This window comes from Nonomuraea jiangxiensis, assembly GCF_900099965.1.
GTDB lineage: Bacteria > Actinomycetota > Actinomycetes > Streptosporangiales > Streptosporangiaceae > Nonomuraea > Nonomuraea jiangxiensis.
In genome coordinates this window covers 275423-332857 of sequence record NZ_FNDJ01000013.1, presented here as the reverse complement: position 1 = coordinate 332857, position 57435 = coordinate 275423, and the positions used below count along the sequence as shown (strand labels likewise).

55 protein-coding genes, 1 tRNA gene and 2 pseudogenes (2 of these 58 only partly in view) are annotated in these 57435 nt (G+C 68.1%); 30 read left to right on the top strand and 28 right to left on the bottom strand.

The genetic code is table 11. The features are described 5' to 3' along the window. The 6 genes in view from BLS95_RS28820 to mtnB are tightly spaced (at most 43 nt apart) and all read left to right on the top strand, a layout consistent with a single transcriptional unit that may run on beyond the window. Nucleotides 1-928 carry the 3' portion of an ABC transporter permease gene (locus BLS95_RS28820; RefSeq protein WP_090937929.1) on the top strand. It extends 170 nt beyond the left edge of the window, so the window shows 928 of its 1098 coding nt (coding positions 171-1098); the start codon falls outside the window, past its left edge; it ends in the stop codon at nt 926-928. 43 nt (nt 929-971) lie between these two features. Then, nucleotides 972-1844: an ABC transporter permease gene (locus BLS95_RS28815; protein WP_090937927.1), complete on the top strand. Its 873-nt coding sequence runs from the start codon at nt 972-974 to the stop codon at nt 1842-1844. Further along, on the top strand, nt 1841-2845 hold the full coding sequence (locus tag BLS95_RS28810) for a s-methyl-5-thioribose-1-phosphate isomerase (protein WP_090937924.1): 1005 nt from the start codon (nt 1841-1843) through the stop codon (nt 2843-2845). The genes BLS95_RS28815 and BLS95_RS28810 overlap by 4 nt, the downstream gene beginning before the upstream one ends. Then, nucleotides 2842-3789: a nucleoside hydrolase gene (locus BLS95_RS28805; protein ID WP_090937921.1), complete on the top strand. Its 948-nt coding sequence runs from the start codon at nt 2842-2844 to the stop codon at nt 3787-3789. Before BLS95_RS28810 ends, BLS95_RS28805 begins: the two co-directional genes overlap by 4 nt. Beyond that, nucleotides 3786-4451, top strand: a complete 666-nt coding sequence (gene mtnC / locus BLS95_RS28800) for an acireductone synthase (protein ID WP_090937918.1) — start codon at nt 3786-3788, stop codon at nt 4449-4451. Before BLS95_RS28805 ends, mtnC begins: the two co-directional genes overlap by 4 nt. Beyond that, nucleotides 4448-5080 (top strand): methylthioribulose 1-phosphate dehydratase, encoded by a 633-nt coding sequence (mtnB, locus tag BLS95_RS28795; RefSeq protein WP_090937916.1) that lies wholly within the window; start codon nt 4448-4450, stop codon nt 5078-5080. The genes mtnC and mtnB overlap by 4 nt, the downstream gene beginning before the upstream one ends. A 43-nt stretch (nt 5081-5123) precedes the next feature. Here mtnB and mtnK read toward each other — a convergent pair whose 3' ends face one another. The 4 genes from mtnK to BLS95_RS28775 are packed head-to-tail and all read right to left on the bottom strand — an operon-like array spanning nt 5124 to nt 9986. Beyond that, entirely contained in the window at nt 5124-6302 is a 1179-nt protein-coding gene (mtnK, locus tag BLS95_RS28790; protein ID WP_090937913.1) for an S-methyl-5-thioribose kinase, read from the bottom strand. After that, nucleotides 6299-7324, bottom strand: coding sequence for an ABC transporter permease (locus BLS95_RS28785; protein ID WP_218136021.1), 1026 nt, complete (start codon nt 7322-7324; stop codon nt 6299-6301). The genes mtnK and BLS95_RS28785 overlap by 4 nt, the downstream gene beginning before the upstream one ends. Beyond that, nucleotides 7321-8907 carry a sugar ABC transporter ATP-binding protein gene (locus BLS95_RS28780; RefSeq protein WP_090937910.1) on the bottom strand — a complete coding sequence of 529 codons (1587 nt, stop codon included), beginning with the start codon at nt 8905-8907 and terminating at the stop codon, nt 7321-7323. The genes BLS95_RS28785 and BLS95_RS28780 overlap by 4 nt, the downstream gene beginning before the upstream one ends. Continuing rightward, nucleotides 8904-9986 carry a substrate-binding domain-containing protein gene (locus tag BLS95_RS28775; RefSeq protein ID WP_176993421.1) on the bottom strand — a complete coding sequence of 361 codons (1083 nt, stop codon included), beginning with the start codon at nt 9984-9986 and terminating at the stop codon, nt 8904-8906. The genes BLS95_RS28780 and BLS95_RS28775 overlap by 4 nt, the downstream gene beginning before the upstream one ends. 49 nt (nt 9987-10035) lie before the next feature. Here BLS95_RS28775 and BLS95_RS28770 point away from each other — a divergent pair, with 49 nt between their 5' ends. Next, complete coding sequence (locus tag BLS95_RS28770) at nt 10036-10623, top strand: 1,2-dihydroxy-3-keto-5-methylthiopentene dioxygenase (protein WP_090937904.1); 588 nt, start codon at nt 10036-10038, stop codon at nt 10621-10623. Nucleotides 10624-10816: 193 nt separating this feature from the next. Beyond that, nucleotides 10817-10930: pseudogene (locus BLS95_RS58145) on the top strand (putative sulfate exporter family transporter); the annotation flags it as partial. Nucleotides 10931-11070: 140 nt separating this feature from the next. On the opposite strand, the gene BLS95_RS28760 reads toward BLS95_RS58145, so the two are convergent. After that, nucleotides 11071-11502 (bottom strand): winged helix-turn-helix transcriptional regulator, encoded by a 432-nt coding sequence (locus tag BLS95_RS28760; protein WP_090937901.1) that lies wholly within the window; start codon nt 11500-11502, stop codon nt 11071-11073. Nucleotides 11503-11617: 115 nt separating this feature from the next. Here BLS95_RS28760 and BLS95_RS28755 point away from each other — a divergent pair, with 115 nt between their 5' ends. After that, a complete protein-coding gene (locus BLS95_RS28755; RefSeq protein WP_090937899.1) occupies nt 11618-12244 on the top strand; it encodes a lactate utilization protein in 627 nt (208 codons plus the stop codon). Here BLS95_RS28755 and BLS95_RS55900 read toward each other — a convergent pair. Then, nucleotides 12241-12387 (bottom strand): hypothetical protein, encoded by a 147-nt coding sequence (locus BLS95_RS55900; RefSeq protein ID WP_176993420.1) that lies wholly within the window; start codon nt 12385-12387, stop codon nt 12241-12243. The two genes, BLS95_RS28755 and BLS95_RS55900, sit on opposite strands and share 4 nt — an antisense overlap. A 508-nt stretch (nt 12388-12895) precedes the next feature. Between BLS95_RS55900 and BLS95_RS59895 the strand changes: the two genes are divergently transcribed. Then, nucleotides 12896-13132, top strand: coding sequence for a NucA/NucB deoxyribonuclease domain-containing protein (locus BLS95_RS59895; RefSeq protein WP_090937896.1), 237 nt, complete (start codon nt 12896-12898; stop codon nt 13130-13132). A 63-nt stretch (nt 13133-13195) separates the two neighbouring features. After that, complete coding sequence (locus BLS95_RS28745) at nt 13196-13813, top strand: DUF6461 domain-containing protein (RefSeq protein ID WP_090937893.1); 618 nt, start codon at nt 13196-13198, stop codon at nt 13811-13813. Between the two features lie 206 nt (nt 13814-14019). On the opposite strand, the gene BLS95_RS59575 is transcribed toward BLS95_RS28745, so the two are convergent. The 3 genes and pseudogenes from BLS95_RS59575 to BLS95_RS28735 all read right to left on the bottom strand — a co-directional run bounded on the left by BLS95_RS59575 (nt 14020) and on the right by BLS95_RS28735 (nt 15922). Next, the gene (locus tag BLS95_RS59575) at nt 14020-14382 is read right to left on the bottom strand and encodes a hypothetical protein (RefSeq protein ID WP_342742775.1); all 363 of its coding nucleotides are present in this window, start codon (nt 14380-14382) and stop codon (nt 14020-14022) included. Between the two features lie 161 nt (nt 14383-14543). After that, nucleotides 14544-14705: pseudogene (locus BLS95_RS59890) on the bottom strand (hypothetical protein); the annotation flags it as partial. 782 nt (nt 14706-15487) lie between these two features. Beyond that, on the bottom strand, nt 15488-15922 hold the full coding sequence (locus tag BLS95_RS28735; protein WP_090937890.1) for an NUDIX hydrolase: 435 nt from the start codon (nt 15920-15922) through the stop codon (nt 15488-15490). A 73-nt stretch (nt 15923-15995) separates the two neighbouring features. Here BLS95_RS28735 and BLS95_RS28730 point away from each other — a divergent pair, with 73 nt between their 5' ends. From BLS95_RS28730 to BLS95_RS28690, 9 genes are all read left to right on the top strand, one after another. Continuing rightward, nucleotides 15996-16784: a GntR family transcriptional regulator gene (locus BLS95_RS28730; RefSeq protein WP_218136019.1), complete on the top strand. Its 789-nt coding sequence runs from the start codon at nt 15996-15998 to the stop codon at nt 16782-16784. A 91-nt stretch (nt 16785-16875) separates the two neighbouring features. After that, nucleotides 16876-17292 carry a transcriptional regulator gene (locus tag BLS95_RS28725; protein ID WP_090937884.1) on the top strand — a complete coding sequence of 139 codons (417 nt, stop codon included), beginning with the start codon at nt 16876-16878 and terminating at the stop codon, nt 17290-17292. Then, a complete protein-coding gene (locus tag BLS95_RS28720) occupies nt 17292-17567 on the top strand; it encodes a hypothetical protein (protein ID WP_143043905.1) in 276 nt (91 codons plus the stop codon). Before BLS95_RS28725 ends, BLS95_RS28720 begins: the two co-directional genes overlap by 1 nt. After that, nucleotides 17564-17827 (top strand): hypothetical protein, encoded by a 264-nt coding sequence (locus BLS95_RS28715; RefSeq protein ID WP_090937878.1) that lies wholly within the window; start codon nt 17564-17566, stop codon nt 17825-17827. Before BLS95_RS28720 ends, BLS95_RS28715 begins: the two co-directional genes overlap by 4 nt. 129 nt (nt 17828-17956) lie before the next feature. Then, nucleotides 17957-19387, top strand: coding sequence for an FtsK/SpoIIIE domain-containing protein (locus BLS95_RS28710; RefSeq protein WP_245765334.1), 1431 nt, complete (start codon nt 17957-17959; stop codon nt 19385-19387). Further along, entirely contained in the window at nt 19384-19593 is a 210-nt protein-coding gene (locus BLS95_RS28705; protein ID WP_176993419.1) for a hypothetical protein, read from the top strand. Before BLS95_RS28710 ends, BLS95_RS28705 begins: the two co-directional genes overlap by 4 nt. After that, entirely contained in the window at nt 19590-21191 is a 1602-nt protein-coding gene (locus BLS95_RS28700) for a replication initiator (protein WP_090937867.1), read from the top strand. Before BLS95_RS28705 ends, BLS95_RS28700 begins: the two co-directional genes overlap by 4 nt. Beyond that, on the top strand, nt 21188-21382 hold the full coding sequence (locus tag BLS95_RS28695; protein ID WP_245765333.1) for a helix-turn-helix transcriptional regulator: 195 nt from the start codon (nt 21188-21190) through the stop codon (nt 21380-21382). Before BLS95_RS28700 ends, BLS95_RS28695 begins: the two co-directional genes overlap by 4 nt. Then, nucleotides 21382-22524 carry a tyrosine-type recombinase/integrase gene (locus BLS95_RS28690; RefSeq protein WP_245765345.1) on the top strand — a complete coding sequence of 381 codons (1143 nt, stop codon included), beginning with the start codon at nt 21382-21384 and terminating at the stop codon, nt 22522-22524. The genes BLS95_RS28695 and BLS95_RS28690 overlap by 1 nt, the downstream gene beginning before the upstream one ends. Nucleotides 22525-22597: 73 nt before the next feature. On the opposite strand, the gene BLS95_RS28685 is transcribed toward BLS95_RS28690, so the two are convergent. The 9 genes from BLS95_RS28685 to dnaA form a co-directional block, all read right to left on the bottom strand. Continuing rightward, a tRNA-Ile gene (locus BLS95_RS28685) sits at nt 22598-22671 on the bottom strand. Between the two features lie 128 nt (nt 22672-22799). Further along, complete coding sequence (locus tag BLS95_RS28680; RefSeq protein ID WP_090937859.1) at nt 22800-23489, bottom strand: DUF3566 domain-containing protein; 690 nt, start codon at nt 23487-23489, stop codon at nt 22800-22802. After that, complete coding sequence (gene gyrA, locus BLS95_RS28675; RefSeq protein ID WP_090937856.1) at nt 23486-25990, bottom strand: DNA gyrase subunit A; 2505 nt, start codon at nt 25988-25990, stop codon at nt 23486-23488. Before gyrA ends, BLS95_RS28680 begins: the two co-directional genes overlap by 4 nt. Before the next feature lie 21 nt (nt 25991-26011). Then, nucleotides 26012-27955, bottom strand: coding sequence for a DNA topoisomerase (ATP-hydrolyzing) subunit B (gene gyrB, locus BLS95_RS28670; protein WP_090937853.1), 1944 nt, complete (start codon nt 27953-27955; stop codon nt 26012-26014). Between the two features lie 303 nt (nt 27956-28258). After that, the gene (locus BLS95_RS28665) at nt 28259-28759 is read right to left on the bottom strand and encodes a DciA family protein (RefSeq protein ID WP_245765332.1); all 501 of its coding nucleotides are present in this window, start codon (nt 28757-28759) and stop codon (nt 28259-28261) included. Next, the gene (recF, locus tag BLS95_RS28660) at nt 28749-29993 is read right to left on the bottom strand and encodes a DNA replication/repair protein RecF (protein WP_090937850.1); all 1245 of its coding nucleotides are present in this window, start codon (nt 29991-29993) and stop codon (nt 28749-28751) included. Before recF ends, BLS95_RS28665 begins: the two co-directional genes overlap by 11 nt. Before the next feature lie 103 nt (nt 29994-30096). After that, complete coding sequence (gene gnd / locus BLS95_RS28655; RefSeq protein ID WP_090937847.1) at nt 30097-31041, bottom strand: phosphogluconate dehydrogenase (NAD(+)-dependent, decarboxylating); 945 nt, start codon at nt 31039-31041, stop codon at nt 30097-30099. Nucleotides 31042-31091: 50 nt separating this feature from the next. After that, the gene (dnaN, locus tag BLS95_RS28650) at nt 31092-32231 is read right to left on the bottom strand and encodes a DNA polymerase III subunit beta (RefSeq protein ID WP_090937844.1); all 1140 of its coding nucleotides are present in this window, start codon (nt 32229-32231) and stop codon (nt 31092-31094) included. A gap of 523 nt (nt 32232-32754) precedes the next feature. Further along, nucleotides 32755-34335, bottom strand: a complete 1581-nt coding sequence (gene dnaA / locus BLS95_RS28645) for a chromosomal replication initiator protein DnaA (protein WP_090937841.1) — start codon at nt 34333-34335, stop codon at nt 32755-32757. Between the two features lie 447 nt (nt 34336-34782). On the opposite strand from dnaA, the gene rpmH reads away from it, so the two are divergent. From rpmH to BLS95_RS28605, 8 genes are all read left to right on the top strand, one after another. Further along, nucleotides 34783-34920 carry a 50S ribosomal protein L34 gene (rpmH, locus tag BLS95_RS28640; RefSeq protein WP_090937838.1) on the top strand — a complete coding sequence of 46 codons (138 nt, stop codon included), beginning with the start codon at nt 34783-34785 and terminating at the stop codon, nt 34918-34920. A 64-nt stretch (nt 34921-34984) separates the two neighbouring features. After that, nucleotides 34985-35347 carry a ribonuclease P protein component gene (gene rnpA / locus BLS95_RS28635; RefSeq protein ID WP_090937835.1) on the top strand — a complete coding sequence of 121 codons (363 nt, stop codon included), beginning with the start codon at nt 34985-34987 and terminating at the stop codon, nt 35345-35347. Further along, a complete protein-coding gene (yidD, locus tag BLS95_RS28630) occupies nt 35344-35625 on the top strand; it encodes a membrane protein insertion efficiency factor YidD (RefSeq protein WP_090937832.1) in 282 nt (93 codons plus the stop codon). The genes rnpA and yidD overlap by 4 nt, the downstream gene beginning before the upstream one ends. 4 nt (nt 35626-35629) lie before the next feature. After that, nucleotides 35630-36580 carry a membrane protein insertase YidC gene (gene yidC / locus BLS95_RS28625; RefSeq protein ID WP_090937829.1) on the top strand — a complete coding sequence of 317 codons (951 nt, stop codon included), beginning with the start codon at nt 35630-35632 and terminating at the stop codon, nt 36578-36580. Nucleotides 36581-36600: 20 nt separating this feature from the next. Next, nucleotides 36601-37089: a Jag family protein gene (locus BLS95_RS28620; protein WP_090937826.1), complete on the top strand. Its 489-nt coding sequence runs from the start codon at nt 36601-36603 to the stop codon at nt 37087-37089. Nucleotides 37090-37896: 807 nt separating this feature from the next. After that, entirely contained in the window at nt 37897-38571 is a 675-nt protein-coding gene (gene rsmG, locus BLS95_RS28615) for a 16S rRNA (guanine(527)-N(7))-methyltransferase RsmG (protein WP_090937823.1), read from the top strand. Nucleotides 38572-38708: 137 nt separating this feature from the next. Then, complete coding sequence (locus BLS95_RS28610) at nt 38709-39635, top strand: ParA family protein (RefSeq protein WP_218136018.1); 927 nt, start codon at nt 38709-38711, stop codon at nt 39633-39635. A gap of 1131 nt (nt 39636-40766) precedes the next feature. After that, entirely contained in the window at nt 40767-41726 is a 960-nt protein-coding gene (locus BLS95_RS28605; protein ID WP_090937817.1) for a ParB/RepB/Spo0J family partition protein, read from the top strand. Nucleotides 41727-42984: 1258 nt separating this feature from the next. On the opposite strand, the gene BLS95_RS28600 is transcribed toward BLS95_RS28605, so the two are convergent. Continuing rightward, nucleotides 42985-44031, bottom strand: coding sequence for a threonine aldolase family protein (locus tag BLS95_RS28600; protein ID WP_090937811.1), 1047 nt, complete (start codon nt 44029-44031; stop codon nt 42985-42987). Nucleotides 44032-44875: 844 nt separating this feature from the next. On the opposite strand from BLS95_RS28600, the gene BLS95_RS28590 reads away from it, so the two are divergent. After that, nucleotides 44876-46093, top strand: coding sequence for an SUKH-4 family immunity protein (locus tag BLS95_RS28590; RefSeq protein ID WP_090937804.1), 1218 nt, complete (start codon nt 44876-44878; stop codon nt 46091-46093). 79 nt (nt 46094-46172) lie between these two features. Here BLS95_RS28590 and BLS95_RS28585 read toward each other — a convergent pair whose 3' ends face one another. After that, entirely contained in the window at nt 46173-47132 is a 960-nt protein-coding gene (locus BLS95_RS28585) for a D-alanine--D-alanine ligase family protein (RefSeq protein WP_090937801.1), read from the bottom strand. Between the two features lie 144 nt (nt 47133-47276). Further along, nucleotides 47277-48623, bottom strand: a complete 1347-nt coding sequence (locus BLS95_RS28580) for an aminotransferase-like domain-containing protein (protein ID WP_090937798.1) — start codon at nt 48621-48623, stop codon at nt 47277-47279. Between the two features lie 155 nt (nt 48624-48778). On the opposite strand from BLS95_RS28580, the gene BLS95_RS28575 reads away from it, so the two are divergent. Further along, nucleotides 48779-49396 carry a GNAT family N-acetyltransferase gene (locus BLS95_RS28575; RefSeq protein ID WP_090937796.1) on the top strand — a complete coding sequence of 206 codons (618 nt, stop codon included), beginning with the start codon at nt 48779-48781 and terminating at the stop codon, nt 49394-49396. Between the two features lie 199 nt (nt 49397-49595). Here BLS95_RS28575 and trxA read toward each other — a convergent pair whose 3' ends face one another. The 7 genes from trxA to BLS95_RS28540 all read right to left on the bottom strand — a co-directional run. Then, on the bottom strand, nt 49596-49910 hold the full coding sequence (gene trxA / locus BLS95_RS28570; protein WP_090937793.1) for a thioredoxin: 315 nt from the start codon (nt 49908-49910) through the stop codon (nt 49596-49598). Between the two features lie 10 nt (nt 49911-49920). Further along, nucleotides 49921-50853, bottom strand: coding sequence for a thioredoxin-disulfide reductase (gene trxB, locus BLS95_RS28565; RefSeq protein WP_090937789.1), 933 nt, complete (start codon nt 50851-50853; stop codon nt 49921-49923). Nucleotides 50854-51013: 160 nt separating this feature from the next. Further along, nucleotides 51014-51922 carry an anti-sigma factor family protein gene (locus BLS95_RS28560; protein ID WP_090937785.1) on the bottom strand — a complete coding sequence of 303 codons (909 nt, stop codon included), beginning with the start codon at nt 51920-51922 and terminating at the stop codon, nt 51014-51016. After that, nucleotides 51912-52547, bottom strand: coding sequence for an RNA polymerase sigma factor SigM (sigM, locus tag BLS95_RS28555; protein ID WP_090937782.1), 636 nt, complete (start codon nt 52545-52547; stop codon nt 51912-51914). The genes BLS95_RS28560 and sigM overlap by 11 nt, the downstream gene beginning before the upstream one ends. Before the next feature lie 15 nt (nt 52548-52562). Continuing rightward, nucleotides 52563-54038, bottom strand: coding sequence for a protein kinase family protein (locus tag BLS95_RS28550; protein ID WP_245765328.1), 1476 nt, complete (start codon nt 54036-54038; stop codon nt 52563-52565). Nucleotides 54039-54267: 229 nt separating this feature from the next. Then, a complete protein-coding gene (gene murJ / locus BLS95_RS28545) occupies nt 54268-55875 on the bottom strand; it encodes a murein biosynthesis integral membrane protein MurJ (RefSeq protein ID WP_245765327.1) in 1608 nt (535 codons plus the stop codon). Further along, nucleotides 55872-57435, bottom strand: the 3' portion of a protein-coding gene (locus BLS95_RS28540; protein WP_090937774.1) for a DUF6049 family protein. It continues 542 nt past the right edge of the window; only the last 1564 of its 2106 coding nucleotides appear in the window; its start codon lies beyond the right edge, outside the window — the gene reads right to left on this strand; the stop codon is at nt 55872-55874. The genes murJ and BLS95_RS28540 overlap by 4 nt, the downstream gene beginning before the upstream one ends.

Here is a 57435-nt window from a genome sequence, read left to right as displayed (position 1 = left end):
GGTCGATCCGTCGCTCGCCTACCCCGCGCTGGTACGGGGCGCGCTCATGGACGGCAACCTCGAGTACACGCTCGCCGCGTACGTCCCCACGCTCGGCATGGCGGTGGCGTTCGCGATCCCACTGCGCGCGGGCGAGTTCAACCTGGGGGGCGACGGCCAGCTGTCGCTCGGCGGCATCGTGGCCGCGGCGCTGGCCCTGCACGCCGGCGGCTCGTACGTGGTGCCGCTGGTGGGCGCGGCCCTGGCGGGAGCGCTGGTCGCGGGACTGTCCGCGCCGCTGCGCACCCGGCTCGGCATCCCCGCGATCGTCAGCACGCTGCTGCTGAGCGCTCCGGCGGTCTCGCTGGCCTCGTACCTGGCCAGGTTCCCGCTGGCCGAGCCGGGCACGGGGTTGGCCCAGACGCCGCTCCTGCCGGAGAGCGCCCGGCTGCCCGCGTTCGGCTCCAGCTCGTACGTCACGATCGCTCTCCCCCTGGTCGCCGCCCTGACCGCGCTGTGGCTGTACGCCGACGCCCGTACCGTCCCTGGTTACGAGATCCGCGCGCTCGGCGCGAACCGGGAGTTCGCCAGGTACGGCGGCGTCCGGGTGGACCGGATGGCGGCCGTGACGCTGGCGGCGGGTGGCGCGTTCGCGGGGCTCGTCGGCGGGCTGATCGTGCTGGGCCCGCCGTACCGGTTCGTGGACGGCGCGCTGACCGCGCCCGGCTACACCTTTACTGCCATCGCGGCCGTGCTGCTGGCCGCGGGACGCCCGCCGGCGATCCCGGCGGCGGTGGCGCTGCTGACGATCCTTCAGGCCGGCGGGCAGGGCATGGAGCGCGAGGCAGGCGTGCCCAGCCAGCTCACGCAGATCGTGCAGGGCCTGATCATCGTGATCGTCTCGGTCGCCGCCGTCGTGCGGAGCCGGTGGACCGGGAGGCAGGCGTGAACGTGTTCCTGGCGGCCTCGGACGCGCCCGCGGGGAGGCGCGGATGAACGCGTTCCTCGCGGCGGTGCTGACCGCCACCGCGCCGGTCGTGCTGGCGGCGCTGGGTGGCCTGCTGTGTTCGGTGTCCGGCGTCTTCAACATGGCGCTGGAGGGGCAGTTGCTCTGGGGCGCGTTCACGGCGGTGCTGTTCAGCCATATGACCGGCAGCGCGTGGCTCGGGGTGGCGGGCGCGGTGCTCGCGACCACCCTGTACGCCCTGCTGCTGTCGGTGCCCGCGGTGACGTTCCGGGCGGACCCGGTCGTCGTGGCGGTCGGAACGAACCTGCTCGCGCTCGGGCTGACGGCCTTCCTCATGCGCCAGGTGTTCGGCAGCGGCGGGACCTTCAGCTCCCCCGACCTGTCCGGGCTGCCCACGCTGGCCGAGCTCGGGCTGGACCTGCCGGTGCTGGGTCCGCAGTCGCCGCTGGTGCCGGCCGCGTTCCTGCTGGTGGCGTGGGCGGCGTGGTGGCTCGGGCGGACCAGGTCGGGACTGCGGCTGCGCGGTATCGGGCAGCACGCCGAGGCGGCCGAGTCGATCGGGCTGCGCGTACCGGCCTACCGGCACGCCGCGGTGCTGGGCGCGGGGGCACTGTGCGGGCTCGGCGGAGCGCAGCTCGCACTGGGCAACGTGACGCTCTTCAGCGAGGGGATGAGCGCCGGACGGGGGTGGGTGGCCGTGGTGGCGGTCATGCTCGCCGGTGCCCGGCCGTGGCTGGGGCTGGCGGCCTGCCTGCTGTTCGGCGCGGCCGAGGCGCTGGGGTTCCGGCTGCAGGGGCTCGGGTTGCCGCAGCAGGCCGCCGACGCGGCCCCGTATCTGATCACGCTGCTGGCCCTGGTCGTGGCGGCGGCGACGCGGCGAAAGGTGAGGACGGTATGAGCACCCCTGCGCTGGCTGACTCGGTCAGGTTCGCGGGAGACGTGGTGGAGATCCTCGATCGCCGCGTATATCCGTTCGAGGTGCGCTGGGTGCGCTGTGCGACCAGTGAGGACGTGGCCGTGGCCATCGAGCGGATGGTGACGCAGAGCTCGGGGCCCCTGTTCGCGGCCACGGCCGGCATGGTGCTCGGAGCGCGCGAGGCCCGGCGCGACGCGCCGGAGGAGGCGGCTGCGCGTTTGCGGGCCGTGGGAGCGCGGCTGGTCGCCACCAGGCCCACGAACAACCACATCCGGGATGCGGTGCACGCCGTCCTGTCGGCGACCGTGAGTGACGACGGCGCCCGGCTCGCCGGGTCCGAGTTGGTGGCGGCGGTCGAGGCCGCGGCGCGGGAACACGAGGACGGCTACCGGGCGCGCAGTGCCGCGCTCGGCGAACACGCCGCCTCGTTGCTCGACGACGGCACACGCGTGCTCACCCACTGCTGGGCCGACGCCTTCCTGATCGCCACCGTACGGGCGGCGCAGGCTGCCGGCAAACGGCTGGAGTTCGTCTGCACCGAGACCCGGCCCTACCTGCAAGGGGCCCGGCTGACCGCGGCTACGCTGGTCGAGATGGGCTACCGGCCGACGCTCATCACCGACGGCATGGTCGCCGCCGCCCTGTCCGACGGGCTGGCCGACGTGGCGCTGACCGCCGCCGACCGGGTGACGCTGGACGGCCATGTGATCAACAAGGTCGGCACACTCGGCGTCGCGCTGGCCGCCCGCGCCTTCGGCGTGCCGTTCTACGCGCTGGTCGACGCGCCGGACCCGCAGGCGCCGACGGCCGCCGACGTGGTGATCGAGCGGCGCGACGGCGACGAGGTGCTGCACACGCTCGGCCACCGCACCGCCGCCGACGGCGTGACCGGCTACTACCCGGCCTTCGACGTGACCCCGCCCGACCTGGTGACCCGCATCGTGACCGAGCGCGGCGTCCACCACCCCAAGGAGCTCTCGTGAGACGCATCGTGGTCGACACCGACACCGGCATCGACGACGCCCACACCCTGCTGTACCTGGCCGGCCGTCCCGACGCCGAGATCGTCGCGATCACCTCCGTGTACGGCAACTGCGCCGAGGAGGACGCCACCCGCAACATCGGGTACGTCGCCCGCCTGCTCGGCCTGGACGCGCCCGTGGCCAGAGGCGCCGCCGAGCCGCTGCGCGGCCCCGCCCACATCGCCGGACACGTGCACGGCAAGGACGGCCTGGGCGATCTCGGCCTCGACCGCCCGCTGCCGCCGGTGGCCGCGGAGTCCGGCCCGGAGCTGCTCACACGGCTGGCGAACGAGCGGCCGGGCGAGCTCGACCTGCTCGCGCTCGGCCCGCTCACCAACCTGGCGCTGGCCCTGCGGCAGGACCCGGAGCTGTTCACCAAGTACCGCTCGGTCGTGCTCATGGGCGGCTCTGGCCCCTACGCTCCGCCCGGCACGCTGCTGATGATCGACGCCAACATCAACAACGACCCCGAGGCGGCTCGCGCGGTCTTCGCGGCGCCGCGCCGTGAGCTGGTGATGGTGGGCGTGAACGTGACGGCGGGCACGATCCTGGACGAGCAGGCCATCGCCGCCCTGCGGGCGTCCGCCGCGCCCGCGGCCCGGTTCGCGACCGACATCCTGGCCGCGTACCTGGACTTCTACCAGAACGAGTGGGGCCGCAGGATCATCCCGCTGCACGACCCCCTCGCCGCGGGTGTCCTCCTGGATCCCACGTTCGCCACCGCCTGGACGGACGGCCCGGTCAACGTGCGCGGCGACGGATTCCTGTACCGGGCCAGGCTGATGCGCACGCATGACGGCCTGCCTCCCGCCTTCCCGTACGAACCCGCGCCCGCCACGCGGGTGATCACCGCCGTGGACACGCGCAGGTTCGTGGCCGACTTCGTAGAGGTGCTCACCAAATGACCACGATCGTGCTCGACATCGAGGGGACGACCAGCTCGACCGAGTCCGTGCACGTGGGCCTGTACGCCTACGCGCGGCCCCGGCTCGGCCCGTACATCGACGCCCACCGCGACGACCCCGACGTGCGCGCGGCTCTCGCCGAGATCGGCGCCGACGCCACGGCCGAGGCCGTCAAGGTGCTGCACGGCTGGATGGACGGCGACGTCAAGGCCACCCCGTTGAAGACGCTGCAGGGACGGATCTGGGCGGAGGGCTTCGCGGCGGGCGAGCTGACCTCCCATGTCTTCCCCGACGTGCCGCCGGCGCTGCGGGCCTGGCACGCGAGCGGGCACCGGCTGGCGGTGTTCTCCTCGGGGTCGGTGGCCAGCCAGCGCCCGTGGTTCGCCAACACCGCACATGGCGACCTGTCGGTGCTGGTGGACCACTGGTTCGACACCGTCAACGCGGGCCCCAAGCGGGAACCCGCCTCCTACGCGCGGATCGCGCGGACCCTGGGCGACCCCGCCGGGCTGCTCTTCCTGTCCGACGTCCCGGCCGAGCTGGACGCCGCCGCGGCGGCCGGCTGGCGCACCACGGGGGTGCGCAGGCCGGGGGAGCCGAACGCGGCCACGCCGTTCGGCCCTCATCCCGTCATCACGACCTTCGAGGAGATAGACCTATGAGCAGCGCGGAGACGACCTTGGCTGCCGACCGGGTGCACGCGGCAGGGGCCAGGCTGGCGGTGGAGGCGGCTCGCTTCACCGGGATCGGCTGGATGCGCGGCACCTCGGGCAACATCTCGGAGGTGGTGTCACGGGATCCGCTGCGGCTGGCCGTCACGGCCAGCGGGCTGGACAAGGGTGAGCTGCTGCCGACGGACGTGGCGGTGGTCGGCCCGCGCGGTGAGGCCGTCGCGGTGGAAGGGGTCCTGCCGCTCAGGCCGTCCGCCGAGGCCGGGCTGCACGCCAGGGTGGCGGCGCTGACCGATGCGGACGCGGTCGTGCACGTGCACGCGCTCAACGCGGTCGTCGCGGGGCACCGCTGGCCAGGCGGGGTACTGCTACGGGACGTGGAGACGCTCAAGGGGATCGGCCGCCTGGCCCACGACGACGAGGTCACGATCCCGGTGATCCGCAACAGCCAGGACATGGACGAGCTCGGCGACTGGTTCGAGGCCGCCTACGACCCGCGCACGCCGGCGGTCATCGTGGCCGATCATGGCCTGTACGCCTGGGGCACGGACCTGAAGCACGCCAGGCACGTCACCGAGTGCGTGGAGTGGCTGCTCGCCTACAAGCTGGCCACTGCCTGAACTCGTCTGAACTCCCTGAACCCGTCTGAACCCGCCTGAGCCGTCACCCGGCGTCCGCCAGGAGCTGTCCGACCCGGTCGAACAGGGCCTTCGGCTCTCCCTGCGGCGACCCGCCGGTGAGCAGCAGCCTGGCGGCGGACAGCACGGCGCGGATGGCCCTCACGCGCAGGTCCTCCGGCAGGGTCTCGATGTCGGTGACCCTGGAGAAGCCGATCACCCGCCGGGCCGCCTTCGCCGCGGCGAACGGCGCCGCGTCCGCGTACACCTTGGCGAGATAGCGGTCGAGGTCGATGATGCGCGGGTCGGCCCGGTCCGGCCACAGCGCCGTGAACTCCTCGGCGAAGCCCTGCCAGGTCTCGGCCGCCTGCTCCAGCACCCACGCGGCGTGCGCGTCCTCACCCAGGGCGAGGGCGCGTGCGGCGGCGAGCACGTAGTTGCCCCAGAGCGCGCCGATATCGAAGCCGACCGGCCCGTAGAAGGCGAACTCCACGTCGAACGCCCTGGCCGAATGCGGCTCGTCGCGGACCAGGACGGAGCCGGTGTGCAGGTCACCGTGGACCAGCGCCTCGGCGTGCGTCATGAACACGAGCTTGGCCGCGCCGACGGCGGCCCGCACGTCCGGGTCGCCCGCGTACGCGGCCACGTCCGCCTCGTTGGCGGGCAGGATCCGGTTGTGCTCGTGGGTGATGTACGGCTCGGTGAAGACCAGGTCCTCGGTGATCTCGCACAGCTCGGGATTGGCCGCGCCGGCCAGCGCCGCCTTGTGCCCCTTGGCGCCGAGCCCGAACACCGAGGTGCCGAACGCCACCTTCGCGACGTACCGCCCGAGGTCGTGCGCCACGCCGTCGTGGCGCAGCCCTTCGTTGAGCGCGCCGCGCCACACCCGATGGTCCGACAGGTCCTCGATGGCGATGACGTGCCGCTCGGCGTCGGCGTCGTAGAGCTCGGGGACCAGCCCGGGCGCGACCCGGTTGTGCACGCGCAGCGCGCGTCCCTCGACGCCGTTGCGTTCCGGTGTGATGGGCCAGGTGGGGTCCACCCGCACGTACGGGAGCGCCTGCTTGAGCACCAGCCCGCCACCCTCGGCCGCGGCCACGAACACCAGGTTGAGGTTGCCGTCACCCACCTCCCGCACCCGCGAGACCGAGCCGAAGCGGGCCAGCGCGGGCCGCGCGGCGACATAGCCGGGCACCGTGTCCACGGTGAGGAGCTCGTAGCTCACCTGATCCTCCTGAGCGTGTAACTGGTCACCAGCGCGCCGACGAGCAGCGCGCCCTGGACGAAAGTCTGCGCGTAGTAGGGCGCGTTCAGCATGGTGAGGCCGTTGATCACGACGCCGATGAAGAGCGCGCCGACCACGGTGCCCAGCGCGTTGGGGCGGTTGGCGCCCAGCACCGCGAACCCGATCAGCGCCGCCGCGACCGACTGCAGCAGGTACGGGTCCCCGGCGCCCACATCGCCCCTGCCGAGCCTGGCCGACAGCAGGATCCCGGCGACCGCCGCGCACACCCCGGACACGGCGTAGGCCAGAGCGCGGTAGCGCGCCACGCGGATGCCGGCCAGGCGGGCCGCCTCGGCGTTGCCGCCGATCGCGTACAGGGCCCGGCCCCAGCGGGTGTGGTTGAGCAGCACGTACACCACAGCGGCGAGCAGCGCGAATACCACGACCGGGACCGGAACGGAGGCGATCCTGCCGCCGCCGAGCCACGCGAAGCCCTCGGTGAAGCGACCGGGGGCGGTCCTGCCGTCCACGGTCATGCCGGGCGCGACCGACTGGCCACCCGTGACTATCAGCGCCAGGCCCTGGAACAGGAAGAGCGTGCCCAGCGTCGCCACCAGGTCCGGCACCTTGGCGACGACGGTCAGCAGCACGTTCACGCCGGCGACCAACAGCCCGGTGAGCAGCCCGGCCACCACCGCGGTGCCGCCGGTCAGGTTGAACCTGACCATGGTCAGCGCGGTCACCATGACCACCGCGCCGACCGTGGCGCCCGCCGACAGGTCGAATCCACCGGTCGTCATGGAGACGGTGACGCCGAGCGCGACGATCCCGACCACGGCCACGGACTGCAGGACGACCAGGGCGTTGGGGTAGGTCGCGAAGGCCGGCCGGAGCAGGGAGAACAGAACGATCATGGCGGCCAGTACGACCAGCAGGCCGTAACGGTAGGCGAGCGCCGCGACCCGCGAGGCACCGCGGCCCGGGGACGCCGCGGTGCCGGTGCCCGAGGCGGTGGCGGTCACTCCGCACCTCCCCGACCGGCCGGGGGCCGAGAAGACGTGCCCGACATGAGAGCGGCCAGGCGCTCCGGTGTCGCGTCGGCGATCGGCAGTTCCCCCGCCAGGTCGCCCTCGTGCAGGACGAGCACCCGGTCGGCCAGGCCGCGCAGCTCCTGCGGATCCGAGGAGGCCACGACGACGGCCGTCCGCCTGGCGTGGTCCCTGATGACCCGGCCGATGTCCGCCCTGGCGGCCACGTCCACCCCGCGGAAGGGCTCATCGAGCACCAGCAGCCGCAGGTCACCGACCAGCCAGCGGCCGACCACCACCTTCTGCTGGTTGCCGCCGGACAACGCCTCGATGGGTGCCTCGTGCCCGGGCCCGCGCACGCCGAACAGCTCGATCACCCGCCGGGCGGCGGCGGCCTCGGAGCGGCGCGCCAGCAGTCCGGAACGCCCGTGCCGCCGCAGCCACGGCAGCGTGACGTGTGCCCGGACCGACCAGCCCGGCACGATGGCCTGCGCCGCCCGCTCCTCGGGGGCGAGCGCCACTCCCGCCGCGATCGCGTCCTTGGGGTCCTTCGGCCGGTACGGCACGCCGTCGAGCGAGAGCCGCCCCGACACCGGCCGCCGGGCACCGCCGAGTTGTTCGAGCAGCTCCGTCTTGCCGGCCCCGACCAGCCCCGTCACGCCCAGCACCTCTCCGGCGCGCACCCGGAACCCGAACGCGTGGCCGCCCGGCACGGCCCGCACCCCGTCGGCGACCAGCACGTCCCGTCCCTCTCGGGCAGGGTCTTCCCGGCGTGCGGGCGCATCGGCCTCCCCGCCGGTGGAGGTGCCGGAGGCCGGCCCGCCGGTGGAGGTGCCGGAGGCCGGCCCGCCGGTGGAGGTGCCGGAGGCCGGCCCGAGCATCGCCGTGACGATCGCGGACCGCTCCAACGGTGCGACGAACGTGGCGACCAGCTCGCCGTCCCTGAGCACCAGCACCCGATCGCACAACGCTTCGATCTCCGACAGCCGGTGCGACACGTACAACACCGACACGCCGGCGGCAGCCGCCTTCCGCACCCGGGCGGCGAGGACCCCGGCCTCGACCTCCGACAGGGTGGAGGTGGGCTCGTCGAGGATCAGCAGGCGGGCCCGGCGGGCCAGCGCGCGGGCGATGACGATCTGCTGCCTCGCGCTCGCCGGCAGGCTCTCCACCGGCGCGTCCAGGGGCAGTCCGAGGCCGGGGGCGACAGCCGCGGCGGCGGCCCGTACCCGGGCTCGGGTGAGGAACCAGCCGGGCCCGGTCAGCGTGTCGAGGGTGAGGTTGTCCGCCACGCTCGCGCCGAAGACCACGCCGTCGTCGATGTTCTGGTGCACGGTCTGCACCCCGGCCGCCTGCGCGTCCAGCGGCCCACCGAACGCCAGCGGGCGTCCGTCGAGCGAAAGCGTCCCAGAGCTGGGCGCGGTGGCGCCGGAGAGGATCTTGATGAGCGTGGACTTACCGGCGCCATTGGTGCCGATGAGCCCCACGATCTCGCCAGGGCGCAGCTCTAGAGTGACCGAGGACAGCGCCCTGGTAGCGCCGTACACCTTGGAGACGGACGTGACCGTGAAGGTCACGACGCCGCCCAGGGGACGCGCGCCACGTCAGGGGTCGTGAGGCCGGGGAAGGCCCGGGTGAGCTGTTCGACGCTGCTGATGCCGGAGTCGCGCAGCCCCTTCTGCGTGATCAACGCCGGCGGCACCGTGAGGGCGTGCTCCACCGTCGAGCCGGCGACCAGCAGGGCGGCGGCCCGTACCGCGACCCGCCCCACGTTGGCGGGGTCGGTGGCGGAGGTGGCGACCCACGGGCTGCCGGGCTCGGTCATGACGCCGATGTCGGCGGTGGAGACGTCCGCGCCGTAGATTTTCACCTTCTCCGCCAGGCCGAGCTCCTTGACGGCCAGCGCGGCGCCCTTGGCGAACTCGTCGTACGGAGCGAAGATCGCCTTGACGCCCGGGTTGGCCTGGAGCGCCGCCTTGGCCTGGTCGGCCACGGCCGAGGCGGTCGAGCTGTTGACCACGCCGATCTGTGCCACCTGCTTGATGCCAGGATTGTCCTTCTTGAACTGCTCCCAGGTCTCGTTGCGCCGGTCCAGCGGCGCGAATCCGGCGACATAGATGTAGAGGACCTCGCCGCTGCCGCCCGTGTCCGCCTTCAGCACACTCAGCGCCTGCCCAGCGATTTCGTGGTCATCCTGGGTCAGGGCCACGGCCTCGGGTGCGCCCGGATCGACGTCGAAGGCGACCAGGGGAATCTTGGCGGCCACGGCCTTCTTGATGGCCGGCTGCACCGTCTGGGCGAACCCGTGGTCGACGACGATCGCATCGGCCTTGGCCGTGACGGCCTGCTCCAGGTTGAGCGCCTGCTTGTCGTTGTTGCCGTCGCCGCTGGAGATCTCCAGCCGCACGTTGAGCGCCTTGGCCTCGGCCTGCGCACCGGCGAGCCACTGCTCGAAGTAGTCGCCGGAGGAAAGCTGCCGGACGAGGGCGATTCTGACGTTTCCGGCGGCGAACTTGGCGGGTACGGCGACCGTGGGGGTGGCGGCGGCCGACGATGACGAGGAAACTGGAGCGGAGGGAGCGGCGGCGGGCGTGCCCTGCGAGCAGCCCGCCAGGGCGAGAAGAGCCACCGCACCCACAAGTCGAGCGAGGTTCACAAATCGGACTATATCCTACAATTCATGCATGTATTGTAGACTATAGATCATGACGTACCTGACCGTTTACACCGACGACGAGCAGCCCGAGACACTGCTGGAGTCCGACGACGCCGCGGAGATCGCGGCGACGCTCAAAGAGATCGACGTCGTCCTGCGCCACTGGCAGGTGGCCGGCGACCTGCCCGAGGACGCGGGCCAGGAGGAGATCCTGGCGGCCTACCGGGCGGAGGTGGACCGCGTCATCGCCGAGGAGGGCTACACCTTCGTCGACGTCGCCCAACTCCATCCGGACGACAGCGCCGACTGGCCCGAGCGGGCCGCCGCGGCCCGGCAGAAGTTCCTGAACGAGCACACCCATGACGACGACGAGGTGCGCTACTTCGTCGCCGGCTCCGGCATCTTCTACCTGCACGTGAACGGCAAGGTGCACGCCGTGCTCTGCGAGGCCGGCGACCTGCTGAGCGTGCCCAAGAACACCACACACTGGTTCGACATGGGCACCCGGCCGGACTTCACCGCCATCCGCTTCTTCCACGACGACGACGGCTGGATCGGCGACTTCACCGGCGACCCGATCTCCCAGCGCATCCCGGACTTCGACACGATCGCGGCCGCCCGCGCGGCCAGGAACTGAGCCCAGAGCTTCGCGGCACACTCGGGCCTGCCGTCTTTCCTGGTCCTGGTGCTGCCGGACGCCCGCCACCGACCTCAGGCGATCGTGACCGCCGCCGGGCCTGCCATCGTTCCACGTATTGTGCTGATCGCCTGGTGGCTTTGGACGGCATGCCAGGGCTCGACGACAAGCCCCCGCCCTGCTCCCATGCACCGTGTCAACCTGCGGAGTCAGCGCCGCCATCGCAGCGGCCGGAGCCATGCGGGCCGACCGCCGGCAACCGGCCTACAGCGCGAGCCTGGTGATCGTCTTCGCGCTGCCGTCCATCGTCATCCTGCCTGCGCTCGCCTCCGTGTTCGGGCTCGGTCCTGAGATGGTCGGCGCCTGGAGAAGGCGCACCGGACCTTCGAGTACGTCCTGCCGCGGCCGCCGACCCGGCCGCAGGCGATTCGGCTACAGGCGATTCGGCTACAGACCCGAAGGGGTCTCCTGCTGGGTGTCGTATCGACCGCGAGCCTCGTCGATGTCGTCATGGTGCTCCAGCACCCAGTCGATCAGCCCCCAAACCCGCTCCAGCAGGGTGCGGCCGAGCGGCGTCAGTTCGTAGTCGACGCGCGGCGGCACCACCGGATGCACGCTGCGGGAGACGAGCCCGTCACGTTCGAGCACACGTAGCGTGACGGTCAGCATGCGCTGGCTGATCCCGGGGACGGTGCGCTTGAGTTCGTTGAAGCGGCGCCGACCGTGGCCGAGTTCGTTGACCACGGCCAGTGTCCACTTGTCCCCAACGCGGTTCAGGATGTCGCGGACCTGACAGGTCATCTCGTCGCGTGCCTTCAGCGCGGCCGACGGCGTGGACCGGACGGCTCTCGCGCCATCGACTGATTCCTTGACGTGCATGGTTCTCTCCAGATCACCGAGGCAAGAAAAAGTGCCCTCTTCCGATAGGGATTTAGCCTTACGCAGAATGATCCCGGTTACTAGTCAGAACCATCTTTGACTTCGGAGGATCCACATGTCCGTACAGACTGCCGTGCCCGATGAGGCGTTCGCCGCTGCCGCGGCGGCGGCACAGGTGGACCGTGCGACCGCCACGCTACGGGCGAACGGCTACCTGGTGCACGTCGTCGACACCGTCGCCGAGGCCCGCGCTCTCGTCGCTGATCTGCTTCCCCGCGACGAGAGCGTCTTCACCACCTCCAGCGAGACGCTCCGGCTGTCCGGTATTGCCGCCGACATCGACGACTCCGGCAAGTTCGCCTCTGTACGCGCGCAGGCCGGGGATCTCGGTGACGACGTTCAGGCCCGCATCCGCCTGGGCGCCGCGGCCGAAGTGGTCATCGGCAGCGTGCACGCGGTGACCGAGGACGGCCACCTGGTCGTCGCCTCGGCGAGCGGCAGCCAACTCGCCCCGTACGCCTCAGGAGCCCGCAAGGTCATCTGGGTGGTCGGCGCCCAGAAGGTGGTGCCTGACCTGGAGACCGCGCTGCGCCGGATCCGCTCGTACAGCCTGCCGCGGGAACACCTCCGGCTTCAGGCGCTCGGCCAGTCGTCCTTCATCGGCAAAATCCTCATCATGGAGCGCGAGGCCCTTCCCGAGCGCGGCACGGTCGTACTGGTGCGCGAGCCGATCGGCTTCTAGGAAAAGCAGCACCGCGCGCAGAAGCAGGTGCCGGCGCGCCGGGCGAACCCCATCGCCTCGTACGCGACCTCGCCCACCACCTGGCTCACCGTGGTGGCCACGCCCAGCTTGAGTGCGTCCCGTCGGTTCGTGAGATCCTTCAAGTCCGAGAGTTCCACAGGAGCGGTACGCAGGTGCAGCTTCTTCCCCTGGGTGACGTTCGACCGTCTTTCCCCTGACACCGAGCGGGACAACTGGCCGCTCTGGGGCAAGATCGACCAAGATTCAGAGAACGGAATCTGGACCCCGGCGACCGTTCGCTGCGACGACGAGCCACTGGGCCCAGGCTCCCCAGGCAACTGGGCCGGAGGAAAAGCGGGTCCGCTACACGGGCGCCTGCATCTTCCCTGACGTGAGCCGCATCTACCAAACGGACGTGAACCACGCCAAGCGAGGGCCGGTGGCAGCGCACATCTGGGCCGCGTTCAACACCCCGACGCCACCAAACCCGAAAAGGATCCAGGGCAGAAGGTGATTCCTGGGAACTGGAACGGAACGACGGCCGACACCCGCGCCCCACTGACACGAATCAACGAGAGCGAACTGCGCCCTGGCGACCCCAAGGGACGCACATGGGGATCCGTTCAGGTCTCGGCACGCAGAAAGGCGTGCATGGATGCGAAGGTGGTCGGTGACTGCGACGAGTTCCCCTTCAGCTCCGTCAAGGACGGGCCAGGATGGGGCGACCAAAACTTCTCTGTCCGAGGCGTCCCGTTGAAGAACAACAGAAGCGATGGATGGTACTTGGGAGTGTTCTACGCACGCTACCGAGTCCTCCTGCCGGACGCGCCCAAGCGGCCCAATGGTGACCGGTTCTGGGTAAGCGTCAAGAGCACACCCGCACAGTAACGCGATCGTCCGCCCGGTCCGCAGTGGCCGGGCGGGCGACCCCTCTGCCAGGAGGCTGAATTCGTGGCGACAGACGACCTGTATCAACTGCTCCGCTCGTACGACCCCAGCGATGCCTCGATGCAGCAGTTCTACGCCGTGTGGGTGGAAGGCATCCCAGTCGAAGAAGCAGTCGTCATACTGAATGGCGATCCGGCTTCCGGTGCGCCCGACAGCTTCTCCGGGTGGGGCTCAGGCTCCGACGGGAGTGGCAGCGAAGCGGCAGGCTTGCTGTTCGGTCGAATCGGCAACTGGACGCTGATCATCAGCGACTACCGTTCCACGGAGGACGAAGCACTGCTCACCTTGTCGGGATGCGGGCGGCGGATTCTGGCCGTCAGCTGGGATTTCCACGGTGAGACCGTGCTCAAATACGCGCGAGACGGCGAACTGGTCACGGTGCTCGACATTCTCGACACAAGCGACCGGTCCGGGAGCAATCCGAACGCTCTCGACCCGTACTTACATGGCCTGCGATTCAACATCGACGATGACGACCCCGGCGAACCCGCTATCGAGCCTCGAGAGAGTTTCACCTCAGCACTGACCGTGATCGGCCGAATGGTCGGCCACCAGATTGACAGGGACTGGCTGGAATCGACTCACACCACGTACCTCGTGCCGGCCGATGACCTCGATTAACCCCGATTCTTCAGCTTCTGGCTCGCGGTGACATCCTGTGGGGCATCGTCCTCATCGTGTTGGGCTGCTGATCGGCCCCGACGGTGTGAGCGTCTTCGACGTCTGACGATCACGGCCCCACCACCCCCACGCCACCTCGTGTCATGACGTGATCAACACCTCTTGCGTCAGCCCGTCCTTTCATCAGCCACCTCTCTTACAAGGCTTCACTCAAATGCCGAAGCGCAGAAGGCGTTGCGAATCTCGATGAGTGCTTGGCGGTCGCGGCCGTAGTAAAGCTTGTTGGTGAGCAGGACGGCCCAGCGGCCTTGTTTGGGTGAGGCCCACATGCCGGTTCCGGTGAAGCCGTAGTGCACGTAAATGCCGTCCGCAGGGTCGGTGCCGGGGGCGGGGTTCCAGAACAGGCCCCGCGCCGGAAGCAGGTCACCGGTGTGGACCTGGAACGACTCGTCGATCCAGGTCGCGCTGATCCCGCTTCTGGTGCCGGGGTTCGATGACGTGCTGCAGGAACGTCGCGAGGTCTGCCACAGTGGAAAGGCTCCGGCGATTCCGCGGACGCCGCCGAGCAACCGGGCGGAAAAGTCATGGGCGGTGCCCTTGAGATGCCGGCCGAAGGACTCGTCATGCTCGGTGGGCGCACAGTGCTGGACGTGTTCGGGGGGAAGCGGAGGTGTTCGGCGAGGAAGCCGAGGATGAGGGCGGCGCGGTCGGTGTATTCGACGGCTTCGCCTGGAGGGCGGTGCAGAGGCTCGCACAGGACGCCGGTGCGGATCTGGTCGGGGTCCGTGCCGTAGAGGTTTCGGAGGTTGGCCCGCAGGGGCACGCCCGCGGTGTGGGTCAGCAGGTGGCGTACGGTGACCTGGGCGAGCTGGTAGCCGCGGAGATCCGGCATGAGCGCGCCGAGCTGATCGTCCAGGCTCAGGCGTCCTTGCTCGTACAGGGTGCCGATGACCGACCAAACGGTCACGACGTTCGCGGCCACGGTCAAATGACGGTCAAACGATCAAGAGGCCAGATCCTCGATCTTGGGATCTAGCCTCTGAGCTGGTGAAACACTGTGGGGCTACCAGGACTTGAACCTGGGACCTCTTCCTTATCAGCACGATCATGGGCTGTGTCCGACGAGCCTCACCACGGCCGGCCCTGTTATGGCTGAACGAGATCATGCGGTGTTGTTCGGGATCGTTGCCGTCTCCGTTGCCGTCAAAGTCCGGGTCTTCGATGCCCGTGCGGACGCTCACTAGCTCCCCTGCCGATCGTCCCGTCTGCCGCGTCCCACCTGCAAGGCAGCGGGTTCAAGGCTTGGGGTCAAGGTGGAGCTCCCAACTGGAAGAACGACCTTGGCCCCAAGCCTTGAACCTGCTGGGTTTCACCTGGGACGTGGCAGACGGGACATCGGCCCACCTCAACCACTGACTACCCGACAGGTCCAGCTCTCTCGATCATCCCGGAGTCGTGGCCCCCGCCGGAGGCAATAAAGACCGCGTACCTGCCCACGGGGAACCGTCTCCCTCGGGGAACTGCCACTATCCATGAGGGTCTGTAGCTCGCTCACCGACCGCGCGCGGCTCCCGCGCGAGACCGGCCCCCAGGCCGCATGCTCGCGCGGGGAGGGCCGCGCGAGCGGCGGCGCTTGCGCCGCCGCCTTGATACTCACAATGGCAATTCGGCAAGCTAACCCCTGATCAGATGAACTCCGTCATGCTGGCGTACGGCTGGCGTGGAGTTGCTTCCCATGGCATCCAGCACCCGAATCGCGAATGCCTCGTCAGCAAGCGACGCTACCTCTTCGCCCGTAACCCATCGGAGATCACGAGTCTCATCACTGGTGGTGGGCTCACCCCCCACAACCTTGCACCTGAAGACGAGCGCGACGATTCCGCGCGCCATGTTCTTGTAGACGCCGGTCAAGGTCACCGGCTCGACCTGGAGCCCGGTCTCTTCTCTGACTTCCCGAAGGAGTCCGGCGGTGATGTCCTCGTCCAGCTCCAGCACGCCCCCGGGCGCTTCCCAATGCCCGTTGTCCCGCCGCTGGATTAGCAGCGCGCGGCCCTGATCATCGATGATTACGCCGGCCACACTCACTGAGTGGGCGTTCTGGCGGTTCATCTTCTACCTCCGCGCTGGATGTCTCATTACCATGGACAGTAGTACACGTATGTACGAGTTGAGGAGTTGCCCGGTGGCCGAATCGCTACCTTTGCCGGACCTGGACCCGATCAGCGATCGGGCCGTCTTCCGTCAGATCGCTGATCACATTCGCGAGGCGATCGAGCGAGGCCAACTCACCGAAGGTGACAGGGTGCCCTCAGAAGCTCGGCTCATGCAACATTACGGTGTCGCGCGGATGACGATCAGGAACGCGCTCCAGGTCCTCCAGAGCGAGGGTCTGACGGTGGCTGAGCACGGGCGAGGCGTCTTCGTTCGGTCGCATCCTCCGGTACGTCGACTCGCTTCCGACCGGTTCGCCCGGCGTCATCGCGAGCAGGGCAAGGCAGCGTTCATCGCCGAGACGGAGGGAGCCGGCGGCAAACCGTCGGTGGACTCGATCGAAATTACAGAGACGATGCCCCCGGCAGACATAGCGACCCGCCTCCAGCTCGGAGCCAAAGATCGGGTCGCCTCAAGATCCCGCCGCTATCTGATCAATGGGCAACCGGTCGAGACGGCGGTCTCGTACGTACCTCTGGAGATCGCCAAGGGCACACAGATCATGGAGCCCGATAGCGGACCAGGCGGTATCTACGCACGCATTGAGGAGAAGGGCTATCGCCTTGATCGTTTCGTGGAGGAGATCAAGTCTCGAATGCCGCTGCGCCATGAGATCCGAGCGCTCAAGCTTGCGCCCGGCGTTCCCGTGTTTCACCTGGTCCGCACGGCCTACGCGGCGGACGGCACACCAGTAGAGGTATGTGACACGGTGATGTCCAGCGACGCGTACGTCCTGTCCTACGAACTGCCTGCGCGATAAGGGTTTACAAATCTTTTTAGAGGAGTACAAAAGAAGTAGCACAACTCCTCTAGACGAGTAGTCGCCTAGTCAGCAAGGAGAAAGGAAGGCAATGGCTCTCACGAATGGCATGAGGTTCTCGGTGAGGTTCGAGGACGTGTTCCCGGCCGGCTGCGTGCTGGTGCCGGGCTCGATCGCTCAGGCGGAGGACTACGACGAGAAGTCGGGCAAGCGCTCGCCCGCGAAGGACAAGGTCACGGGCGGTCGGGTCTGGCAGTGCCGGGTCATGGACATGGACCCGGAGTTGGGCGCGAAGTCGCGCGAGGTGTCGGTGAAGATCCTGGCTGACGTGCAGCCGGTTCCGCCCACGGGCCAGATGTTCGAGCCGGTGGAGTTCACGAACATGACGGTCACCCCGTACCTGAACGAGAAGACGAGGCGGCTCGCCTACTCGCTGCGGGCGTCCGGCATGGTCAAGCCGAACAACGTCAGGTCCGCGCCGGCTCCGGCCAAGGACGGCGGTGCGTGATGGCGACTCGTAGGGGCGGCTCGTGGCAGCGAACCGCGCTGCACGTGGACGGCAAGGGGCAGGCCACCTGCACCACCTACCCGGACCGCACTCCCGTCCTGGCCCTGGGTGCCGGCAACTCGATCGTCAGCGTGTGCCTGCACGCCGACAAGGTCACCGCTGAGTCGGTCGATTTCGCCCGTGAGCTGGCCAAGGCGGCTCAGGTCTTCGCGGTCGAGATCGAGCGGCGATGGCGGGGCCTGTCGCCGGTCAACAACCAGGAGGCTCAGGCATGAGCAGGTCGATCGCGTCCGTCAGCTTCCACCTGGGCTCCGACGTGCGCATGAGGTGCCTGGCCTATCCGCAGGACGGGCCGATCTTGAGCCTGAGCATCTGCGGCGCGGACGTGAACATCAGTCCGGCCGGCCGCGACCAGATCACGCAGGAGGTGTTGACCACGGTGCGGGAGTTCGCGGCGGAGGTTCAGCGCTTCCTCGCCGAGTGCGAGCGCATCCACGCTCTCCAGCTCGACCAGGCCGGCAGGACGGCGGCCTGACATGTAGGCGGGGCCACCATGAAGCGGCAACTTCCGGTGGCCCCTTGATCTCCCACTCATCCCGCTCAAAGGAATCAAGGAGGTGTCCATCCTATGCTTCGCCGTAGTCATGGTGAGGTAGCGGGGGACTTGGTCACGACCTCTCCGGGCGCACCGCTGATGTTCCGCCCGACCGTCGTTCAGACTCCCGTCTTCATCACGATCATCATCCTGGCATGGCGTGTCCTTCGGGGCCTGGCTCGTGCCATCTACCGGCACCCGATCGTCGTCCTGGTCTCTCTATCCGTGCTCACGGTCGTCGCGCGGTACGGCTGGGAGTGGGTGGCCGGATCGCTCGGCACGATCGCCGTGGCTCTCACCGGGTGGGCGCTGATCGATCGCGCGTCCTTCGCCCGCTGGGTCGGCTGGCGGCTGCTGGCCTACTGGCGACTCGTCAGGATCTACCGTCCGCACTGGCAGTTCGCCATGTCGGGGGCCGGCCTGTCCCGGATGGCAAGGGGCCTGGAGTACCGTCCCGGTCTGGTCCGCGTGGTCTGTACTCCCGTCGCCGACCAGGTGACGGTCAAGATGCTCAAGGGTCAGTCGGTGGCCGACTGGAGCGGGCGGACCGATCACCTGGCTCATGCCTTCGGCTCGCGTCACTGCCGCGTCTCCGTCACGCGGGCCGGCGTGCTGCGACTGACGTTCTCCCGTCGTGATCCTCTGGCCAAGCCGATTGCCGCGCTTCCCATTCCGGAGCGGGTGCTTCTGCACGCTGTTCCGGTCGGGCTGCGCGAGGACGGCAAGCCCTGGATGCTGAAGCTGCATGGGACACACGTCCTGGTCGCCGGTGCTACCGGTGCCGGCAAGGGCTCGATCCTGTGGTCTGCCGTTCGGGGGCTGCTGCCGGCGATCCGTGCCGGGCTGGTCGAAGTCGTCGCCCTGGACCCCAAGCTCATGGAGCTGTCCTACGGTCGCAGGATCTTCCGTCGGTATGCCTCGACTCCGGAGGACTGCGCCAAGGCACTCGAAGAGGTCGTCACGCTCATGCAGGACCGTGCCGGGCTCTACGCCGGTCATCACCGCTCGCACACGCCCACGATCGAGTATCCGTTCGTGCTGGTGCTGGTGGATGAGGTCGCATTCCTGACCGCGTACCAGAACGACAAGGGCCTGAAGGAGCGCGTCAAGGCGGCGCTCGCCACGCTCACGACTCAGGGGCGCTCGGTCGGCGTGGGCGTCCTGGCCGCGCTGCAAGACCCTCGTAAAGAGGTCATGAACATCCGCAACCTGTTCCCGGACCGGATCGCGATGCGACTGGATGAATCGGAGCAAGTGGACATGGTCCTCGGGGAGGGTGCCCGCCAGCGCGGGGCCGTGGCCGACCTCATCCCGCGTGACCCTGCGAACCCTTCAGTCGGCTCCGGGACGGCTTACGTGCGGCTGGGCACCTCGCCGCAACCGGTCAGAGTCCGCGCCGCGTACGTGGCCGACTCCGACATCCGCGACATGGTCGCCTGGCTGACCAACGAGGACGAACAGACCCCGGCCGATCACGAGGCGAGCGGAGAGGCGGCGTGACCATGACCGGACTCGAACTCATGCCCGATCACCGCTGCCCGACCTGCCGGACCAAGGGCACGTGCACCCTCGACCAGGCCACGCAACAGGTCACCTGCGGCGAGTGCGGACAGTCCTCCCTCGTCCTGGTCGTCGCTGAGCCTGAGCCGGTCAAGCCTGCTCGCCGTACCCGCACGGCGCGGACCTCCCGGAGCAAGACCAAGTGAACAGCAACGATCGCTCGACTCCCCGCGCGGTGCGACTGGCTCAGCCGCTCGCGCGGGAGGTCGTTGACCAACTCGCGATCAGCTACGGCGTGTGCGTCCGGCCGGTGCCGATGTACCGGCTCGACACGCTCACCGGGCAGGCTCAACGCTTCGACATCCCGTGCGGGGCCACCCTGGAAAGCAAGTGCCCGCCGTGCGCCAAGCGCAACCTCCAGCTCCGCAAGGCACAGTGCCGGGAGGGCTGGCACGCCGAGACGGAACCGGACATCACGCCAAACGAGCCGACCGACGAACAGCGCTACCTGATCGAACTGCGCGCCCAACTCCAGACGCACCGCGACCAGGCCGAGCAAGACGGGGAAGACCTCGCCCCCTGGGATGACGCCATCCGAGAGGTAGAAACCGACATGCGCGCCTCTGGGCTGCGTGGCAGCGTGCTCGGACGCTCCTCCACGGGCCGTAATCGCTCGACCAGGCGACGCCAGGACGCTCCCGATCTCCCCAAGCGTAAGAAGGTCGCCGGCACGCTCGGGCGCTGCTACGAAGCTCCGGACGGCAAGCGCTTCCGGCCCTCGATGTTCCTCACGCTCACCCTGCCGTCCTATGGCCGCATCCTCGACGGCGCACCGGTCGATCCCTCCTCCTACGACTATCCGCGGGCTGCTCGCGATGCGATCCACTTCGCCAAGCTCGTTGACCGGTTCGTGCAGAACCTTCGCCGCGTGGCCGGCTGGGACGTGCAGTACTTCGCCACTGTCGAACCGCAGAAGAGGTTGGCCCCCCACCTGCATCTCGCCATGCGGGGCACGCTCTCCCGCGCCGAGATCAAGCAGATAGCTGCTGCCACCTACCATCAGGTCTGGTGGCCTTCCACTGATCGCGTGGTCTTCGACGGCGACGAGACGCCGGTCTGGGATGACGCATGCGGCTACCTCGACCCTCGTACCGGAGAGGTCCTGCCCACCTGGGACGAAGCTCTCGATGCCATTGGACCTGATGACGAGCCGATGCACGTGCTGTCCTTCGGTGACCAGGTAGACGCCAAGGGCGTACTCGGCGGCACCGACCGCGCCGATCACCTGATCCGGCACTATCTGACCAAGTACCTGACGAAGTCGATCGCCGAGACCTGCGAGCCGGACAACCAGCGTCAGAAGGATCACGCGGACCGGATGCTCGAAGCGCTGCGCTACGAGCCGTGCTCGCCCACCTGCCCGAACTGGCTGCGCTACGGCGTCCAACCGAAGAACGCCCGACCGGGCCAAGCTCCGGGCCGGTGCCGGGGCAAGGCGCACAAGGCCGAACACCTCGGCTACCCCGGCCGGCGCGTCCTGGTCTCCCGCAAGTGGTCGAACAAGACCCTGACCGATCACCGCGCCGACCGCCGCGCCTGGGTTCTGGAAGCGCTTGGGCTTTCGGCAACTGAGGATCAAGACCCGAACCGCTACACCTGGAAGCCCGTCCCGGCCGGTGATCCCAACCTGCCGCCGCTCGGGCAACGGCTCCTCGTGGAGATCGCCAATCGTCAGCGATGGCGCACGCTCCTGCACCAGAGACAGCTCGATCTTTCGGCAACCGGGGAGGAGGTGGCGGCGTGAACGTGGCTCCTCTCGAACAACGGCTGTTAAGAGTGCCTGAGGTGATGGCGGTCCTGGGGTTGAGTCGGTGGCAGATCTACAACCTGATCAGATCGGGCGAACTGGAGTCGGTCAAGGTCGGTCGCAGCCGGCGGGTGCCGGTGGCGGCTGTGGACAACTTCGTGACTCGGCTCAGAGAGGAGGCGGCGTGATGGCGAAGAAGGGCAAGCGGGCCAACGGAGAAGGCACCATTTACCAGCGGAAAGACGGGCGTTGGGAGGGCGCTGCCTTCGTTCTGGCGTCGGACGGCTCGTACAAGAGGGTTCGGAAGTACGGCAAGACCAGGGAGGAGGTGCACGGCAAGCTCGTGGAAGTGCTCGACCGGTCTCGTCGTGGCCAACCGGTCTCGGATCGACCCTGGAAGCTGGGGGAGTACCTGGACTATTGGCTCGAACACGTAGCGCCTCTTCGGCTGCGGGCAACGACCTACGCCAAGTACGAGACGATGGTCCGGCTCTACCTCAAGCCGGCTCTCGGCAAACAGCGCCTCGACCGGTTGCGCGTGGCCACGATCCAGACGTTCCTTAATCGGCAGATCAGCGCCGGTCACTCGGTCGGTACGGTCTACGCGATGAAGGTCACGCTCAGTGCTGCGCTCACTCGGGCGATGCGAGAGGAACTGATCCCTAGCAATCCGGCTCGCCTGACCACGCTGCCGTCGCCTGCTCCCTCCACAGTTCGGCCCTGGTCTGTGGACGAAGCTCGGCAATTCCTCAAGGCGGCCAAGCCACTGCCGTACTATCTGCCGCTGGCCATGCTCCTGGTTTACGGGCTCCGGCGTGGTGAGGTGCTCGGCATCGGGTGGGAAGACGTGGATCTCGACGACAACACGCTTCGCATCGCATGGCAGATTCAGCGAATCAAGGGCAAGCTCGTCCGGGTGCCGGTGAAAACCGCTGCCGGCAAGAGGACGCTCCCGCTGATCCCGTTCGTCAGAGACGCGATCATCGAACATGCGGGCTTGCAGGCGAACGCCAAGCGCAAGGCCGGCGAGGAATGGCGGGACTCCGGGCTGGTCTTCGCGTCGCGCACGGGCGGTCCCATCGAACCGACGAACCTTGGTCGCGCCTTCGAGCGGGTGATAAAGGACAACGGGCTACGCCGGATCAGGCTGCACGATCTCCGGCACACCACCGGCACGATGCTGAAGGACCTGAAGGTCTCTCCCCGAGACGCCAAGGAGATCTTGGGGCACGCACGCATTGCCGTCACCATGGAGATCTACACGCACGGCGACCAGGACGCCCACAGGGAAGCGCTCGAAAAGATCTCGGGGAAGCTCTTCGGGGACTGAGTGCGAGTGACGTTGCCGTCCCCGTTGCCGTCAAAGGCCCGTCCGGATCATCCCGACGGGCCTTCTAGCTGGGTGGGGCTACCAGGACTTGAACCTGGGACCTCTTCCTTATCAGGGAAGCGCTCTAACCGTCTGAGCTATAGCCCCGCGCACCAAGAACCGTATCGCATCCCTAGGGCGGAGGCGAACCGGTTCGTTCGGATGGAGTAAAGCTTACCGCCTCCGGGGCGCTGCTCGCGCCGTGCCGATCGTGGCGGCACGGCGCGAGGGGCGGTCTATTCGGCCTCGCTGAAGGTCACCTCCACGCCTCCGACCAGGTCAGAGGCGATGTTGTAGATGACGGCCCCCAGCGTGGCCAGAGCCGTGATCAGGACGACGTTGACGGCCCCGATCAGCGCTGTGTAGCCCAGGATGCGCACCGGCTCGAACCAGGAGGCGATGTCGATCGGGATCGAGCTCTGTCCCTGCTCGCCCTGGCCGAGCTGGTTGACCAGGTCGACGATCGAGTCGAAGACCCCGAGGGCGGAGAGCACGCCGTACAGGACGGCCACCGCGACGAAGAGCACCACGAAGCAGACCAGCGAGACCACGAAGCTGAACTTCATGGCCGACCACGGCTCCACGCGGCGCAGGACCAGGTGGGCCTTGCGGGGCAGCCGGCTCCCCGAGGCGGCGTTGGACTTCTTCCTGGGCAGCTCCACCGCCGGCGGCGGAGCTTCCGAGGTCAGTGACGACGGACGGACGTGGATGGAGGTCTCGTTGTTGCCGTCGGGAGACGCCGGGCCCGGCGCAGGCGATGCGCCGCGGGCCGGCTCGTCCTGCGGCATCATGGGCCTGCTCTGCGCGGGCGAGGTTTCCTGACCGTCGTCCACGGCATTGAAGATCTCGGGCTCAGTAGGCTTCTTGGCTTGCTGTCCGTTCCCGGAAGCCGCTTTCGTCCTGGCGGTGCCACCTTGGGAGCTCATGAGTTACTCTCCTCCCCCGTCTCCTCAGTCTCCACTGAAGTCTCCATCGACTCCGCATTTCGGGCGAGGGCCACCACGCTGTCGCCTTCAGCGAGATTCATCAATCGCACTCCCATGGTCTGGCGGCCGGACTGCTTGATCTCCCCGGCACTCGTCCGGATCACCCCACCGGCGGACGTGATCGCGAAGACCTCATCCTCGGGGTTGACCATGACGGCTCCGACCAGCTTCCCACGAGAACTTACGATTTTCGCGGTCAGCACCCCTCTACCGCCACGTCCTTGAACTGGATACTGCTCCACTGGCGTCCGTTTTGCGTACCCAGCCTTAGTGGCGATAAGCACGTCTTGACCGTCCGCGATGCGATTCATGGCAAGAAGTTCGTCACCTTCGAGGAACCTCATGCCGATAACACCGCTAGTCGCCCGGCCCATGGGCCGGAGCGCGTCGTCCGAAGCGGTGAACCGGATCGACTGCGCCCCCTTGGAGACGAGCAACAGATCGTCATCCTCGGAGACGAGCCGGGCACCGATGACCTCGTCGTCCTCCCGCAGGTTGATCGCGATCAGACCGCCGGATCTGGGGGAGTCGTACTCGGACAGGCGCGTCTTCTTGACCAGCCCGCTGCGGGTGGCCAGTACGAGATAGGGCGCGACGTTGTAATCGCGCAGATCGAGGACTTCCATGACTGTTTCGTCGGGCTGCATGGCGAGAAGGTTCGCGAGATGCATGCCCCGGGCGTCACGACCGGCGTCCGGCAACTCGTAAGCCTTCACCCGGTAGACCCGGCCCTTGTTCGTGAAGAACAGCAGCCAGTGATGTGTCGTCGTGACGAAGAAGTGGTCGACGATGTCGTCCTGGCGCAACTGCGCACCGCGTACGCCCTTGCCACCGCGCTTCTGCGCCCGGTAGAGGTCGGTCCTGGTGCGCTTGGCGTAGCCGCCCCGGGTGATCGTGACCACGATCTCGTCCTCGGCGATCAGGTCCTCGATCGACATGTCGCCGTCGTAGGCGATGATCTCGGTCTTGCGCTCGTCGCCGTAGCGGCCGACGATCTCGGCCAGCTCGTCGTTGATGATCTCCCGCTGCCGGGTCTCGCTGGCCAGGATCGAGTTGTACTCGGCGATGTGCGTCATCAGCGTGTCGTACTCGTCCTGGATGGCCTGCCGCTCCAGGGCGGCCAGCTTGCGCAGCTGCATGTCGAGGATGGCCTGGGCCTGCACCTCGTCGATCTCCAGCAGCCCCATGAGGCCCTGCTGGGCGTGCGCCGCCGACTCCGAGGCCCGGATCAACGCGATGACGTCGTCGAGCCGTTCCAGGGCCTTCAGCAGGCCGCTCAGGATGTGCGCCCGCTCCTCGGCCTTGCGCAGCAGGTAGCGGGTCCTGCGGACGATGACCTCGATCTGGTGCGCCACGTAGTGCCGGATGAACTGGTCGAGCCGCAGCGTGCGCGGCACGCCGTCGACCAGCGCCAGCATGTTGGCGCCGAAGGTGTCCTGGAGCTGGGTGTGCTTGTACAGGTTGTTGAGCACGACCTTGGCGACCGCGTCCCGCTTGAGGACGATCACCAGGCGCTGCCCGACCCGCGAGGAGCTCTCGTCGCGTACGTCGGCGATGCCGGTGAGCTTGCCCTCCCGCACCAGCTCAGCGATCTTCAGCGCAAGGTTGTCGGGATTGACCTGGTACGGCAGCTCGGTGACGACCAGCGCCTGCCGCCCCTTGTCCTCCTCCACCTCGACCACGGCCCGCATGGTGATCGAGCCGCGACCGGTCCGGTAGGCGTCCTCGATGCCCCGGCGGCCCACGATCAGCGCACTGGTCGGGAAGTCCGGCCCCTTGACCAGCCTGATCGCCGCTTCGAGCAGCTCCTCGTCGCTGGCCTGCGGGTTTTCCAGAGCCCACTTGACCGCGGCGGCCACCTCGCGCAGGTTGTGCGGCGGGATGTTGGTGGCCATGCCGACCGCGATGCCGCCCGAGCCGTTGACCAGCAACTGCGGGAACCGCGCCGGCAGGACGTCCGGCTCCTGCGACTTGCCGTCGTAGTTGGGACGGAAGTCGACGGTCTCCTTGTCGATGTCCCGCAGCATCTCCATGGCGATGGGCGCGAGCTTGCACTCGGTGTAGCGCATCGCCGCCGCCGGGTCGTTACCGGGGGAGCCGAAGTTGCCCTGCCCGTCGACCAGCGGATATCGCAACGACCACGGCTGCGCCAGGCGCACCAGCGCGTCGTAGATCGAGGTGTCGCCGTGGGGATGGTAGGTGCCCATCACGTCGCCGACGACGCGGGCGCACTTGAAGTAGCCGCGGTCGGGGCGGTAGCCACCGTCGTACATCGCGTAGAGCACCCGCCGGTGCACCGGCTTGAGGCCGTCGCGCACGTCCGGCAGCGCCCTGGACACGATGACAGACATCGCGTAGTCCATGTAACTGCGCTGCATTTCGGACTGGATGTCCACCGGCTCGATGCGGTCAGCCGGGGGAGTGGTGTTCACGTCCGTCACAGGTGATGATCCTTCTTCTGGCTAAACGTCGAGGAAACGGACGTCGCGCGCGTTGCGGATGATGAAGTCTCGCCTGGCCTCCACGTCCTCGCCCATGAGCACGCTGAACAGGTCGTCGGCCTGTGCCGCGTCGTCGAGCGTGACCAGGCGCAGCAGCCGGGTCTCCGGGTTCATCGTGGTCTCCCAGAGCTGGCTCGCGTTCATCTCGCCCAGGCCCTTGAAGCGTTGTACGTTGTCACGCGGCCGCGGGTCGGGCTTGCCGTTGGCGATGCCCTCGGCGATGACCGCGTCCCGCTCGGAGTCGGAGTAGGCGTAGGAGGCGTCCTCGCCCTTGCGGTCCCACTTGATCTTGTAGAGGGGCGGGCACGACAGGTAGACGTGGCCGGCCTCGATCAGCGGCCTCATGAACCTGAACAGCAGCGTCAGCAGCAGCGTGTTGATGTGCTGGCCGTCGACGTCGGCGTCGGCCATCAGGATGACCTTGTGGTAGCGCAGCTTGGCGATGTCGAACTCGTCGTGCACCCCGGTGCCCAGAGCGGTGATCAGCGCCTGGACCTCGTTGTTCTTCAGGACCTTGTCGATCCGCGCCTTCTCCACGTTGAGGATCTTGCCGCGGATGGGCAGGATGGCCTGAAAACGCGAGTCGCGACCGCCCTTGGCCGAGCCGCCGGCCGAGTCACCCTCGACGATGAACAGCTCGCACTTCTCCGGGTCGTTCCACTGGCAGTCGGCCAGCTTGCCCGGCAGCCCGCTGCCCGACTCCAGCAGCGACTTGCGCCTGGTCAGGTCGCGGGCCTGGCGGGCCGCGATGCGGGCGCGGGAGGCCTGCAGGGACTTGTTGATGATGTCCTTGGCCTCGCCGGGGTTGCGCTCGAACCAGTCGCGCAGGTGGTCGTTGCAGGCCTTCTGGACGAACGACTTCGCCTCGGTGTTGCCGAGCTTGGTCTTGGTCTGGCCCTCGAACTGCGGGTCGGACAGCTTGACCGAGATGATCGCGGTCAGGCCCTCGCGGACGTCCTCACCGGAGAGGTTGTCGTCCTTGCCCTCCTTGAGGAACTTCTGCTCGCGCGCGTAGCGGTTGACGATCGTGGTCAGCGCCGCGCGGAAGCCCTCCTCGTGGGTGCCGCCCTCCGCCGTGTTGATCGTGTTGGCGAAGGTGTAGACGGACTCGGAGTAGGAGTTGTTCCACTGCATCGCGATCTCGACCGCGATGCCGTCGCCCTCCTCGTCGAAGGAGATGATCGACGCGTGCGCCGGCTCCTTCTTGGCGTTGAGGTGCTGGACGAAGTCGGCCAGGCCGCCCTCGTAGTAGTAGGTGACGGTGTGCGCCTCACCGTTGATGTGGTCGGGGCGCTCGTCGGTGAGGGTGATCGTCAGGCCCTTGTTGAGGAAGGCCATCTCCTGGAAGCGCCGGGAGAGCGTCTCATAGTTCCACGTCGTGGTCTCGAAGACGTCGGCGTCCGGCCAGAACGTGATCGTGGTGCCGGTCTCGTCGGTCGGCTCGCCCTTGGCCAGCGGCGCCGTCGGCTTGGACATCTCGTAACGCTGGCGCCAGTAGAAGCCGTTCTGCTTGACCTCGACGTCCATGGCGTGGGACAGCGCGTTGACGACGGCCGAGCCGACGCCGTGCAGGCCGCCGGAGACCGCGTAGGACTGGCTGTCGAACTTGCCGCCCGCGTGCAGCGTGGTCAGCACGACCTCGACGGCCGAGCGCTTTTCCACCGGGTGGATGCCGGTGGGGATGCCGCGGCCGTTGTCGATCACGCGCACGCCGTTGTCGGCCAGAAGCGTGATGTCGATCCTGTTGGCGAACCCGGCGAGAGCCTCGTCCACCGCGTTGTCCACGATCTCGTAGACCAGGTGGTGCAGGCCCCGCTCGCCGGTGGAGCCGATATACATACCCGGGCGCTTTCGAACCGCCTCAAGCCCCTCGAGTACGGTGATTGAGCTAGCGTCGTAGGACAACTGCGAAATCCTCCTGCCGCGGACACGCGGCGGGGGAGGCCATCAAACTGCATTGCTGCCCCTGCCGTGCCCGTCACCGTCGTGAGTGCCCCGATGCGCGGTCACCCAGGGGAGTCGGCTTGGTGCCGGGGTGACACGCAAGCGGACGTGTCCGGAATCCTTCTCCATCTTACCGGGTCTGGAGCCCGAAGGTGGCAATGAACGCGCCTGTGATGCCCGCTAGCTCGCTTTGCCCCCTGGCAAGCATCCCCCCTCCGGAAAGGGGGCTCCGCGCGTCTGCGGCAATCTGATCGCTCTCGGCGCCTAACCGTAGGTGTCGCCGGGACCCCGGCTTCCGGTCACCCGCAATCCACCTGTCGATCTTGGAGCGTTTTGTGGTCCTCTGACCTTTACCTTCGTCACGGTGCCGGTGCCGAGCTCCTCGTTGAGCCTGCGTACGAGGGTGCGCGCGAGCAGCCGGACCTGCGTCGCCCAGGCGGTCGAGTCGGCCGCGATCAGCACCTCGCCGTCCTCGAAGGACTCGGGCTTGGTGTGCGAGGCCAGGTCAGGGCCCACGATGTCGGCCCAGCGGCCGAACACCGCCCCCACGGCCGCCGAACGCTCCCAGCCCCGATCGGCCAGCAGATCGGCGATCGCCCGACCGAAAAGCTGGGGATCGCCGCTCTCCCTGCGCGCCCCGCCCGCCCTGCGCCTGGGCTCGCGCCGGGGGAGCTGGCCGCGTTTGGCCGCGTCGGCCTTGGCCTGGGCCAGCTTCTCCCTGGCCATGGCGGCGCCCCTGGCCGTGGGGTTGTCGTCAACGGACACGGGTCACGCTCCCCTCTGCGACGTCGAATCTGGCCCCCATCAGCTCACCCGGCACGTCGTCCGGCACGGCGGCGGTGATCAGCACCTGCTCGGCCGGGGCGACGATCTCGGCGAGCCGGCGCCTGCGCTGGCTGTCGAGCTCGGCGAACACGTCGTCCAGGATCAGCACGGGATCGCCGCCGTCGGCCCGCAGCAGGTCGTAGGCGGCCAGCCGGAGCGCCAGCGCGAACGACCACGACTCCCCGTGGCTCGCGTAGCCCCGGGCGGGCAGATCGCCGAGGCCGAGAATCAGGTCGTCACGGTGCGGGCCGACGAGCGTGACGCCGCGCTCCAGCTCCGCGGAACGGACCTCCAATAGCCGCTCCCGCAGCCGTTCCTCAAGGGTTTTCCCCAAGTCTGTGGATAACGTCTGTGTATCGAAAGATCCCCGCTCACCGGCGGCTTCGTGCTCCGGGACCCCCTCGTCCGCATCCCCACCTGTGGACAACGTGCTGCGGTAGGCCAGCGTCGCGGCGGCACTCGCCGGGGCCAGCGCGGCGTAGGAGCCGGCGACCAGCGGACGCAGCGCCTCGATCAGCTCCAGCCGGGCCGCCAGCAACTCGGCGCCGTGCCTGGCGAGGTGGGCGTCCCACACCTCCAGGGTGCTCAGCACGTCGCCCGCGCCCGCCGCGGCGAACCCGCTGTCGCGCTCCGCCCGCCTGGAGCTCCTGGCGCCCCTGCGGGCCTGGGCGGCCGTGCGCAGTAGGGCGCCGCGCTGCTTGAGCACCCGGTCGTAGTCGGCGCGCACGCCTGCGAACCTGGGCGCCCTGGCCACCAGCAGGTCGTCGAGGAACCGTCGGCGCTCCGACGGGTCGCCCTTGGCCAGTGACAGGTCCTCGGGGGCGAACAGCACCGTGCGCAGCAGGCCCACGACGTCGCGCGGCCTGGACACGGGGGAGCGGTTGAGCCGGGCGCGGTTGGCCCGGCCGGGGTTGATCTCCAGCTCGATCAGCGCCCGCCGGTCGTCCCGCTGAACGGCGCAGCGCACGATCGCCCGCGTGGCGCCCTGCCGCACGAGCGGCGCGTCGCTGGCCACCCGGTGGCTGGAGTGCGTCGCGACGTAGCCGAGGGCCTCGACCAGGTTGGTCTTGCCCTGGCCGTTGGGCCCCACGAACGCCGTGATGCCCGGCTCCAGACCGAGCTCCACGGACGCGTAGGACCTGAAGTCGGTCAGCGACAGGTGGGCGACATGCACCCCACGAGGTTAGTGGGCCACAGCGGTCACTGGGGTCACCGGCATGCGTTCCTGTGGAAAACCGGTATCAGCTCGTGGGGAAAGCCCTGGGACGCGGCGAGCGCTAGCGCTGGAGCCCCGGGGGCGGCGTCACGTCGGCGCCCGGGGCGTCGGCGCCCTTGCCGGTGCTGCCCTCCGTCGAGGAGATCGCGTGGCCGCCGAACTGGTTGCGCAGCGCCGCGACCACCTTCATCGCGGGGGAGTCGTCCTGGCGGGAGGCGAACCTGGCGTAGAGGGCGGCGGTGATCACCGGCAGGGGGACCCCGTGGTCCACGGCCGCCTGCACCGTCCACCGGCCCTCGCCGGAGTCCTGTGCGTAACCGCGCAGGCGCTCGAGGTGCTCGTCGTCGTCGAGCGCCCGGACCATCAGGTCGAGCAGCCACGAGCGGATCACGGTGCCGGTGCGCCAGCTGCTGAACGAGCCCTTGACGTCTTTGACGACGTCGGAGGCCTCCAGCAGCTCCCAGCCCTCGGCGAACGCCTGCATCATGCCGTATTCGATGCCGTTGTGGACCATCTTGGCGAAGTGCCCGGCGCCGACCTCGCCCGCGTGGACGAAGCCGTCCTCGCCCTCGGGCTTGAGCGCCTCGAAGATCGGCATCAGCCGATCGACGCTTGCCTGGTCGCCGCCGCACATGAGCGCGTAGCCGTACTGCAGGCCCCACACGCCGCCGCTCACGCCGCAGTCGACGAAGCCGATGCCCTTCTCCGCCAGCTCGGCGGCGTGCTTCTGGTCGTCCACATAGTGTGAATTACCGCCGTCGACGACGAGGTCACCCGCGTCGAGCAGCTCGCCGAGGTCGTCTATGGTCGACTGCGTGGCCTCGCCCGCGGGCACCATGACCCAGATCGCGCGCGGTTTCTCCAGGCGTTCGACCAGCTCTTTGAGCCCGCCCACATCGCTGACTGCCGGGTCGCGGTCGTAGCCGACGACGTCGTGGCCGGCGCGGCGGAGCCGCTCGGCCATGTTGCCGCCCATCTTGCCGAGTCCGATCATGCCGATCTGCATGGTTTCCCACTACCCCCTTGTCAGGCTTCCCATCATCTCTGATGACGGCGTCAGCCTGACAGTCGGATAGGCATGATCAGGTAGCGGTAGTCCGTCCCGGCCCCGTCATCCACAGGCTTGCCGCCAGTGAGGATAGCGGGCTTCGTGGACGTGGTCATCTGCAGGCGTGCCACGTCGCTGTCGATGGCACCCAGCCCTTCCAGCAGGAACTGGTGGTTGAAGGCGATGTTCATCTCCTCGCCCTCGTAGTCCACCGGCAGCGCCTCGACGGCCTGCGCCTCGTCGCCGCTGCCCGCCTCTAGCACGACCTCGCCGCTCTTGAACGCCAGCCGTACGGGCGTGTTGCGCTCGGCGACCAGGGCCACGCGCTTGACCGCCTCCACGAACGGGCCTGTGGACAGATCGGCGCGCGCGGAGAACTCCGTCGGCAGCAGCGAGCGGTATTTGGGGAACTCGGGGTCGAGCAGCCGCGTCGTGGTCCGCCGCCCCGCGCTGGAGAAGCCGATCATGCCCTCCCCGGTGCCGCCCGCGGAGCTGAGCGCGATCTCCACCTCGGCGCCGGTCGCGCCGAGCGCCTTGGCGGTGTCGGCGAGGGTCTTGCCGGGGATCATCGCGATGGCCGCGAAGTCGGGCTGCCCCGGCTGCCACTTCAGCTCCCGCACGGCCAGCCGGTAGCGGTCGGTCGCGGCGAGGGTGACGGTGTCGCCCTCGATCTCCATCCGTACGCCGGTCAGCATCGGCAGCGTGTCGTCCCGGCCCGCGGCGACGGCGACCTGGCCGACGGCGGCGGCGAACACGTCGCTGCCCACCCGGCCCGCGGCCGGCGGCATGGCGGGCAGGGACGGATAGTCCTCCACCGGCATGGTCAGCAGGGTGAACCGGGCGCTGCCGCACGTGACGACCGCCTTGGCGCCGTCCACGACTAGGTCCACAGGCTGTGCGGGAAGGGCGCGGGTGATCTCGGCGAGCAGCTTGCCCGATACCAGGACGACCCCCGGCTCGCCGGTGTGGACCTCAAGGGTCACCTCGGCGGAGACCTCGTAGTCGAATCCGGAGAGCTTGAGCTGCTGCTCTTCCGTGACCTCCAGGCGCATGCCGGCGAGAACGGGCACCGACGGGCGCGCGGGGAGGCTGCGTGCCGTCCATGCCACCGCCTCAGCGAGGACGTCTCGCTCGATTCGGAACATCACGGTGATCAGCCTCCTGGGTTCGTCGTTGATTCAAGTGTTCACTCTCCCGCACCTCGGTTCCGGGAGAACCCCTCTATGGGTCTTGTGTTTCTTTGTTAGAGAGATAAGAGGTCATCACACTAGGGGCTGTGGGTACTGTGGACAACCGGCGTTATGGCTGGTCAGTAGCCATGTTTTCATCCACCGAGGGTGTGGGCGAAGGCTGGGGAGAACTCGGCCGCCTGGGGATGGCGAAACTTCGTGCACAGCTCTTCCCCAGATCATGGGGTGTTCATCCACGGGTTATCCACGGGGTTTCCACAGGTTGTCCACGGGGTAAAGAGACCCCTTCTGGAGCTCCAGATCGACTGTTCACACGCCGTCCACACGTTATCCACGGCTCGTCCCCAGATCTGGGCTACCTGTCCCCAGTGTTGTCCCCAGCCCTTGTGGGTGGATTTTTCCGGCCATTGCCGTACGTACGGCCGCGCCCATTCTGTGTTTCCGCTGGTCCACAGTGTTTTCCACAGGCTGTGCACGAACATCAAGATCCACGCTGTGTCTGCTTGATCCGTATTGTTAGCTCGTTGACCTGGTTGTACATCGACTTGCGCTCGGCGATGAGCGACCGGATCTTGCGCTCGGCATGCATGACGGTGGTGTGGTCCCGGCCGCCGAACTGCTGGCCGATCTTCGGCAGCGACAGCTCGGTCAGCTCGCGCGTCAGGTACATGGCGATCTGGCGGGCGTTCACGAGCGCCCGGCTGCGCGAGGTGCCGCACAGGTCCTCGAGGCTGATCCCGAAGTAGTTGGCGGTCTCGCTCATGATCGCGGCGATGGTGATCTCGGAGTCGGACTCCGTGGTGATCAGATCCTTCAGCACCACCTCGGCGAGCTGCAGGTCGACGCCCTGCCGGTTGAGGCTGGCGAAGGCCGTGACCCTGATGAGAGCGCCCTCCAGCTCGCGGATGTTGGTGGAGATGCGGCTGGCGATGTATTCGAGCACCTCGGGCGGCGCGGCCAGGCCCTCCTGGATCGCCTTCTTGCGCAGGATCGCGATCCGGGTCTCCAGCTCGGGCGGCTGGACATCGGTGATCAGGCCCCACTCGAACCGGTTGCGCAGCCGGTCCTCCAGCGTGATCAGCTGCTTGGGCGCGCGGTCGCTGGAGATGACGATCTGCTTGTTGGCGTTGTGCAGCGTATTGAAGGTGTGGAAGAACTCCTCCTGCGTCTGCTCCTTGCCCTCCAGGAACTGGATGTCGTCCACCAGCAGGATGTCGATCGCCCGGTAGCGGCCGCGGAACCCGTCGGCCTTGTGGTCGCGGATGCTGTTGATGAAGTCGTTGGTGAACTCCTCCGAGCTCACGTATCTCACCCGCGCGCCGTCGTACAGGCTCTGGGCGTAATGCCCGATCGCGTGAAGAAGGTGCGTCTTGCCCAGCCCCGAGTCGCCGTAGATGAACAGCGGGTTGTACGCCTTCGCCGGCGACTCGGCCACCGCCACGGCCGCCGCATGGGCGAACCGGTTGCTGGCCCCGATGACGAATGTCTCGAATGTGTATTTCTGGTTGAGCCTGGCGGGTTCGCTGGGCTTGTTGCTCTTTGCCTCCCAGCGATTCGGCGCCGGTTCCGGCGCCTTCTCCACAGGCGGTGTGTACGACTGCGCCTGTTCAAAACCGAACCCCGGCTGTGGATATTCGGTGGACAGCTGCGGCAGCTCCGTCTGTGGAGAATAGAACTGCGGCGGCTCGGAGGCCGGGTTGTGCTGCGACGGTGGGAGCTGTGGGTAGCGCGGCCGGCTCTCCACACCTTGGGGATAACTCTGAGTCACAGGCTGTTGATGAATCTCGATCTCCGGCTGCTCGGGAGCCGTTGTGTCGATCATCACCGCCAGCCGCATGGTCCGGCCGAGCTCCTGCGACAGCGCGTGCGCCACGAGCGAGCGCAGTTTGCCCTCGATGAGGTCTTTGACGAAGTCGTTGGGCACGCCGAGCACGATCGTGTCGTTGGCCAGCGCGATCGGGCGCACCATGGACAGCCACGTACGCTGCTGGATGGGCACGTTCTCGTCGAGGAAGTTGCCCAGGGCCCTCGCCCATACCGTGCCGAGGTCGACACCGTTCATGGTGCGGTTCCCCCTCCTTCCTCTCGCGGCCCCCCGCGATCGTTTGTCCACATGGCGCGGCCGCCCGACCCGACGGACGGGCCCTTCGTCCACAGCGCGCCGGCCGAGCTTCGTACCCAGGGTCTCCACAGGAAGTCCACAGGTTGTGCACAGCGTTTGGGCGGGTCCGAAGGGCCGACAGTATCCATGTGCACAGCCGTGTTCAAGACGTTGTCCACAGCGTAGTGGTACTCGGGTGCACATGCTGTGGACGCCCGCCGGGGCGTGGAAAACTCGCCTGTGGATTAGTGGATAACCGGTCTGGTTTGACCTGGGACGGGTCTGACCCGTAACGTACGACGGTCGGCTTGTCACGCGACGGCTATTTCGCGTGCCCTCGTCATCTGGCAGGCCATCCATGTGTGTTAAGCGTCCTATTGGGCGCACCATCAAGCCTGGAGCCCACCCGTGAGCAAGCGTACTTTCCAGCCGAACAACCGTCGCCGCGCGAAGACCCACGGCTTCCGGCTGCGGATGCGCACCCGGGCCGGTCGCGCCGTCCTGGCCGCTCGCCGCCGCAAGGGCCGCGAGAAGCTGTCGGCCTGATCGTCCCGCGCCCGATAGTAGGCCCGCCGGTGCAGCTTGCCGGCGGGCGTTAGGCGTATATACGGTGCTGTCCCGTCATTCCCGCATGCGGCGCGGGGAGGAGTTCGAGGCGGCGGTGAGGCGCGGCAAGCGCGCCGGCCGCCCGTCCTTGGTGGTGCATTTCGCCATTTCGGGGGAAGACTCACCCTTGGTGGGTTTCGTGGTGAGTAAAGCCGTCGGTGGCGCCGTGACCCGGAACAAGGTCAAGCGACGGCTCCGACACCTGATGCGGGACCGTCTCGACCGGCTGCCGCGAGGTAGCCTGCTGGTGGTACGCGCCAATCCACCGGCCGCGTCCGCGCGATTCGAGCACCTGGCCGCCGAGCTCGATTCCGCGCTGGATCGTTTGCTCAGGCGGCGCGAGTCCTCGACGGGTGGACAAAGATGACGGAGCAGCCGCAAGGGGTGAAGCCGAGCCTCGTCGCTCAGGCTTTGATCATCCCGATCCGGTTCTACCGGGCTTTCATAAGCCCGATGCTCGGTCCACGCTGCCGTTTCTACCCGTCATGCAGTGCGTATGGACTCGAGGCGATTGCCGTACATGGAGCATTGCGCGGCACATGGCTGACTGTCCGGCGCATCGGGCGGTGCCACCCATTCCATCCCGGAGGTATTGACCCGGTGCCCCCACGCCCGGTCCGGTCCCACGAAACGCAAGGGAGATAGCTCGGTGGAGCTGTCCTGGCTGAGCTGGCTGTATGAAGCCGTAGCCCATGTCATCATCTGGATCCATACTGGATACAGCACGGTCCTCAACCCGGACAGCGGTCTGACCTGGGCTTTGACGATCATCACGCTGACCGTGCTCATGCGGATCCTGATCTTCCCGCTCTTCCTCAAGCAGATGCGCTCGTCGCGGAAGATGCAGGAGCTCGCCCCCAAGGTCCAAGAGCTGCGCAAACGATACAAGAACGACAAGCAGCGCATGAACCAGGAGGTCATGGCGCTCTATCAGGGAGCCGGCGCCAACCCTCTCGGTGGCTGTCTCCCCGTCGTCGCCCAGTTCCCCATCTTCATCTCCATGTTCACCGTGCTTCACAACATGGCTGAAGGCCATGCGAAATACGGCATAACGCAGGAGCTGGTCGACAGCGCCAGAAGCGCGCACATCTTCGGCGCGCCGTTGCCGGCGAACTTCTGGATGTCCGAGGCGCAGATCCAGGGGTTCGACGCCGGGGTCATCCAGACCAAGGTCGTACTGGCGATCTTCGTGGCGATCAGCTCGGCGACCACGTTCCTCACCGTCCGGCAGAGCGTCACCCGCTCCATGGCGCAGATGCCGGACAACCCCATGGCGCAGCAGCAGAAGATCCTCATGTACATCTCGCCGCTGTTCGCCTTCTTCAGCTTGAACTTCCCGCTGGGCCTGATCATGTACTGGGTCACCACCAACCTGTGGACCCTCGGGCAGCAGCACTGGTTCTACACGCGGCACCCCATGCCGCAGTTCGACGCCAAGGGCAACGTGATCCCCGTCCAGCCCAAGCCTGGCCTGATGGCGAAATTCCGGAAGACCACCCCGGAAGAGCAGGCACCTCCGCCCCCGCCGGAGCCTAAGATCATCAGGCAGCAGCCCAGCCGCCAGTCCCGCAGCAAGCGCACCGGCAGCAAGAAGTCTTGAACACGAAGGAGAGGCCGGCCATGACCGAGGCCGAGCAGGAGAAGGCTCCTGATCTCAACGCGCTAGAGCAGGAAGGCGAGATCGCTGCCGACTACGTCGAGGGCCTTCTCGACATCGCCGACATCGACGGCGACATCGACATGGACGTGGAGGGCGACCGCGCCCTGGTCTCCGTCGTGGGGCTCAAGGGCACGGAGCTGGTGGGGCCCGGGGGAGAGGTCCTGGAGGCGCTGCAGGAGCTGACCCGGCTGGCCGTGCACCGGCAGACGGGTGAGCGGTCCAGGCTCATGCTCGACGTGGCGGGCTACCGCGAGCGCCGCCGGGCCGAGCTGACCAAGCTCGGCACCGAGATCGCCAACGAGGTCAAGGAGCAGGGCGAGCCGAAGGCGCTGCACCCGATGACCCCGTTCGAGCGCAAGATCGTCCACGATGCCGTGGCGGCCGCCGGGCTCCGCAGCGAGTCCGAGGGCGAGGAGCCCCAGCGGTACGTGGTGGTCCTGCCGGCCTGAGGCGTGTCCCGCCGTCCGACGCGGCCGTCTGCCCGCCTGTGCGCGCGGTGGACGGCCGTTTCCACATTTACCGGCTTTTATCCCTGTACGTCCACCGCTTCGCACCTAACCAACCCAAAGCCCCACATGCCTTTCCCGTACGGTCCCGCGCCACCCCAGCGGCATTCCGCGGACCGCAACCGGACTGGTCGTTCTGCGGACCGCAGCAGCCGAGCCGCGACCGGGACAGGGACCGGGACCGGGGCTGCGACCGGGACCGGGACCGGGATCATCGGGCGCCGGATCCGAGCCCCGGCCCTGGACCCGATTCCGGACCTGTATCCGAGCGCCGACCTTGCATTCGAGCTCGGCCCTGGATCCGGAACTGGAGCCTCTGGGGCAGGGGACCCAGAGCCGAGGACTTCCGCTGCCGACGCCCATATCCCGCCGTCGGCGCCCGCATTCCATTGCCCGCCGCCCGCACCGAGGAGCCTGCCCACCGAGCCCACCCCAGCGCCGGCAATTCGGCCGATCTGCCCCGACCGAAACCGACCTGTGGTCACGCAGAGTGGCGACGGCCGCCCTCAAGACGGCGCGCTCGAAGGTCCCGTTCACCCCAGCCCGCTACTCTTCCCTTGTGATCTCACCTCTAGCCTTGGGTACGGAGCGTTCCCGGAGCGCCGGTTCCGGCCCTTGAACGGGTAGCACCGAGACCCACGACCGGCTACTGCTGCAGCAGCAGTGCCACACCGTCCGATCCCCCCGCCGATCGGTGGAAAAGGCCCCACCGATCATGGGCCACCAGCCCCAGAAAGGTCCACCATTCCAGTGAGCGATGAGCTTCCGGCGCCGCCGGCCATAGCGCGGGACGTCTTCGCCGGACAGGCTTGGGATCGCGCGTGCGCGTTCGCCGAGCTGCTGGCGGGTCCCGGCGTTGTCCGAGGGCTGCTGGGTCCGCGGGAGGTGCCCCGGATCTGGGATCGCCACCTGCTCAATTGCGCGGTCGTGGCCGAGGCGGTGCCGCCGGACGTACGCTTGGTGGACATCGGTTCCGGCGCCGGGCTGCCCGGGATCGTGCTGGCGATCGTACGGCAGGATGTCACGGTCACGCTCCTGGAGCCGCTGCTGCGCCGTACCGTGTTCCTGGAGGAGTGTGTCGCGGCGCTCAAGCTCGACAACGTCGAGGTGGTGCGGGGACGGGCGGAGGAGTTGGCGGGGGAGCGGGTGTTCGACGTCGCCTGTGCCCGCGCGGTGGCGCCGCTCGACCGGCTTCTGACCTGGGCGATGCCGTTGCTTCGCGAGGGTGGCGAGCTGATCGCCATGAAGGGGGAGCGTGCCGCCGGAGAGCTGGCCGAGGCGGAGTCCCAATTGCGGGCCAGCGGGGCCCGAACGGCCGAGCTTGTGACCGTCGGGCGCGGTAAGGTCGAGCCGCCTGCAACATTGGTTCGGGTGGTAGCGGGTCGCGCTGCGCCAGAGCGAGCCAGGCGGCGACGAAGGAGGTGACGGCTGTGCCAGTCGTGTCAAGCGGTCTTGGCTGGCCGGACAGTCGTCCATCCGAGAGTCCAACCGGGGTTGGCTGGCCCGAAATGGGCGTGTCGCGACAGCGAATTCCCGGCACCGGCCCACCCCTGGTTGAAAGGATGGCCATTGTGACCCAGACCCCCCTGAACCCCGGTGATTCGCCGTTGGTACGAGAGGCGCTCAGCTCAGTGGTTTCACGTGAAACATCTGCAACCCCGACGGCCGCCCAGAGCCCCGGCGACGGGGACGGCACCTGGCCGCGTCCACCCAAGACCAGGGTGATCGCGGTGGCGAACCAGAAGGGTGGCGTAGGCAAGACCACCACATCGGTGAATATCGCTGCCGCGCTGTCCATGCACGGCCAGCGTGTTCTCGTGGTGGACTTGGACCCCCAGGGCAATGCCTCCACAGCACTTGCGACCGAGCACCGCGGTGACGTCCCTGATGTTTACCAAGTCCTTGTGGACGACCTGCCGATGGCCGACATCGTCAAGCAGGTCCCCGACATGCCGAACCTCTACTGCGCCCCGGCCACCATCGACCTTGCGGGTGCGGAGATCGAGCTGGTCTCGCTGGTGGCCAGGGAGGCTCGCCTGCGACGGGCGCTGGACGCGTACAAGGCGATCGAGCTCGACTACATTGTGATCGACTGCCCGCCGTCCCTCGGTCTGCTGACGGTGAACGCCCTGGTGGCGGCGGACGAGGTCATGATCCCCATCCAGTGCGAGTACTACGCCCTGGAGGGCCTAGGCCAGCTCCTTCGGAACGTGGATTTGATCAAGGCTCACCTCAACCCGACGCTCAACCTGTCGACGATCGTCCTGACGATGTACGACGGCCGTACGCGGCTGGCCTCTCAGGTGGCGGACGAGGTACGGGCGCACTTCGGGGACACGGTGCTCAACACGGTCATCCCGCGGAGCGTGCGACTGTCGGAGGCTCCCAGTTATGGGCAGTCGGTGATGACGTACGATCCGGGGTCCAGCGGCGCCATGGCGTACATGGACGCGGCCCGCGAGATAGCCCACCGCGCCAAGGTGGCTTGACGGATCGCTCAGGCAGGCTGCCTGGGGCAACCGCGTCACCGGTGATGCGGCCGCCACCACGCCCCGCGCCCCAGGCCGCCGCTGCGGCATGATCGATCATCACCCGGCTCCAGGCCGATACAGGGGAGGGGCCTCCTGACGGCACGGCGTCAGCCCGACCCAGGCAAGCCGCTCATGGCGCATCCCCACGTCGACGCCATCTCCACACTCAGCTGATCCACCGACGGCACGCTCATGGCGGATCCACCCATGGCGTACTGCTGCGCTCCGGATGGCACACCCTCAAGCCTGGCCCGGCTGCCGGCGCGCCCTTCACCACAGGATCCACCCACCACCCGCACCGTCACGCCCACTGGCGCGCCTCGAACCGGGTCCGTTGACGGCACATCTCCAAGGGCGATGTCCGGTCGGGCGTGGTACTCCTGGATTGCCCGCTCGATTTCGTGTGGCCCGGTAGGCGATGTGCCGCTTGATCGTCGCTCCACCGTCAGGCGGGAACGCACCTCTCCACGCTCCGACCGCGCACCCGAAGCAGACTCGTCGCCGGCCTGGCTGGCCATCAGGCCGATCGATCCGCCGGGTCAAGCTGCCACCCAACCCCGTCCCCGTGTCGCAAGGATCACTCGCCCTGGACATGTGCTTCGGCGCCGAGGCGTCCGTCGCGGGCCAGTGCGGTCAGCAGTCAGGCGTGTTGTGGGTTGAGGAGCGACCGAGGAGCAGGAGCCTGTGAGCGAAACGGTCGGTTGTCAGCCGGAGGAGAGGCGTGAGCCGGAGACCAAGAGTCGTGAGCTTGAGATCGGTGAGTCGTGAGCTGGAGATCGAGTGTTTGCGAGCTGGGTGGGTGACCGGGGGAGTGAAGTGGTGGTGGAGCGCCGCCGGAAGGGCGACGGGGAGCGTTGTCGTGCGACTCGGGGGGTGGGGATGTCGTGGGAAGGAGATGGGGGATTCGCTGGAAGGGCTGGAGCGGGTGGGAGTGCCACAAGGTGGGGCTCGGTCACGGGTTAGGCAGGTTTGTGACCGTGTCGGTGTAAATCCAACAGGGCGGTGTGTGGCGAGGGGGCACTCCGTCGGGCTCGCAACGGTAACCTCTCCTGGAGTGACCGGAATCGACCGGCTGGATGAGGAGACGCAGTGAGTCAGCAGCGGCGGGGATTGGGCAAGGGACTCGGGGCGCTCATCCCGACCGGTCCCATTGTTGACGGTACGGGAGCGGTGGCCCCCGCGAACGGTTCAACAGGGGATGCGGGCCCGCGGCCGATCGCGGGAGCGTACTTCAAGGAGGTCGCCCTGGAGGCGATCGTTCCGAACCCGCGCCAGCCGCGTGACGTGTTCGATGGGGAGCGGTTGGAGGAGTTGGCGGCGTCCATTCGCGAGGTCGGCCTGCTGCAACCGATCGTTGTGCGGCCGGTAGGCGGAGGCCGGTATGAGTTGGTCATGGGGGAGCGGCGCTGGCGAGCATGCAAGCAGGTTGGCCTGGACCCGGTGCCCACGATTGTCCGCAACACCCAGGACACCGATCTCCTCAGAGATGCGCTCATTGAGAACCTTCAGCGTGAGCAGCTGAACGCCATTGAAGAGGCCGCCGCATACCAGCAACTCCTTGACGACTTCCAGGCGACCCACGAACAGTTGGCGGAGAAGGTCGGCCGCTCTCGCTCGCACATCACCAACACCCTCCGCCTCCTGCACCTCCCGCCCGAAGTTCAGCGTAAGGTCGCCGCCAGCGTCATCAGCGCCGGTCACGCCCGAGCTCTCCTCGGCCTCAACTCTGCCGAAGAACAGATCGAACTGGCCAAGCGGATCGTGGCGGAGCTCCTCTCGGTACGCGCGGTAGAGGAGATCGTCGCCATGGGCAGCGCGAAGGCGGCCCAGAAGGCCACTCGCGAACGCCAGCCGCCCAGGCCCACCGCCCCCGGCCTGACCCACCTGGCCGACCGTCTCTCGGACCACTTCGAAACCAAGGTCAAAGTCGACCTGGGCCGCCGCAAGGGCCGGATCGTGGTGGAGTTCGCCACGATCGACGACCTGGAGCGCATCATCGGCGCCATGGCCCCCGAAGCCGTCCGCGTCATGCGAGAAGCCGAAGACTGACCGACCCAAGTTTCTGGTTCCCTGTCCCACCAGTTTTCGCTCCTTGTTTCACGTGAAACAACCCCCAGCCCGCCGTCCGCCGGGCCCTCAACACAGCAGGGGTGACGCGGCAGGGGTGACGCGGCAGGGGTGACGCGGCAGGGGTGACGCGGCAGGGGTGACGCGGCAGGGGTGACGCGGCAGGGGTGACGCGGCAACAGGAGTAGCGGGCAGCGCACCAAGGGCGGCGGGCAGTGAGAGGGGCAGCCGCCAGAGGACGCATCAACCGGGGGTGTGGCGATGGCGGGAGCAGCCATGGCGGGAGCGGCAATCGGACCGGCAACAGGAGCCGTGACCAACACTGGTGTTGCGCCTCGCTCGTGTCCGCACCTGCTGCTGGTCACCGCGATCCGCTCGCCCTCAGCGCCATCCCCGATCGTGTAGGCACGTACGCCCGGACACATCCGTCATTGGTCTCAAGGGCAAACCGTCACCGATCCTCAGCCGGGACTTGGGCCAGCGTCCAGCCACACGCCAGCCAGCAATGACGAGCGCGTTGCCGCTCTACGAGGACCTCCTCATCACCTGCGGTCGCCATCGACGCCATACCGGATGAGCGCTGGTCAGCCGGCGAGTATCTACAACTTCAGCCAGCCCTAACGGCGCTTGCTGAGTTGGGCTGCTGGCCGGCTTAGGCCGGAGTTGGGCACAGGGCGCGCTCCAGCCGTTCCACTTGCAGGGCTGGCTCCCCGCCGCCGCCGGAGCGCTCGCAGGCATTCATCGGCGGGGGCCTGGCAAATCGCCTCAGTGGCCGACCGATCCCGATGGGGCACGTCTAGGAACAAGCGATGATCTGGTGGCACCCATTATCGCTTCGGACCGCAGCGCGATGGGGGGAGCGGTAACGGCTTGCCTGCCATCTCGCCGTTCAGCGCCACGACGTCCCTCCGGGCCAGGCTTGCCCAGTACAGCATGCACGCCAGTCACTTAAAGGATGGCGGAGGCGTGTTAAGGGGAGCGGGAGAAGCAGGGAGATGAGTGTGCCGCCGCGAGTTGTTTCACGTGAAACAGGCGGTCGAGGTGGATCGGCGTAGCGCCCTGTTTCACGTGAAACAACGGGGCGGCCGTCGAACCTCGCGTTGGCCGGGGATGGGTGGCGGCTGGATCGGCGGTGCGGGGACGCTCTGGTGGCTGGTGTGAGCGCCGTCGTGTTTCACGTGAAACAGGGGAGCTGCTTACTGGGGCAGCGGATTAGGTGGCCGGGGCGAGAAGGGTGGGCCTAAGCGGCGGCGGCCTTGCGGAGGTCGTCGAGGAAGTCGTCCACGTGTTCCGGAGTGGTGTCGAAGGCGGTCATCCAGCGGACGACGCCTGCCGTCTCATCCCAGTAGTGGAAGAGGTAGCGCTGCCGGAGCGTCTCGGCGACGGCCGGAGGAAGGACGGCGAAGAGGGCGTTCGACTGGACCGGATAGGCCAGGGACACCCCAGGAACGTCCTTCAAACCCTCGGCCAGGCGGGCGGCCATCTGGTTGGCGTGGTCCGCGTTCCGCCGCCAGAGGTCGTCCGTCAGAAGAGCCGAGAGCTGGGCGGAGATGAAGCGCATCTTCGATGCCAGCTGAAGGGACTGTCGCCGAAGGAAGGGAATGGCGTGGGTGAGCGAGGGGTCGAGAACCACGACGGCCTCGGCCGCCAGGGCGCCGTTCTTGGTGCCGCCGAAGCTGAAGACGTCCACTCCGGCATCAGTGGTGATGGCCTTCAGGTCGCTGCCCAAGTGAGCGGCGGCGTTGGCGAGCCGCGCGCCGTCCATGTGCAGGCGCAGACCCGCCGCGTGCGCGGTCTCGGCGAGGGCGGCGATCTCGGCGGGGGAGTAGCACGTGCCGAGCTCCGTCACCTGGGAGACGGAGACGACCGTGGGCTGGGATTCGTGCGGGTTGCCGATTCCGCCCAGGCGGGCCTTGATGTCGTCCGGCCTGAGCTTGCCGTCCTTGGTGGGAACCGTCATGAGCTTCACGCCGAGCAGGCGCTCCGCGGCCCCTGCTTCATGGGTGGCGATGTGGGCGCTGTCGGCACAGATGATGGCATCGAAACGGCCGAGCATGGGGGCCAGGCCGACCATGTTGGCGCCGGCCCCGTTGAGAACCGGGAAACCCTCCGCACCCGGCCCGAACACCTCCTTGGCCGTGTCCTGGAACGCTGAAGTCCAACGGTCGTCGCCGTAGGCGGGCGCGTCTTCGTGATTCGCGGCGGCGATGGCTTCGAGAATGGTCGGGTGCACGCCGGCGTGGTTGTCGCTGGCGAAACTCTTCGAGTACATGGGATCGATCAGCACAACGTAAGGCTACTTTCACCGCGCTGAGGGATTTGCGGTGCCCTCCACTGGCAGGGGCATCTCGGACCGTGATGCGATGCGTTGTCTGCGGCTTGTGTCGTCGCGGGCTGGCGCTGCATGGGCCGATGTTGTTCGGGCCGAGTGTCGTCCGGGTGATTGAGGTTGGCTGCTCTGGCGTAGGTGGTGGCTGGGCTGGCGCCGTAGGTCGACGTTGAGTGCAACGGAGGCGTCTGCGTTGGCGCCGTGGGCATCTGTGTCGTCTGCGCGTCGCCTGCATGCGTCGTCTTGGCGGATGCCGGCCGGATCGGTGCCGTCCTGACTGAGGCATCTGAGTTGACCCCGCGCGGTTGGCGTTGGGCGGCCACCGGTTGCCTTGGGCGATGTTGTGTGGCTCGGCATTGTCCGAGTCCGGCTTGTGCGGGTCGGAGTTGTCCGCTCCGGCATTCCGCGGATTCGCGTTGCGCGGATTCGTGGTGCGCGGGCTCGTGGTGCGCGGATTCGTGGTGCGCGGGCTCGTGGTGCGCGGGCTCGCGTTGCGGGGGCTCGTGGTGCGCGGGCGGGCTCGTGGTGGCATTGGTGGGGATGGGGTGGGGTCGGTGTGGCTTGAGTCCGGGGACCTTGGGTGATCAGGTGGTGCGGCATGCTCATCCCGGCTGTGGACGGTCTGGTGGACGCGGTGGTGTTCGTGGCGAGGAAGCAGGCGCCGGGGGCCGCAACCGGTGGGAGGGCGCATGATCGCCAATGTTGAAGATCCAAAGACACAAGCGAGATCGGTCACTACGGTTCTTTCAGTCGAAGAGCTCAACCCCATGAAGGGAACGCAATGGCCGTGGCCTAGGAGGACATTGTCACCCTGGATGCCGAGAAGGGAAGGGAACTCGGGCTGTCCAAGGACGACTTCGTGCTTCTCACCGAGACCGGGCTGCCCAGGGTCGCGGGCGAGCACTTCAGTACGGACATCCCCGCCGGGTCACCCGGATTGTTCGCCGTCCGACCGTTGAACGAGGACGATCAAGCCTTGATCCTCGGCGGAACCGGGCCCGACGGTGACATGTTGTACTTTCTCGATGTGAGCAGGGGGCTCGTCGTGCTCCTGTCCCTTGGGGACGGCGACGAGAAGCCCGAGTACGAGGTCGTGAACACCACGCTCGGGGCCTTCGTCGAGTTCGTTCGGCGGTTGGGCGCGTACACGAGCTTGCCCTGGGCGGAGCGTCCGGCGGATGACATGGCCCGGCTCGCGGAGATCGCCGAGGAGCTTGAGGAGCTCGATCCCGAAGCGTTCGGGCATCCGCACTGCTGGTGGGCGATGGTGATCGCGCATCACCGGCGGCAACTGGCCAGGCGCGAGCGGGCGTATGCGCCTGCCGAGTCGCACAGCGAGGCCTTCGACCGGGCCCTCGACCGGCTGGACGAGAAGGGGTGGCGGCACGTCACCAGCAAGGAGTTCGCGTCCGCGACCGGTCAGTCCGGACTGCTGGCTCTGCCTGAGGACTTCTCGGACGCGTTCTCGGTAGATGGGGCACTGCTCCGGGACGTTGACGTGCGCTGGAGGGGTTCGCTCACGGCGGATATTCAGTCGGCCTTCGCCTGGGAGGGACTCGTGATCAGGCTTCCCGAAGAGGAGGTGGAGGACGAGGATTTCGATGCCGCGATGGAGCGGCTCCTGGCGGTGGAGCGTGGTCTCCACGAGCCGAACGAAGGCACCGCGACCTGCCTGGCCGCTGCGGAGCCCTCCGATCTGTGCCGGATCCTGCGGGCTTTCGAACGGCTGACCGCGAAGGGATACGTTGCCGAGCCTGCCCTCTGGCCCACCCCGTCGGGCTGCTGGCAGCGCGTGTACGAGCTGACCGAGGACGTGGAATCACCCAAGGCCGTCTTCTGGAACACCCAGAGTCATGACTCCGCCTTCGACGTCCGGGGCGACCTGGTCGGCGAGCTCTACCTCGGGTGGCTGGGCGACCGCGAGGAGATCGCCGAGGCCCTCGCTGAGACGGAGCTGGCGCTGAAGGTGCCGGAGAACGAGGGGACGACCTTCATCCTTGGCCCCGTCGGCCGCCGGTAGGACCCGAACCTCAGCGGACGCCGGAAAAGGCACCGTGCGGCGGGTGGGGAAGCCTCGGTACGCCCACCAAGAAGCGAGCCTACGAGGACCGGGAGCGGGTGGCGGCTATTTGGAGGAGCGTGGCGCAGAGCTCGCCCAGGTCCTGGCCGGCGGCTTCGGCCGACATGGGCAGGAGTGAGGTCTCCGTCATTCCCGGTGCCACGTTGACCTCCAGGAAAAAGGGGGTGCCCGAGGCGTCGACGATGAGGTCGGTACGGGAGATGTCGCGCAGCCCGAGCGCCGTGTGGGCCGTGACGGCGGTCTCCGCGCAGGCCGCGGCGGCCTTCGGGGACAGGCGGGCCGGGGCGAAGAACTCCGTGTGGCCGGCCGTGTAGCGGGCCGCGTAGTCGTAGACCCCCTCGTCCGGAACGATCTCCACGGCCGGCAGGGCCACCGGCCCCTGGCCCAGGTCGACGACCGAGACCGCCACCTCCACGCCCTCCACGTACCGCTCGATGAGCGCCGTGTCGCCGTACGCGAAGCAACCGACCATGGCGGCGGGCAGCTCCTCGGCCGTGCGTACGATCGAGGCCCCCAGCGCCGAGCCGCCCCTGGCGGGCTTGACGAACAGGGGCAGACCCAGGTGCTCCACGATGCGTCCCAGCACCACGGTGGCGCCCAGGTCGTGGAACGTCTCCTTCGGCAGCGTGACGGACTCCGGCGTACGAAGGCCGACCGAGCGCACGACCGCCTTGGCGGTGGGCTTGTCAAAGGCCACCCGGCAGGCGTCCGGATCGGCCCCCACGTACGGGACGTTGAGGAGCTCCAGCACGGACCGGATCGCCCCGTCCTCACCGGCGCCGCCGTGCAGCGTCACGAAGACGGCGTTGGGCGGGTCCACGAGGATCGAGGGCACGAGGGAGGCGTCGGTGTCACGGGCCTCCACGTCGATGCCCGCCGCGCGCAGCACCTCGCTCACTCGGCGACCCGAGCGCAGGGACACCTCACGCTCGTAGGAGAGGCCTCCGGCCAGCACGAGCACGTGGCCCAGATCGCTCATCACATCTCCTCTGCTGATCGCACGCTGTCCAACCGTACCGGCGCGGGGGCCGAGGGTGTGTGCGGGGGCCGTCCCGGTGTCCCAACCCGCAAACGAGCGGGGCCGGCGTCCCAGGGGAACACCGGCCCCGCTGCGATGAAGGCGCTATTTCAGGTCGGGGCCCGGCGTGTCCACCCCTTGGTGGTCGCGTACCGAGCCGGTCCCGAACGTGTCCCGCAGCTGCATCTCCTGCTCGATCACCCCGGCGAGCCGCCGCACCCCCTCGCGGATGCGATCCGGCTGGGGATAGCAGTACGACAGGCGCATGTGCCGCGCCCCGCTGCCGTCCGCGTAGAACCCGGTCCCCGGCACGAACGCCACCCGCTCGGCCACCGCCCTGGGCAGGATGGCCTTGGAGTCGAGCCCCTCGGGCAGGGTCGCCCATACGAAGAACCCGCCGCCGGGGCGGGTCCAGCTGACCTCGGGCGGCATCAGGGAGTCGAGGGCGCCCAGGAGCGCGTCGCGGCGCTCGCGGTAGAGCTCCCTGAACGTCTTGATCTGCTCCTGCCACGGCTGCGAAGCCAGGTATTGGCCCACGGCGAGCTGCGTGAACGAGGAGTGCGACAGCACGGCCGACTCCATGGCCAGGACGAGCTTCTCGCGGATGGCGTGCGGGGCCAGCGCCCAGCCGACCCGGAAACCGGGAGCGAGCGTCTTGGAGAACGATCCCAGATAGACCACCCCGTCGGGGTTGTCGGCACGCAGGGCCCGCATGGGCTCGCCGTCGAAACCGAGCAGTCCGTACGGGTTGTCCTCGATGACGAGCACCCCCGCCCGCTGGCAGATGTCGAGCACCTGCTGGCGGCGGGCGATGTTCAGGGTGACGCCGGCCGGGTTCTGGAAGTTCGGGATCGTGTAGAGGAACTTGATGGGCGCTCCGGCGGTCTCCAGGGCGTAGATGGTCTGGGCCAAGGATTCAGGCACGATGCCCTGATCATCCATAGCGATGTGGACCACTTTGGCCTGGTAGGCGGAGAACGTACCCAGCGCTCCGACGTACGAGGGGCCCTCGGCGAGGACCACGTCGCCCGGGTCGATGAAGATCCGGGTGACCAGGTCGAGGGCCTGTTGCGAGCCGACGGTGACGACCACGTCGTTCGCCCCGGCGTGAATCCCCTCCAGCCGCATGACCTCGCAGATCTGCTCGCGCAGGTGCGGATCGCCCTGGCCGGAACCGTACTGCAGCGCGACCGGGCCGCGCCTGGTGACCAGGTCGGAGACCAGCTCGCCGACCATGTCGAGGGGGAGCGCCGTGACGTACGGCATGCCGCCGGCCAGCGAGACCACCTCGGGCCTCGACGCGACGGCGAAAAGAGCTCGGATCTCGGAGGCGACCATCCCGGTAGCTCGCGCGGCGTACCGATCGACGTATGCGTCAATGCGCGACCCTTGGGTCGCGGGTGTCTGACCGTGATCCCGCTCTTCCGTCACGGCCCACCTCCTAGGTGTCATATCGGGCGGAAATACCAGATTACGCCAGCCGGACATGTCGTTAGTGACCGACCTCCACCGTCGTGGTGTCCGCTGGCGGCATCCTCACTGGGCTACGATGCCACCTGTGGACGCGGTTTTCGCGCGCTTTTCCGGGTCAACGATAGGGGCGGTAGTTGTCGCGCCGGCTGGTCAACATAACCCTGGACAATCTTGAAGATCTGCCGCACCGCTGTCGGCGGTGCGTGTTCTGGGAGCTCGATCCCGTCAGCGCCGAACGCGCTGTGCAGTCGGGCGACCCGGGGCTGGAGAAGGAAGCGTGGATCTCCGGCACACTGCTCGAATGGGGTAGTTGCGGAAAAATTGCCTACGTTGATGGGGTGCCCGCCGGGTTCGTCCTTTACAGCCCGCCCCTTTACAGTCCACGGTCGGTGGCTTTCCCCACCTCGCCGGTCAGTGCCGACGCGGTGCTGCTGATGACCGCGCACATCATTCCGGAGTTCTCGGGTGGCGGGCTGGGGCGGATGCTGATTCAGGGCGTGGCCAAAGACCTGACGCGGCGTGGCGTGAAGGCTATCGAGGCTTTTGGGGACCTCAAGTGGGAAGAACCTAGTTGCGTAGTTCCGGCGGAATACTTGCTTTCTGTTGGTTTTAAGACTGTTCGTCCGCATTTGCGATTCCCGAGGCTCCGGCTGGAACTCAAGACCGCCGTCTCGTGGCGTGAGGACGTCGAGGTGGCCTTGGAGCGGCTCCTAGGCTCCATGAGTCCGGAACGCGCCCTACGTCCCGTCTGACGGCCCTTCAGGCCCGAGGAGACGACTGTCCGGGAGCCCTCAGACCCGAGAGCCCCGAAAGCAACCGGAGAGCCCGAAAGCGACCGGGAAACCCCGAAAACCCCCAGGAGCCCGGAAGACGAAAGGCCCCCCGCCGGAAGCGAGGGGCCTCGTCGGGCGAAGCGCGCCGCAAGAACGCACAACCGCACCGCAGGGCGTGCTAGATGATGCCCTCGAGCTCGCGCAGCAGCATGGCCTTCGGCTTGGCGCCGATGATCTGCTTCACGACCTCTCCACCCTTGTAGACGTTCATCGTCGGAATCTGGAGTACGCCGTACTGGCGCGGAACCTCCGGATTCTCGTCAATGTTGAGCTTGACGATCTCCAGCTTGTCGCCGTGCTCGCTCGCGATCTCCTGCAGGATCGGCGCAACCTGACGGCACGGGCCGCACCATTCGGCCCAGAAATCCACGAGTACGGGCTTGTCGCTCTTGAGGACGTCGGCCTCGAAAGTGGCGTCGGTTACTGCCTTCACGGTGCGCTCCTTACTTCTCGGTGTTGGCCAGCCAGCGCTCGGAGTCGAGCGAGGCCGAGCATCCGGTGCCGGCCGCGGTGATGGCCTGGCGGTAGGTGTGGTCCACGACGTCGCCCGCCGCGAAGACTCCGTCGATGTTGGTGGCCGTGGACGGGGAGGCGACCTTGATGTACCCGTTCTCGTCCAGGTCGATCTGGCCCTTGACCAGGTCCGTACGCGGGTCGTGCCCGATGGCCAGGAACAGCGCGTCCGTGGCCAGCTCGCACTCCTCGCCGGTCTTGAGGTTGCGCAGCTTCACGGCCTCGACCTTGCTGTCGCCGAGCACGTCCACGACCTCGGAGTCCCAGACGAAACGGATCTTCTCGTTCGAGAAGGCGCGTTCCTGCATGATCTTGCTGGCCCGCAGCGAGTCGCGGCGGTGCACCACCGTCACCATCCGGCCGAACCTGGTCAGGAACGTGGCCTCCTCCATCGCGGTGTCGCCGCCGCCGACGACCACGATGTCCTTGTTGCGGAAGAAGAACCCGTCACAGGTCGCACACCAGGACACGCCGTGCCCGGATAGGCGCTTCTCGTTGGCCAGGCCCAGCTCCCGGTATCCGGAGCCCATGGCCAGGATGACGGACTTGGCGTAATAGGTCTCGCTGTGGGTCTTGACGACCTTGGGGTTGGCCTTGAGGTCCACCTCGACCACGTCGTCGGCCACCAGCTCGGCGCCGAACCGCTCGGCCTGCTTGCGCAGGTTGTCCATGAGGTCGGGACCCATGATGCCGTCGGGGAACCCGGGGAAGTTCTCCACGTCTGTGGTGTTCATGAGCGCGCCGCCCGCTGTGACCGAGCCCTCGAACACGAGTGGCTTGAGCTCGGCGCGCGCGGAGTAGACGGCCGCGGTGTAGCCGGCCGGGCCCGACCCAATAATGATCACGTTACGAACGTCGCTCAACGCTCCACGCCTTCCTCGTCTGCGGTTGCAGTGGCGTCAACAGATCCTAGGGCGAGCTGATTCCCGCCCCGACCCACCTCGCCGCGGGACAGCGCACGGGCAAAGAAAAAGAGCCCGCCGAAGCGGGCCCTTCCGAGGGACGACGCCACCGTTTTTTGCGTTACCAGCGGCCCAGTGCGGGTTTACGCAGGTTTTTGCAGTTGAACGGGTCGACGATGTCGATTCGCAGCGTCTGCGCGGCCTTGTCCTTCCAGGAGGCCACGATGAGGGCGTCCTGTCCGTTGTACTGGCCCTGGTCGACCGCGTACGTCGGCAGCTTCGACCGGCTCACCACCCGGCTGACGCACTTGTCGACGTTGGCGTGGTCCGAGGAGTCGCCGCCCACCATCTGCGCGTAACCGAACATGCCTTCGAGCGGCTGGCGCAGGTCGTGGTCGCTGTAGTTGTGACCGCTGTTGGTCATCGCGTAGGACGGAGCCCGTGGGTACGTCTTCGGCGGCGTCTCGGGCTTGGCCACCCTGTTCTCACCGGTGCTGCCGGCACCGGGCCCGTCACCGCCGGCCGCGAGCAGCGTGGTCGAGACCACCGCCGTGCCAACGACCACCGCCGCGGCGGCGGCCGCCACGGCGGGCACCGCCCACCGGCGCCTGGTCCTGCTCCGCCTGGCGGGGACGATCGTGCCGTCATCGGAGACCACCCCGAGGTGCACCGGCTCCTCCACCGGGGTCACCGGCTCGGCTCCCAGCCGCGTCGGCGCCTCGATCGGTCGCTCCCACGGAGCGTCCCGCATGAGCTCATCCCAGTCGGGTGGTTCCGCGAGGCCGACACCTCCGCCGCGCCCGGCCTCCGCGGCCAGCGCCTTGTCAATGCGCAGCGCGACACCCATCGGCATGGCCGGAGTGGGGGTCGCCGCGAGCACCTCGCGAACCGCCGCCAGGTCAGCCAGAAGCTCCCCACAGGGGTCGCAGACCGCGAGATGCTCGCGGACCTGGCGTGCCGTGCCGACGTCTAGGAGACCCTCGGCCAGTTCGGCGAGAATTTCCAGATCGTAGTGCGTATCACCCGTCACGAAGTTCTGCTCCCTTCGCGGATGAGACGCGATTGAGGTCTGTTCGGTTCCGCAGATGCGAAAGAATTGGGGCAAGTTTCGCGCGGCCCCTGGCGCACCTGCTCTTCACCGTGCCGCTGGGCACCTGGAGCACCTGAGCTGCGTCTTCGACCGAATAACCCATCATGTCGACCAGCACCAGCGCGGCTCGCTGGTCGCTGGGCAGCAGCTTCAGGGCGGCCGAAACCTCCATCGAGACCTCGCGCTCGACCGTGTGGTCGGGCAGCGGGGTCTCGCGCTCGGCGGCCTCGATGAGCTCGTCGTCGGCCACCGGCCGGACGGACTTGCGGCGCATCCGATCGAGGCAGGCGTTGACCACGATGCGGTGGAGCCAAGTCGTGACGGCCGCCTCGCCACGAAACGTGGCGGCCTTGCGGTATGCGGAGACGAAGGCGTCCTGCACGGCGTCGGCGGCCTCGTCGGGGTCACCGAGCGTCCGCAGGGCGACCGCCCACATGCGGTCGCGATGCCTCTTGACGATTTCGCTGAAGGCGTGTGGATCCCCGTTGATGTGCGCGGTAAGCAGCTCGGCGTCCGTGATCGCCGGCCGTTCCGCGGCTGAGGGTGTCTCGGGTGGGGAGTTCACAAGAGGGATTCCTGATTATGCCGATCCGGGAGAGTGCACCACTACTTCATAGATGGTGCCATGAAACTTGCCTCCATCCGCAGGAACACGCGTAAACCAGATCAAAACGTACTGACCGCTCGTCGCCTCGTCGGGGGTCAGAGTGGTCTTACCTGCTGCGTTCTTCTCGGTCGCCACGGTCTTCAGCGAGTCGAGATCGCGGGAGTCGCCCACCTTGAGCTCGACGGTCGCGCCCGGCGTATCGGCCAGCGTAGCCACCACGTCACTGATCTGCATGGACTTGCCCATGTCGAGCAGCAGGCCGACGCCGTCCTTGAGCCCGCCGAGCTCGGCGTTGGAGTAGCCTTCGGTCTCCCAGAACGTGCTCGGCTTGCCGTCGATGGCCAGCGGGGCCTTCTCCGGCTTCTCGTCCTGCTCGCCGCTGCCTCCGAGCGGGTCGAAGGCCTGCGCCTTCTCCGGCTTGACGACCTCGACCTCGGGCGCGGCGGACGCGGAGTTGCTCGGGGCGCCGGCGCTCGGCGTCGCCGTCGCGTTCGGGCTGCCCAGGCTGCGGCCGATCGTCCACGCCCCGACGCCGACGGCGGCGATCACCAGCAGTACCACCAGCGTCATCAGCACCCGGTTGAGCGTGCTGCCGTGGCCACCCCCCTGCGGGCGGTGCGGTGGGGGCGTCGGCGACGGCATGGTGTAGTGGTGGTGGTGCTGCTGGCGGTGGGCGATGTCCAAGCCCTCGGTGTGCGAGGCGGAGGCCACCGCGGGGGTGGAGGGGTAGGCGATCGGGATCGGCATCGGCCTGGCCACGTCACCCAGCGCCTCGGCCACCTGCGCCGGGGTGGTCAGCGCGCTCTGGCCCCTGCGCGACTCGGGCAGGCAGGCCCGCACCGTGATCGAGTCGAGGTAGCTGGGCACCCCGGCGGTGACCTGGCGGGGCGTGCAGAAATGGCCGTCGGTCATGGGGGCCGCGGGCAGCCCGCCCTCTTCCTCGTCGCCCGGCCAGTGACCGGTCAGACCGGCGTAGAGCAGCCGGCCCAGCCCCTCGGCGTCGTCGAGCGCGGGCTGGTCGGTGGTGAGCCCGGACAGCGCCGAGTCGACGGCGACACCGAGCACCTTGACCGTGTTGCCGGTGGTCCACACCAGGTGGGAGGGGCGCAGGCACACGTGGTAGAGCTGCGCCTCGTGGGCGTGCGCCAGCGCCTCGGCGGCCTCGGCGACCAGCCCGGCCGCGCGCTCCGGCTCCAGCGGGCCCGAGTCGAGCAGATCGGTCAGCGTGTCGCCGGTGACCCACTCACTGACCACGTAGGAGAGCTTCTCGTCCTCGGCGGCGTCGAACACCTGGGTCAGGCGCGGGTCGGTCAGCCTGCTCGCGGCGCGGGCGGCTGTGACGACCTCGTGGACGCGCGGAAACTCCGGTCCGAAAGTGTGTACGGCGACGGGCCGCGCGAGAATCTCATCAATGGCCTTCCACAGCGTGGCTCCTTCGGATTCGCTCACGCGATCCTCGAGCCGGAAGCGCTCGGCTAGGCGGGTGCCGGGTTCGACGGCCGACGTGCTCACTGGCTCTCTCCGCTTGGCCGATAGGGCGTGCTCATGACTCGACACACCTGCGCGGGCATGTCCCACGAAGGCGCGCTATGCCGGGTGGATCCGCCCACGCCCCTCCTGCTTCCATTCGCGCGTGTCGAGCTTCATGGTAGTGCCGAGTAGATTCCGACCGCGTTCTTTACCGGCCTACCCGCCTGGCGACCATCCCAACGATCGAGTTGACCTCAGGGATGCGCATTCTGTGTGCTATAGCGAGATAGAGCAGCAGCCCCATACCCCCGCCGACGCCCAGAACTATCAGCGAGTTGACGAACCCTAGCCCGTCGAACGCCGTCGTGACCACCCACACCGCGGCCAGGGCCAGCACGGCCGTGGGCAAAGCGCCGAGATACATCCTGGTCAGCGCCATGCCGATGGTCCATCCGCCCAGTCCCTGAACCCGCCGGCTGGCCAGCCACCAGGCGGTGACCCCACCCAGCGCGTACGCGATGGCGTACGCCAGGGCCAGCCCCATCACCGCATAACGAGCCGGCAACAATGAGTAGAACAGCACCATGAGCCCCGCGTTGACCGCGGTCGTGCCCGCCCCGACGAACACCGGTGTTCGCGTGTCGCCGAAACTGTAGAAGACGCGCAGCAGCAACTGGAACACCGAGAACGGCACCAGCGCCAGCCCGTAGACCTGCAGCACGTTGCCGATGTAGACCGCGTCGGCGACGCTGTTGGCCCCGTGGCCGTAGATGGGCACGGTGATCGCCGGTCCGAGCACCATGAGGAGCAACGACACCGGCACCATCAGCGCGCAGATCATCCGCACGCTGGACCCGAACTCGGCGCGCACGTCGTCGAAGCGCTCCTCGGCGACGGCCCGGCTCATCCGCGGCAGCATCGCGGTGATCACCGAGACGCCGATGACCCCGTACGGGAGCTGGAAAAGCTGGAACGCCAACGTGTACGGGCTGATGCCGTGCCCCGGCACCACGTCGCCCGCCGAGCTCGCCAGGTTGACCGTCAGCATGAACCCGAGCTGCGTGACGACGACGTAGCCGATCGTCCAGATCCCGGTCTTGGTCATCTCGCCCAGCCGCGCGTTCCACACGTCCAGCCGCGGCACGAACGAGAACCCCACCCGCTTGAGAGCCACGATCAGCACGGCCGCCTGCGCCACGATGCCGGCCGTGGTGCCCAGGCCGAGCAGCGCCAGGTCGCCGTCGGTGACCTTGTCGATGTCGCCGCCGCCGCTGCCGACCACCACGTAGGCCAGGAAGACGCAGATGACGACCAGGTTGTTGAGCACGGGCGCCCACATGGGGGCGCCGTAGCGGTCGCGCGTGTTGAGGATGGCGCCCGCCACCGCGCCGACCCCGAAGAAGGCCAGCTGCGGCAGGATGAACCGCGCCAGCGTGACCCCGACCTCGAACCTCTTGCTCCCCGGCGCCCAGACGGTGTAGAGGTCGATGAGCAGCGGCGCGGCGAGCACGGCGACCGCGGCCACCACGACCAGCGCCACCGTGGAGATCGTCAGCAACCGCTGCTCGTAGGCCCGGCCGCCGTCGGGATCCTGGTGCTGCGCCCGCACGATCATCGGCACCACGACGCTGCTCAGCACGCCCAGCAGCAGCAGGTCGAGAATGCTGTACGGGATCGCGTAGGCCGCGTTGTAGGAGTCGCCCAGGGCCGCCGTGCCGATGGCGTAGGCGAGCACCATCGTCCGCACGAACCCCGTGACCCTGGACACCATGGTGCCCGCCGCCATGATGGCGCTGGCCCGAAGCATGCGGCTCATACAGATTCACTCTCCCGGTTCTTGGCGGCCCGTGCGACCCTGCGCTCCGAACGGCGGCGCAGCACGCGCATCACCACGGCGGCCAGCATCACGGTCAGCGCGGCCCCCACGATCACCAGGGCGATCCCGGTGTAGCCGGTGGTGCGGATGGTCAGCTTCTGTGCCTTGCCGTACGGGCGCCCGTCGGCGGTCTTGAGCTGGACGGTCACGGTTGCGTCGCCGTCGGTGGCGGCGTTCATCGGCACCTGCACCGTGCCGCTCTGCCTGCCGCCGATCACCAGCGGCTCTTCCTCTTGCTTGAAGTTGACCTGCAGCAGGTCGGGATTGTTCGACCTGACGTCGATGAACAGGGAGATGGGGATGCTGAGCGAGTTCTTCACGCTGATCGGCACCACGCCGTTGCTGCCGGCGAGCGTGCGCGACCGGTCGGGCCCGGCCCCGGTGATCTGCACCTCTTCCGTCCTGGCGGTGACCGCCGACTTGACCAGGGTGGTCACATTACGGGCCACGCGCGTGTTGTCACGCCAGGCCGCCGAGGTGAGGCGCAGCACCGCCGCGTCGAAGCCGGAGGGCGCCTTCTGCTGGGTGATCAGGGAGGTGAGCTCCGCCTTCGTCGCGACGTCCTTGACGGGGTCGAGGTATTTCGCGGTCAGCTCGCTCTTGCGGTCTCGGTCGGTGTAGGTCAGACCGGCCCGCGGGACCGACACCCGGGTCGGCTTGATCGACTCCAGCGGCGTGAGCTGCAGCCACGGCAGCCGGCCCGCGATCTTGATGAGGGCGGTGACGAGCGTCGGGTTGGGATTCCAGCGCCGTGAGGGAGCGACGATCAGCGACCTCGGCGAGGTCTGGCCGATCTCCGAGGCGATCATCGCGGTCTCGGCGACGAAGCGCTGCGTGCTGAGCAGTACGGACGTGGCCGACGCGGGCTCGAACAGGCGGCTCAGCTCGGTGTCGGCGACCAGCGCGGTGACGGGGCCGTTGACCGAGTCGAGTGTCGAGGCGGCATCGGGCGTGAACGTGACGGGCGGCTGCGGCGGCAGGTTGGTGGCGTTGAGCAGGACCCGGTTCACCTTGTCGCCGCTGACCGAGAGCAGATCGAGCGCGTCGGCGTCGAGCACTCCGGCGGGCGGCCAGTTGGTGGTGGCCGTGGCGCCGGGGTTGAGCAGCTCTCTGGTGACCTGCTCGCCGATCTGGATCGCCTTGCCGGTCTGCGTGTCGAGCCCGTGGTGCGCGAGCGCCGCCACGTCAGGGTCCGCGTACGGCACCGCGACCACGGGCGAGGCGGCCAGCGAGGTGCGCATGGTCGTCAGCCACTGCTCGGCGGCGGGTTCGGCGGGTTTGGACTCCGTGCCGTCCTTGGTCTTGACCTTGTACGCGCCCTTCATCGTGTTGAGGTCGTCGAGCAGCGCCGGGTCGACGAACCACGTGACGGTCTTGGGCGCGACCTGGGCGATGCCGGCGAGGTCGGCGAGCCGGCCGCCGTCGGCGAGCGACTGCTTGAGCCTGTCGTCGACGAACACGGCCTCGTCGGTGGCCCGGTGCGGCTGGTCGATGACGGGC

Excerpts from the sequence above, each read along its gene's own strand:
- BLS95_RS28815 (WP_090937927.1), top strand. The coding sequence starts at position 972 with ATGAACGCGTTCCTCGCGGCGGTGCTGACCGCCACCGCGCCGGTCGTG.
- BLS95_RS28810 (WP_090937924.1), top strand. The coding sequence starts at position 1,841 with ATGAGCACCCCTGCGCTGGCTGACTCGGTCAGGTTCGCGGGAGACGTG.
- mtnC (WP_090937918.1), top strand. The coding sequence starts at position 3,786 with ATGACCACGATCGTGCTCGACATCGAGGGGACGACCAGCTCGACCGAG.
- mtnB (WP_090937916.1), top strand. The coding sequence starts at position 4,448 with ATGAGCAGCGCGGAGACGACCTTGGCTGCCGACCGGGTGCACGCGGCA.
- BLS95_RS28770 (WP_090937904.1), top strand. The coding sequence starts at position 10,036 with ATGACGTACCTGACCGTTTACACCGACGACGAGCAGCCCGAGACACTG.
- BLS95_RS28760 (WP_090937901.1), bottom strand. The coding sequence starts at position 11,502 with ATGCACGTCAAGGAATCAGTCGATGGCGCGAGAGCCGTCCGGTCCACG.
- BLS95_RS28755 (WP_090937899.1), top strand. The coding sequence starts at position 11,618 with ATGTCCGTACAGACTGCCGTGCCCGATGAGGCGTTCGCCGCTGCCGCG.
- BLS95_RS59895 (WP_090937896.1), top strand. The coding sequence starts at position 12,896 with ATGGATGCGAAGGTGGTCGGTGACTGCGACGAGTTCCCCTTCAGCTCC.
- BLS95_RS28735 (WP_090937890.1), bottom strand. The coding sequence starts at position 15,922 with ATGAACCGCCAGAACGCCCACTCAGTGAGTGTGGCCGGCGTAATCATC.
- BLS95_RS28725 (WP_090937884.1), top strand. The coding sequence starts at position 16,876 with ATGGCTCTCACGAATGGCATGAGGTTCTCGGTGAGGTTCGAGGACGTG.
- BLS95_RS28720 (WP_143043905.1), top strand. The coding sequence starts at position 17,292 with ATGGCGACTCGTAGGGGCGGCTCGTGGCAGCGAACCGCGCTGCACGTG.
- BLS95_RS28715 (WP_090937878.1), top strand. The coding sequence starts at position 17,564 with ATGAGCAGGTCGATCGCGTCCGTCAGCTTCCACCTGGGCTCCGACGTG.
- BLS95_RS28690 (WP_245765345.1), top strand. The coding sequence starts at position 21,382 with ATGGCGAAGAAGGGCAAGCGGGCCAACGGAGAAGGCACCATTTACCAG.
- BLS95_RS28680 (WP_090937859.1), bottom strand. The coding sequence starts at position 23,489 with ATGAGCTCCCAAGGTGGCACCGCCAGGACGAAAGCGGCTTCCGGGAAC.
- gnd (WP_090937847.1), bottom strand. The coding sequence starts at position 31,041 with ATGCAGATCGGCATGATCGGACTCGGCAAGATGGGCGGCAACATGGCC.
- dnaA (WP_090937841.1), bottom strand. The coding sequence starts at position 34,335 with ATGAACGGTGTCGACCTCGGCACGGTATGGGCGAGGGCCCTGGGCAAC.
- yidD (WP_090937832.1), top strand. The coding sequence starts at position 35,344 with ATGACGGAGCAGCCGCAAGGGGTGAAGCCGAGCCTCGTCGCTCAGGCT.
- BLS95_RS28620 (WP_090937826.1), top strand. The coding sequence starts at position 36,601 with ATGACCGAGGCCGAGCAGGAGAAGGCTCCTGATCTCAACGCGCTAGAG.
- BLS95_RS28610 (WP_218136018.1), top strand. The coding sequence starts at position 38,709 with ATGGCCATTGTGACCCAGACCCCCCTGAACCCCGGTGATTCGCCGTTG.
- BLS95_RS28585 (WP_090937801.1), bottom strand. The coding sequence starts at position 47,132 with ATGAGCGATCTGGGCCACGTGCTCGTGCTGGCCGGAGGCCTCTCCTAC.
- BLS95_RS28580 (WP_090937798.1), bottom strand. The coding sequence starts at position 48,623 with ATGACACCTAGGAGGTGGGCCGTGACGGAAGAGCGGGATCACGGTCAG.
- murJ (WP_245765327.1), bottom strand. The coding sequence starts at position 55,875 with ATGAGCCGCATGCTTCGGGCCAGCGCCATCATGGCGGCGGGCACCATG.